The sequence below is a fragment of the Gemmatimonadota bacterium genome, from assembly GCA_030747075.1.
Lineage (GTDB): Bacteria > ARS69 > ARS69 > ARS69 > ARS69 > ARS69.
Map to the genome: position 1 here is coordinate 1 of JASLLL010000025.1, position 42344 is coordinate 42344.

Here is a 42344-nt window from a genome sequence, read left to right on the forward strand (position 1 = left end):
GGCTTCGTCTTCCGGTCGTGTTTCGTCATCCTCGGGCGGGTCTTCCGCTTCCCGCACCGAATCCTTCGGTTGCGGATCTTCCGGCGGCGGCGTGGCGGAAGCCCGCAAAGCCAGTTTCACGAGATCCATCGCGCTCTCGCCGGGTGCCGCCTCTTCCGGAACCGGCGGAAGATCCGCAGTCACACTCTCCGGCGGCACATCCGATGCGCCCGCCGGTGCCCGGTTGCCTCGCTTGCCGCTTCCCTTGGCTCCCTTGCCCTTCTTGCCCTGCTTCGCCTTGCCTCCCCCCTTGCCCTTCCTTCTCTGCCCGCCTGCCTTGATGCTCTCGTCTGCCTCTGCCGATTCCGGACCTGCCGCGTCTTCCGCCGCCACCGGCCGCTCGCGATCGTCTGCGAAACTCCGCGCCACGCGCCCGCCCCCGCGCACCAGCACGCGCCGCTCTCCTTCGCCGAGCATCTCCAGATCAATGCGTTCGCCGGTAATCGTCGCGCTCCCGTCGAGAATCGACGGATTGCCGCGCATCTTCACGCGATCCCCGCTCCGGAAGAAGGTGACCGTGTCCGCGTGTGCTTCCATCGTCTCCCGGTGGATGATGACATTCCCGGTGGCCACCGCGGCCTCTTCCCGCGGGTCGTAAGTCATGCGGTCCGCAGAGACGCGCACCACCACTCCATCATCGTCTTCGAAGCGGGCGGACGGTTGCCCCGTCGCCCGGGCCAGATCGTACGCGCGGTCGTATTCCAGGTGCTCCCCTGTGACCACAACTCCGCTCTCGTCATCCGTGAACTCCGCGTTCCCCGCCGCATACAGAACTTCCGTGCGCTGGTCCCAGGTGATGGCATCGCCGCGAAGCGTGCCGGATGTGTCCTCGGCGGAGGCGTCGCCGATCAGTTCGAACCGATTCTCGTTGCGGTACCAGAACCCCTCCTCCGCGACGGCGGTCCCCTCTCTCCCGAACACCACCAATCGATCCGGGAAGCGCGCCAACCGACGGTCCCGGTCGTAATACACATAAGGAGCCCGCACGGAGACCGAGTCGTCCCGCATACGCACATGGCCGGAGAGCAGCGCACGCCGCCCGCCCTCCAGATAACGCGCTTCGTCCGAGGTTGCGTGGAGGTTCCCGTGGCGAATGACCACGCTGTCGACAAACGAGTGCACACGCGCCCCGTCGGCTGACACCACGGAATGCGATGCACGCGAAGTAATCGTCCAGGGATCTTCGGAGTCCGGAGGAACGGCAGCCAGTGCCAGAAGCGCGCCGAACAGAAGGGCGCTCAGCGCAAGGCGGGACGATGCCGGATGGGGCCTCCGAAGACCCACGGGTCAGTTCTCCGCGCCGGCGGGGGAGTGAAGTGCTTCGCCCGAAGCGGAATCGAAGACATGCAGAGCCTCTCCGCGGAGAACAAAACCGCGCCGCTCCCCGGCACTCACTGCGCGATCCGGCGCAACCCGAGCAACGAGTTCCATCGAACCCGCACGGGCGTGAACCAGGATTTCGCTGCCGAGCGGCTCTACCACTTCCACATTCGCCTCCACCGATGCGTGCGCGGCACGCTCGGCTAGTTCCAGATCCTCGGGACGAATGCCGACCGTCAGGTTCTCCGGCAGATCCTCCAGCCCCGGAACCCCGGAAAGATCCACCGAAAACCCGGCACCCGAAAGCCGAGGCCCGCCGTCTGACCGCGAAACCCGGCCTTCCAGGAAGTTCATCGCCGGGCTCCCAATGAAGCCCGCCACAAACCGATTCGTCGGGCGGCGGTAGAGACTGAGCGGGTCCGCAATCTGCTGAATCACGCCATCCTTCATCAGCGTGATCCTCGTCCCCATAGTCATGGCCTCCACCTGATCGTGCGTGACATACATCATGGTCGCGCCGAGTTGCTGGTGAAGGCGGGAGATCTCCGTTCGCATCTGAACACGAAGTTTCGCGTCGAGGTTGGACAGGGGTTCGTCGAAGAGGAACACCTTGGGCTTGCGAACGATCGCCCGCCCGACGGCAACACGCTGCCGCTGCCCGCCGGAGAGCGCCTTCGGGCGGCGCTTCAGGAGTTCCGTAAGGCCGAGAATCTCAGCGGCTTCACGGACGCGGGAGTCGATCTCCGAGCGATCGTACTTTCGCATCTTCAACCCGAACGCCATGTTGTCGTACACAGTCATGTGCGGGTACAGCGCGTAGTTCTGAAAAACCATGGCGATGTCCCGGTCTTTCGGTGCCACATCGTTCACGATGCGTCCGTCGATGGACACTTCTCCGCGCGTGATGTCCTCAAGCCCCGCGACCATGCGAAGCGTCGTGGACTTGCCGCACCCTGAAGGCCCGACGATGACCATGAACTCGCCGTCTTCAATCGTGAACGAGGCTTCCTTCACCGCATCCACATCACCCGGGTAGGTCTTCCAGACATTGCGAAACTCGACCTTGGCCATTCTCTATCCTTCCCACGCGCCCGCAGGCGCCGGTTCCTCTGCCGGCCCGGGGGTATCCACCGGATCCCCGAACGCCCGCATGGCGGCTCCGACCGTGAAGAGCGAACCCGCCACGACAACCCATGCTCCCGCCGGAAGACTCTCCCGCGCAAACGCCACGGCGTCCGCCACGCTCTCCCGCCAGTCCACATTCATTCCTGCGGCGGCAAGCGCCGACGCGGTTTCCTCCGCCGGCCTCGCGCGGACCGGGTGCGGAGGGGTGGCGGTCACGGCTCGCCGAAAGACGCCGGAGAGGCGCGTGGCCATCTCTGACAGATCCTTGTCGCCCAGCACGCCGAGCACAAGCACCGAACCTTCAGGAAGCCCAAGTTCCACCAGCGAATGGCTGAGCGCCGCAACCCCCGCCGCATTGTGCGCCACATCGTAGACCCGAACGGGGTTTCCCGCCACTTTCCGCAACCGCCCCGGCCATTGCGTCCGCCCGAATCCGCCGAGGAGCAAGTCCAGCGCCTCCGGTCTGGAATCCACCAGGCGCGCGGCGAGGGCCGCCGTGGCCAGATTCCGCGACTGATGGACGCCGGGGAGCGGGGTGAATACCTCCCGCTCCGGATCGCCCGGCAGGCGAATCCGCGCCGTAAGGCCATCCCAGTTGTTGGAGAGCACGCGAAGCTCCACCTCTTCGTCCACGCGCAGCACAGGCACTCCACGGCGCCGGGCAATCTCCTCGCACGCCTCGCGCGGTGCGGGCTGCATCTCTCCCAGCACGAGCGGCACCCCGGGGCGAAGGATGCCCGCCTTCTCCCGGGCGATCTCCGCCAGGCTCCCGCCAAGCGTCTTCGTGTGGTCCAGGTCGATCCCGGTCACCACCGTCACCGCCGGATGGCAGACACTGGTCGCATCCAGTCGCCCGCCAAGCCCAACCTCCAGCACGGCGATATCCACGCGGGATTGTCGGAAATGCTCGAACGCAAGGGCGGTGGTCACCTCAAAGAAGGACGCGTCTAACTCTCCGCCGGTGGAAGTCATCGCGTCCAGCGCGAGTGCGGCGTCCTCCTCCCGGATGGGATGCCCGTCCACGCGAATGCGCTCGGCGAAGTCGACAAGGTGAGGCGAAGTCAGAAGGCCCACGCGCCGACCGGTTGCCGAGAGCGCGGCCGCCACCATGGCGCACACGGAGCCCTTGCCGTTCGTGCCCGCCACGTGAACGGCGGGAAACTCCCGCTCCGGGTGGTCCAAGCGGTCCAGAAGGCGGGTCACATTCGCAAGGCCCAGTTCCACGCTCTGGCCGCGCAACGCGGTCAGTCGCTCGAAAGCGCCACCGCTCACGACGCGCCGGACACCGTGACCGCCGGAGCCACCGGGGATTCGGGCTCCATCTTCGCGTCGCCGAAGAACGCCAGCAGCGTGGCCAGTTCGTCCCGCAGATCCCGCCGGTGTACGACCCGATCCACAAACCCGTGCTCCATCAGGAACTCCGACCGCTGGAATCCTTCGGGAAGTTCCTGGTTGATGGTCTCGCGAATCACACGCGGCCCGGCGAACCCGATGAGCGCTTTCGGTTCCGCGAGAATCACATCGCCCAGCGACGCAAAGCTGGCCGTCACGCCGCCCGTGGTGGGGTGCGTGAGAATGGAAATGTGCAGCAGTTTCTCTTCCGCAAGACGCGCCAGCGCAGAGGAGGTCTTCGCCATCTGCATGAGCGAGAGAATGCCTTCCTGCATCCGGGCGCCACCCGAACTGGAGAGCGTGACCACAGCCCGGCGCTCCTCAATGGCACGGATCACGGCTCGGTAGATGCGCTCCCCGACCACCGACCCCATGCTGCCCCCCATGAACGAAAAGTCCAGAAACGCGACCGACACGGGGATGCCCTTCACCAGCCCTCGTCCGGAGAGGATGGCTTCCTCCATCCCCGACTTCTTCTTCGCGGCCTGAACGCGGTCCGGGTAGGCTTTGGAGTCCCGGAAGCGGAGCGGATCCGTGGGAACCAACCCCGCGTCTTCCTCAACGAAACTCCCGGCATCCAGCAGGAGCGAAAGATACTGGCGGCTCCCGATCCGGAAGTGATTGTCACACTTCCCGCAGGTCCAGAGGCCCTTTTCCATCTCCGGACGATAGAGAACCTCTCCGCACGCATTGCACTTCAGCCAGACGCCGCCGGGCATGTCCTTCTTGCCGGAGGTCTTGATTCCCTTCTTCGCTCTTCGGAACCAGGGCATCAGCGCCCCCCCGGGGTGTCGGCGGAGAACTGCTCCAGGCAGGCGGCCAGGAGTTGCGAGAATCGCTCCTTGCGGGACTGCATGACTTCGATGACTTCCTCGTGATTCACCTCGCGTCCGGGCACGACACCCGGCGCCATATTCGTCACACAGGCGAAGGCCACCGCATCCATTCCGAGCGCGGTCGCTGAAATCAGCTCCGGCGCGGTCGACATGCTCACGACATCCGCGCCAAAGGTGCGCGCCATCCGAACCTCGGCCGGAGTCTCGTAGGACGGACCCTTCGATGAGAAAAGCACGCCCGTGCGAAGCGGTATCCCCACGCTCTCGGCGGCGCTCGACACCCGTTCCAGAAGACGCGGTGAGACGCGCGCCGGGCTGCCGAACGCGCCGGGCGATCCGCGAAGGGGGCTGTCCAGCATGAAGTTCACAAAGTCGTGAATCCGCACCAGATCACCCACGCGATAACCCGGATTCACGCCGCCTGCCGCGCAGGTCACCACGAGATCCCGAACGCCCAGCCCGTGCAGGACACCCACGGTCTCCCCGATTCGTCGGAGACTGTGTCCTTCGTAGTGGTGGAGCCGGCCCTGCATCGCAAGGAAATCCCGACCGTTCGACCGTCCGCGCACGAGCCTCCCCGCGTGACCCGCCACCGTGCTTCGGCCGAAACCGGGGATCTCCTCGTACGGGCACTCCTCCAGTGTCTCCACCGTATCCACGAAGTGACCCCACCCGCTCCCCAGAATGAACCCGACGCGCGCGCCGCCAAAGCCGCGATCCGCGAGAAACTCGACGGACTCGCGACTTCCGGGGAAGGGTGGAGTGGTCGTGGGGTTGAGCAATGGAATCCGCCTCCTTCCGGCAGGTTCCGGGGACCATACCGCCCCCTCGGTCCTCATGGTACCTCTGTCGACCCGGATTCGGTTTCTTTCCGCTGTTCCCTGCGGATCTCAGCGTCCGTCTTTCGCAGGTAAACTGGCTCTACGGACGCAGAATCCGCCATTTCTCCGGATTTCGCCTTCCGTATGGCTGCCCGAAGGACCGCGGCGGCACGCGTTCTCGCCAGTTCCGGAGGGGCGACCCAGCCGGATTCCGCACCGAAGAGAGGCCGGAGAAGCGGCGTGCCGTCCCCGCAGAGGATCCCGCCGGGCGTCGCGGCCGACGAGGTGGCCCCCAAGAGCGCAAGAAGTGCCACGGGCGAGACGGCCTCCGGCCCCCACGCAAGAACAGGCGCGTCTCCCGCATCCGCCGCGCGATAGAGCGCCGCATAGACTTCGCCCCGTCGCGCATCCACCGAGGGGAGAATCAGCGTTCCCGGCAAAGCCCCCTCGGACGCGGACTCCGCGATCCCCTCCAGCGTTCCCACCGGGACGACCGGAATGCCGCGCGCCAGCGCCAGCCCCTGAGCCGCGGCAATCCCGATACGGATGCCGGTGAACGATCCCGGGCCGGTCGACACCGCCACAGCGTCCAGGTCGGCAGGCGACACGCCGGATTCCGCGAGAAGCGCAAAGAGCCCCGCCACCGCACCCTCGCCCCGGAGGTCCACCTCCCGATCGCGGACCTTGCCTCCGGCTTTCAGCGCGACGCTTCCGGCAGGCGTGGTCGTCTCCAGCGCGGCAATGTTCATAGCTCGCCTCCCTCCAGCGCCCGGATGTGCACTCCCGCCGGAAGCAGGATCCGGATCCGTCGCGATTCCCCGTCCGACTCCAAGCGTATCCGCACCGTATCGGGCGGCAGCGCGGGAAGCACGCGGTCCCCCCACTCCAGCAACACCAGCGTCTCTCCGTCGAGCAGTTCCGAGAACCCCAGCGCGTCCAGTTCCCCGGGCCCGTCAAGGCGAAAGCAGTCCATGTGCACGACCCGGCGGCCATCCGCCGCTTCATGGATGTTCTGGAGCGTGTAGGTGGGGCTCGTGACTTCCGTCTCCACACCGGCCCCCGCGCAGATCCCCCGGGCAAGCACCGTCTTTCCTGAACCGAGCGCCCCCTCCAGCGAGAGTACCGCCCCATTCGGAAGCGTCCGGCCCAACGCCGCGCCGACGGCATGCGTCTCCTCCGCCGACCCGGTTCGGATGGCCAGCGCGCGCGGAGCGGACTGGGTCATCGCGGGTTCATCACTGCGACGGGGAGAACCATCTCTTCCAGTGAGATCCCGCCATGCTGGAAGCTCCCGCGGAACTGGCGCTCGTACTCGTGGAACTTCGTCGGGTAGACGAAGTAGTAGTTCTCCCGCGCGATGATGTAGTGCGTCCCGAGACCCATCGACGGCAGTTGGTAGGCTTCCGGGTCCTTGATGTGGAGCGCGTGCTTGGTATCGCACCCGAGGTTGCTCCCGATCTTGAACCGCAGATTCGTCGTGGTGTCCCGGTTTCCCTGCACCATCGAAGCGTGCCTTCCGATAATGGAGCCATGATCCGTGGTCACGACCACGGTGGCATCCTGCCGGGACACGGCCTTCAGAATCTCAAAGAGCGCCGAGTGCTTGAACCAGGCCATTGCAAGCGATCGGAACGCGGCTTCGTCCGGTGCCACCTCCCGGAGCAGGTCGGAGTCCGACCTGCCATGCGAGAGAATGTCGATGAAGTTGAACACCATGGACACGAGCGGCAGCGAATACAACCCGGAGAGACCTTTTCGAAGGTTGTTGGCGTCCGCGCGCGTCACCACCTTCACATACTTCGACGGCACGCCCGGGGCCGCGCCCAGCCTCTTCAGTTGTGCGTCGAGCAACGCGTGTTCATGTCTGTTCAGGCTCGTCTCGTCATCACCGGGCATGGCCCAGAGTTCCGGGTGCTTCCTGGCAATCTGAAGCGGATGCAGCCCGGAGAAGATGGCGTTCCGCGAAAACGGAGTGGCGGTCGGCAGAATGGAGAAGTAGTGATGCCGCCGGATGTCGAAGAACGGTTCCAGAAGCTGCTCCATGGCAACCCACTGATCCAGCCGAAGACAGTCGAGAACGATGAAGTACACCTTGCGCTTCTTCCGGAGGAGCGGCGCCACGAACTTCCGAACGATATCCACCGAGAGCGTCGGCCGGTCCGACGGATCCGCAGAGATCCACCCGGCATAGTGGGACGCCACAAACCGCGAGAACTCAACATTGGCTTCATGCTTGGCGTCTTCATGCGTCTGCAGAAGTCCGGCGTCCCGGAATGAGTCCAGCCGAAGATCCCAGTCCGCGAGCTTCCTGTGCGTTTCCAGCCAGACATCCGGAGACTTTTCGCCTTCTCGGAGATTCCGGAGCAGGGTGAACTCCTCCACATAGTCCCGCATCACGCCGGATTCGCGAATGCGCGCGCCATCCAGAAGGCGGCGGCAGGCGGTGAACACCTGAAGCGGATTGACGGGCTTGACGAGGTAGTTGTCGATCTCGCGCCGGATGGCCGCATCCGCAAGGTCTTCGTCCTCCGACTTGGTCACCATGATGACGGGAACGCTCGGGTCCACGGCCTTGATTCCCTGAAGCGTCTCCAGGCCGTCGATGCCGGGCATCATCTCGTCCAGTATCACGAGATCGAAACGGCGACCCTCCTTCGCGACCAGATAGACCGCATCCTCGCCGTTGGAGACCCCCTCGACGGCAAACCCCCGATCCTCCAGCATCTTCACATGAGGACGCAGCAGGTCGATTTCGTCGTCGGCCCAGAGAATGGTCTTGCGCGGTTCCAGAGTAACCTCATTCAGTCCGTGGGAGGGGGTCAGGCGGAATGCCCGCCCGCGGGCAGTTCCACCGAGAACACGGTACTGACGCCCCCCTTGCTGTGCAACAGGCGGAGTTTCCCGCCATGGTATTCCTCGACAATCCGTCGCGCCAGGGCCAGGCCGAGTCCCCACCCCTTTCGCCTTGTGGTAAACCCCGCATCGAACACGCGTCGCTGGATCGACTCGGGAACGCCCGGACCATTGTCCTCCACCAGAATCCGAACGCCCGCGGCGGTCCTTTCGGTCCGAACCGTCACGCGACCATCTCCCTCGCCCCGCGCCAGTGAGTCGAGCGAGTTCTTCACGAGGTTCTCCACGGTCCAGGAGAGCAGTTCCGGATCGGTCGCGACATTCCCGACCTCTCCAAGATCCTTCACAATCTCCATGCGGCGGCTTCGGGTGGGCACACGACGCCCGAGATAGTCCACCACCTGCGACACGATGGGGTCGACCTCGTGGGGCTCCAGCTTCGGAGACGACCCGATTCGCTCGAAGCGTTCCGCAATCTTCGTCAGGCGGGAAATGTCGCGGCGCATCTCCATCAGCGTGGAATCGTCAACGGGGCGCTCCTTCTCCGCCTCCAGAAGATCCACCCAGCCCATGAGCGACGAGATGGGCGTCCCGAGTTGGTGGGCCGTCTCTCTGGCCATGCCGACCCAGATGCTGCGCTTCTCGCTCCAGCGAATGGACCGCAACCCGAGGTAGGCGAAGATCAAGAGAAACGCCCCAATCCCGATCTGGATGATCGGCATCAGACGAAGCTGCGCTACCAGCGGGGAGTTCCCGTAATGGATGTGCCCGGAAACCTGGCCGGTCTCGGAATGCACCATCGGGATGGGGGTATGCTCCGTGTCCATTTTCCACGCCAGGCCGAGGAGGGTGGATACCGGCCCGCTGGGCGGATTGGACGGGTCTGTCGTTGCGAACACTCCAAAGGGCACGGCATCCGAAGGCACCTCCGTGCCTTTCCACGCCCACGGCACGCCTCGACGATCCGTGACAACAATGGGGAAGTCCACCTGCTCCATCAGTTCGACGAAGATACCGCGCACATCCCGATCTTCGGAGGCCGTGAGCGTCGCGGATGCGGCAAATCGGGCGAACACATCCGTGAAGAGAATCGTCTGCTGTTCAAGACGGCCCGCAATGCGGCTGGTAAAGAAGAGCGACCCAAGCGCAAGGGCCAACATTCCGAGGAAAGGAAGATTCCTCGTCAGCACCGCTGAAGCCGGAAGAAACCGTGGTCGTGTCATGGACTCCCGCTCCGGAGAATCACCGGTAACTGGCGAGGTAGTCCCGGGCGCCTTCCCCGACGAAGAGTTTCGCAAGCCGGATGCCCAGTCCCTCTGCTTCGGTAAGCTCCCCTTCGAGTTCGTCGCGCATGACCGCCCCGGACACGGTGTCGGCCAGAAGCCCTCTCAACACAAGGCCGTCCTCTCCCTGTTCGCCATGAACCGCCACCGGGTCCGACATACGCACATCCAGTTCACGCAGGAAGGCCCGTTCCGCCAGAACGATGTTCCGTGTGGTCTCGTCATCCAGAAGGGCGGCCACCTCCCGGGTCTTCGCGTCTCCTTCGCGCACAAGAACGGCAAAGCTCCCCTGCCCCGCCGCGGGGAGAATGATCTCGGGTGTGAATACTTCCGCAACCATCCCTTCCCAGCGCAGCGTCTCGACATCCTCGGCGGCCACGACGAAGGCCGAGACCTCTCCGGCCTCCAGTTGCTGCATCAGTCGATCCACCGTTCCCTCCACCTGCCGGATCTCCAGATTCCCGAGAAACCTGCCCAACTGCACCGCCACGCGGGCGGACTCCACGCCCACCACTGTGGCATCCTGCAGATCCTCCAGAAGGTCCCCGTCCCGGGAGACAAGAACATCGAACGGGTCCACCCGAGTCGTACACGCCGCAAGCTCCACACCATCCACCGGGCGGATGGGAAGTTCCCGCGCGCCTCGAATGTGCATGTCGATCATCCCGGCCGCGAGGGCGTCCTGAATGGGGTGGTCCTCCCCGTTCGCACCGGGGAAGTCGCTGAACTCAAACTGCACGCCGGCTTCTTCCGCAAGACGACCCAGGACAATCGCGGTCTGGGCACGGCAGAACTCCGTCCCCCGGCATCCGACACGAATCACTCGTTTCTCGCTCAATCCAGTCTCCGATTGATGGTCACAGGCGGCGCCCGATCAGGCGGATGGACCTCTGATTCGCAGGCTATCAGAGCGTTTCGCAAGCGGTCAAGGCGTGGCCGGAGGGGCTTCCCCGGAGGCGCTCTCCGGAACGGGAGCCCGACGACACAAGAACAAGCCGAACCCGATGTAGGAGAACAGGACCGCCGCGGAGAGCGTCACCGTGGCCGGATCGAAGGCCAACGCGTCGAGAAGCACAGCCACGGCACAGGACAGGAGACACACGCCGTATATGGTCAGCGCAGTGGCGCGCGGCCCGGCGAGAATGCGGCACAGACGGTGGCTGGAGTGATCCCGGCCGCCCTGCGTCAGGCTTTGCCCCCGCGCGTATCGGGTCACGCTGACCAGCGTAATGTCGAACACGGGATACGACAAAACCAGAACGGGTACAAGCAAGGCCGCCGGAGTTTCCGCGCCCCAGGCAATAATCCATCCGGAACACCCCAGCGCATACCCGAGAAAGAGGCTCCCCCCGTCCCCGAGGAAAATCGACGCGGGACTGAAGTTGTAGCGCACAAACCCGATAGACGCCCCACAGAGGGCCGCCGCACCGATCGCAATCCACGGCCTTCCCATCGACATGCCGAGAAAGACAAACGCAAGTGCCGCGACCGCGGTGATCCCGGGGGAGACACCATCCATGTTGTCGAGGAAGTTCATCGCGTTCGTGAGGCCGACAATCCAGATGAGGGACAGCACAATCCAGATCGGCGTGGCAAAGAAGGCGTCGCCCGGGCCTCCGCTGGCAAGGAAGATCACTGCGGCGACCACCTGTCCCAGAAGCTTCGGAAACCAGGACAGATTCACCCGATCATCCACCACACCCATCGTGGATACGAGAAGCGCCCCCACGACGAATCCCAGAAAGCGGCTCCCCGGCGGATCGCCCAGGAGCGCCCATCCGGCGAGTCCTCCCGCAAGGAACCCGGCGACGACCGCGACGCCTCCCAGGAGTGGGGTCGCACGCTCGTGAACACCACGGCCGGAGGGATATGCCAGAAAATCGGTCGCGATCGCCACGCGGCGAGCAACGGGCGTCGCGAGAAGAGCCCCGACCAGCCCTCCGACCAGTGCGCCGAAAACCGGAATCACGCGCACCCCCAAAGAGAGCGGGTCAGAAACCGAGCGAATACCGGACGGTGCCTCCCGGGGGTGTCAGAGGACCGCGACGGACTCTGCGCCCCGGAACGATTCAATGACTCCCAGCAGTATGTCGTCCAGCGATCTCGTCGGGCGGTACCCGATGTACTCGCCGATCTTCACCAGTGAGGGGACGCGCCGACGCATATCCTCGAATCCGGCGGAGAACGCCTGGTCGTAGGGAATCAGTTCGATGGGTGAGTCGCTGTCCGTGAGTTTCTTCACTCGTTCGGCAAGCTGCAAGATGGTCACTTCTTCGTCGTTCCCCAGATTGAAAATCTGGCCCCATGCGCGGTCGCAGTCGATCAGAGAGACCACACCCTCCACAACATCGAAGACCGAACCGAAACAGCGGGACTGCTGTCCGTCACCGTGAACAGAGATGGGATCCCCGGCAAGGGCCGCACGAACAAAGCGCGGCACAACCATTCCATAACGCCCGCGCTGCCGGGGACCGCAGGTGTTGAAGCAACGCACGATCTGGACGGGAAGGTCTCGCTCGCGGTGGTAAGCCAGTGCGAGAATCTCATCGACCGCCTTGGCTGTAGAGTAACTCCAGCGCTGAACCGTGGTCGACCCGAGGACCCGGTCGGAGTCCTCCTTGAAGGGAACGACGGCGGCCTTTCCGTAGATCTCCGAGGTCGAGAAGAGGATCACCCGGGTCTCGTGGCGGTCCGCCGATTCCAGGACATTCTCGGTGCCCCGGATGTTGACCCGCATGGACTGCAACGGATGCTCGATGACATACTTCACGCCTACCGCCGCCGCCAGATGGACGACCAGGTCGGAGTCGCGAATCAGTTCATCGAGAACATCTGCGCTCAGCACCGTGTCCACGACTGTACGGACGGCGCCGGTCTCTTCATGCTGAGACAGGTTCTCCAGGCGGCCGGTGGAGAGATCGTCCAGAACGACCACCTGATCCCCACGGGCCACCAGAAGATCGACCAGGTGCGAGCCGATGAAGCCGGCTCCCCCGGTGACGAGTACGCGCATTCGGTCCCCACCCTTCATAAAAAAGTTCAGAATAGAAACAACTACCACTCAGCCCTGTCTGACGCAAGCAGGACCACTCTCCCCCAACCGTCCAAGCCCGACAACCCCACGGAGGCGGGCCCTGTCAGTACCCCTCGTTCCGGAACCACTGGACGGTCTCCGCAAGCCCGTCCGACAGCTCAACCTGCGGCTCCCATCCGAGTTTCGCCTTCGCGGTGGAAATGTCCGGCTGCCGGATTTTGGGGTCGTCCTCGGGAAGGGGTCTGTTGGTGACCGAAACCCGGGACCCCGTCGCCTCCTTCACGGCCTCCGCAAAGCCGCGAATGGTCAGTTCATGGGGATTCCCCAGATTCACGGGGTCGTTGAGGTCCGAGAGAAGCAGGCGATAGATGCCCTCGATCAGGTCGGTCACAAAGCAGAACGATCTCGTCTGCTCCCCGTCCCCGAAGATCGTGAGTGACTCTCCGGCCAGCGCCTGGGTGATGAATGTCGGGACGACCCGGCCGTCCTTCGCACGCATCCGCGGACCATAGGTGTTGAAGATCCGAACGATCTTCGTGTCCAGCCCGTGAGACCGATGGTAGGCCATGGTCATGGCCTCACCGAACCTCTTGGCTTCGTCGTAAACGCCCCGCGGCCCAATGGGGTTCACGTTCCCCCAGTAGTCTTCCTGCTGCGGGTGCACAAGCGGATCCCCGTACACCTCGGAGGAGGACGCGATCAGAACGCGGGCGCCCTTCTCCCGGGCAAGCCCCAGCACCTTGTGTGTCCCGAGCGCTCCCACCTTGAGCGTCTGGATGGGAAGCTCCAGATAGTCGATGGGCGACGCGGGAGACGCAAAGTGCAGAAGCGCATCCAGGTGCCCCGAGAGAAAGATGTACTCCGTGACATCGTGGTGAATGAACTGGAACCGGTCATTCCCGGCCAGATGCTCGATGTTGCGGATGTTGCCGGTGATGAGGTTATCCATACCGACCACTTCGTGGTCTTCGGCAAGGAGTCGATCGCACAGGTGCGACCCCAAAAACCCGGCCGCGCCGGTCACGAGAATGCGCATCCATCCCTCCCATGAGAACCGCACATCCCCGGTGGATGCGGCAGCCAGATAATCCGGCATGGTAGCCCGGCGCCCGGGCGGACGCTACCCCGCATTTCCACAGGAAAGAATGTGTCGCGATTCGTGAAGCGGGGACGCGAGAAAACACGGGCTTCCCCGGGCAAGCTGCGGTATGCAGGTTCAGGAGGTGGTCCCTTCCGGCCGATTACTCACCCTGGGGACTTGCGCCCCGGAAACGGGTTCACGGACTGGCCTACAAGGAGAAGTGCCGTATGTCGCCCAAGACAGCCGCCGAAGAACACGCCCGGGAACTCGCGGAGTCATCCCGGCAATCCGAGTGGAGTCACCCCAGCTTCGGGGCGGAACTCTTCATGGGGAACTTCCGGCCGGATCTCGTCCTCGACTTCCCTCATCAGGATGCGGAAGACCGGGAGATCGGCGACCGGTTTCTGGAGAAGCTCGGAGAGTTCCTGAAAGACCAGGTGGACGCGGATGAGATCGACCGGAATCTGAAGGTTCCCGACGAAGTCATCCAGGGGCTCGTGGACCTTGGCGCGTTTTCCATGAAGATCCCCAAGGAGTACGGCGGTCTCGGAATGTCGCAGATCAACTACAACCGCGCGGTTGCTCTGGTTGCCAGCCACTGCGCCTCCACCGCAGTCTGGCTGTCCGCGCATCAGTCCATCGGAGTGCCGCAGCCGATCCTCCACTTCGGGACTGAAGAACAGAAGAACCACTTCCTCCCCCGGCTGGCAAAGGGGGCGATCTCCGGTTTCGCGCTGACGGAAGCAGGGGTCGGGAGCGACCCGGCGAACATGAACACAACCGCGGTCCTGAGCGAGGACGGCACCGAGTGGATCCTGAACGGCGAGAAACTCTGGTGCACGAATGGTCTCATCGCGGAACTGTTGATCGTGATGGCAAAGACTCCTTCGAAGATGGTGAAGGGGCGGGAGAGAAAACAGATCTCGGCGTTCATTGTCGAGGGAAAGGCTCCCGGATTCGAAGTGACGCATCGCTGTGAGTTCCTCGGGATCCGGGCCATTGAGAACGGAATCATCCGGTTCAACAACCTGCGGATTCCGGTCGGAAATCTCCTGGGCGGAGAGGGACGCGGGCTGAAGATCGCACTCGCGACGCTGAACACCGGACGCCTCACGCTGCCCGCCGCCGGGGCGGGCGCCTCGCGACAGTGTCTGCGCATCACCCGCAAGTGGTCGGGCACCCGCATCCAGTGGGGCCTCCCCATCGGCAAGCATGAGGCGGTGGGGTCGCAACTGGCGTGGATCGCATCGCATACATACGCCATCGATGCGGTCTCCGGGTTCGCATCCGGGCTGGCGGTGCGCGGGGGCGCGGACATCCGGGTGGAAGCGGCGTGCGCGAAGCTCTTCTGCTCCGAAATCGGCGTCGCCATCGCGGAGAAGACCATGAAGATCCGCGCGGGCCGCGGTTACGAAACCGAGAAGTCGCTCCGCGAGCGTGGCGAGATGTCCTTCCCGGTGGAGAGGATCTACCGCGATATGCGGATCAACACCATCGTGGAAGGCACATCAGAGATCATGCGGCTCTTCATCGCACGCGAGGCACTCGATCCGCACCTGTCGAAAGCGGGCGCACTCATCGACCCGCGCAGCCCGATGTCCGAGAAGCTCCGTTCGCTCGCGGGAGCCGCCGCCTGGTATCCGGGGTGGTACCTCTCCCGCTGGCTGCCTTCGCTCGGCGGAGTGCCGCGCCACATCCCCCACGAACTCTGCGGTCACATCCGGTTTGTGCGCCGTTCCGCGAAGCGACTGGCACGCGCCCTGTTCCACGCCATGGCCACGCACGCCGGCGGCCTGGAGCGGCGGCAGGTTCTGCTGGGGCTGTTCGTGGACATCGGCACGGAACTCTTTGCGATGAGCGCCACTGTGTCCCGCGCGGCCTCCAGGCAGCCGGGCGACCCCGACGACGGCTCCAATGTGGAGCTGGCGGATCACTTCTGCCGGTGCGCAACAGCCCGAGTGCAGGAGTCCTTCCGCGCGGCGGCGTCGGATCGGATCGGGAGCGCGGGCCGGAGAATCTCGAAGGGCGTGATGAACGGACGCTACGGGTGGCTGGAAGAGGGAATCGTCCCGGCGTGCCCCGACGACAACGACTAGGGGCGATCCCGGCCGCCACCCGGCGAAGTGGCGGCAGCGTGTTGTGCGCGGCAAGAAGGGTGCGCCTTGCGGCTCTGCTGCACCCTATTGCGGCAGTTCGATGACGGGCTTCTCCGCACGCGGCCGGTAGAGGAGCGCGGTCCGGCCGAGCACCTGCACAAGTTCCGCTTCGGCGGCTGCTGCAAGTTCGGCGGACACGATCTTCCGGTTCCCCTCCACGGATTCCAGAAGCCGGATCTTCACGAGTTCGTGCGCTTCCAGCGCGTCCTGGATCTGCGCAAGAACCCCCGGCGTGGCGCTCGCCTTCCCGACCAGTACCGCCGGCTTGAGCGACACCCCGAGCCCGCGAAGATACCGCCGGTCTTTTCCGCGAAGCTCCATCAGTCGTTCAACGCGGCGTAGTGCTTCCGGTAGTACTCCCGGAACTCGCCGGACTTGATCTTGCGCCACCACCACTCGTTCTCCTGAAACCAGCGGATCGTCTCCACCATTCCCGTTTCAAAGGAGTGGCCAGGTTCCCATGAATAAGCCTCACGGAGTTTCCGGGTGCTGAGCCAGTAGCGACGATCATGCCCCTGCCGGTCATCCACATGGCGAATGAGTGTCTCCGGTTTCCCCAGCGTCTTCAGAATGAGCGAAGTGATCTCCAGCACGGTGAGTCCGTTCTCGGCGGCAATGTTGAAGACTTGGCCATCCGCGCCTTCCGCATCCATCAGAAGGTCCAGAGCTGCGGCATGGTCTTGAACATGAATCCAATCACGGATGTTCTTCCCTGAACCATAAACGGGAAGAGGTTCGTCATCGATGGCGTTTGTCACGAAGAGCGGTATCAACTTCTCCGGGTACTGGTTGGGTCCGTAGTTGTTGCTGCACCGGGTAATCACGACCGGAAGTCCATAGGTGGCCCAGTACGAGAACGCCAACCGGTCACCGCCCGCCTTCGACGCGGCGTAGGGATTCCTCGGCATGAGCGCGGAGTCTTCCGTGGCGGCGGAGTCCATGCGCTCCCCGTAGACTTCGTCGGTGGAAACCTGGATGAAGCGCCGCACGCCGTGTTCCTTCGCCGCCTCCAGAAGAACATATGCTCCGTAGACATCCGTCTGCACGAAGTTCCCCGGGTCCCCGATGGAGCGGTCCACATGGGTCTCCGCGGCAAAGTTGAGCACGAAGTCACAGCCCTTCATGGCTTTCCGGACCGCCTCTGCATCGCAGATGTTCCCGCGGACAAACGAGAAGCGCGGGTCTTCCTCAACATCCTTCAGGTTGTCGAGATTCCCCGCATAGGTCAGCACATCCAGAACCACCACTTCCGCATCCGGGCGGGACTCCATGACATGGTGCACGAAGTTCGATCCGATGAAGCCTGCGCCGCCCGTCACGAGAATCCGCATCAGGATGCCCCCCCCGCGACCGGTTCCGCATCCGAACCGCCGCCCAGTCGGAGCACATCCTGGAACTCCCACGAAGACGACGCCTCGTAGCTTCGACCGACACCTGCGTGGTTCATTCCCGCCTGGCGCATTTCCCGGGGGTCGTAGATGTTGCGGCAGTCCACGAAGTTCGGGGAGCGCATGACCTCTTTGAGTTTCGGGAAGTCGAGAATGCGATACTCGTTCCATTCGGTCAGGAGAACGAGACAGTCACAGCCATCCGCCACTTCGTAGGCCCCGCTGCACCAGGTGATGCCGTCGATGCCGTCGAGGTCCTTCACGACCGGGTCGTGCGCGCGGACCGTTGCGCCGCGTGCGAAGAGTTCCGGAATGATGGTCCGCGAAGGGGCTTCGCGCGTGTCGTCCGTGTTCGGCTTGAAGGCAACCCCGAGAATCCCCACCGTCTTCCCGGTGAGATCTCCGGCGCAGATGGACACGACCTTGTCCACCATGCGGTGCATCTGCAGGCGATTCACTTCCAGCCCCGCCCTCAGAAGCCGGAACTCGTACCCGGAGGACTCGGCAATCTGCGCCAGCGCGATCGTGTCCTTCGGGAAGCACGAACCGCCGTACCCCGGACCCGCATGCAGGAACTTGGAGGAAATGCGCCCGTCGAGGCCCATCGCCTTCGCGACCACGGTGACATCCGCGCCGACCGCGTCGCAGAGGTTCGCGATTTCGTTGATGTAGGAAATCTTCGTCGCAAGGAATGCGTTGGAGGCGTACTTGATCATCTCCGCGTTGGCGACGGTCGTCCGGACGATGGGCGTGCCGAGGCGATAGAGCGGCCGGTAAATGCCTTCCATCACATCCATCGCCTGTTCCGATGTCGCGCCGATGACAACACGATCCGGTCGCATGAAATCGTGAATGGCTGACCCTTCGCGAAGAAACTCCGGGTTGGATACAACATCGAACTCCGCATCGGGCCGCTTCTCCCGAATGATCGACTCCACGATCTTTCCGGTGCCGGTGGGTACGGTGGATTTCGTGACCACCACGGTGTAGCCGTCCATGTGCTCCGCGATTCCCGCGGCTACTTCCCGCACATAACGAAGGTCTGCGCGTCCGTCCTCGCCGGGCGGTGTTCCCACGGCAATGAACACCACCTTCGCGCCGGGAACGGACTCCGCAAGGCCTCCGGTGAAGGAGAGGTGCCCGCGTTCCCGATTCATGGCAACCAGTTCGGCGAGGCCGGGTTCGTAAAAGGGAACATCCCCGTTTCTCAGCGTCTTGAGCTTGGCGCGGTCGTTGTCCACACAGATCACTCGGTTTCCAAAGTCCGCGAGACAGGCGCCGGTCACAAGCCCCACATAGCCGGTGCCGACGACGGTGATATTGTCCATGGGGCCGCCCTCCGGGCGAAAAGACCGTGTATCCGATGGATGACGAGATAGTCTACCCTGCCGCCCGTGTCGGCGCCATGCCGAAGGTTGTATTGCGGCGGCCGGACCCACGACCTATCCTCGTCCGCCGGGAGGGTTCACGATGGAGATCACGATCACCCGGGAGGTCGGCCACGCACAGGTTGCCGCCGTCCGCCTGCTCGTCTGGTTGAGGAAGCGCCCGCCCACGCTGGAGGAGGTGGCCGAAGCGCTCGAATCGAAGGTGGAGATCACCGGTCACCGCCTGCGCGCCCTGGAGGCCCGGGGCATCCTTCGCATGGTCGAGACCCCGTTCGAGACGCATGTACACCTGGCGGACCATCTCGCGCTGGAGGAACTCCCGGAGGAGGACACCGGCCCCGGGCTCGCCGACGAAGTGGAGGCGTTTCAGAAGCGGCAGGAGGAGAAGTCGGAGGAGTTCATGCGTATCTTCGAGGAAGACGAAGAGGGCGCGGAGCGAAAGGAGCGCCACTCTGAACTCGAAGAAGGCCTGCGCACCTTCAAGAAGAAGAAGGCTCCCAAGGCACCCTGGGAGAAAGACTGACTTCGTTCCCCGTGGCGATTGACCGAACTCACTCCCGCGTGCATCTTGGCCGCGGGAGGAGCTGCCGATGACGAAGCAACACCCTCGGATCGGAGTACTGACGGGCGGCGGCGATGTCCCCGGACTGAACGCGGTCATCAAGTCGGTCGTCTATCGTGGAAGCGAGATGGGGCGGGAAGTCGTCGGATTCCGGCGCGGCTGGATGGGCCTGACCCACATGGACCCGTCGAAACCCGAGGACCCGGAGTTCTACCGTCCGTTGACCCGGGAGAACACGCGCCGGATCGACCGAAGCGGCGGAACGATTCTCCACACTTCCCGAACGAATCCCAAGAATGTGTCGGAGAAAATCGTACCGGAGCACATGACCGCCGAGAGCCTCGCGCGGCTGGGTTCCTACGACGGCGTTTACGACTTCACGCCCGTGGTCATGGAGAATCTGGACCGTCTGGGCGTGGGGTGCCTCGTGGCGATCGGCGGGGACGATACGCTCAGTTTCGCCGCGCATCTGCACCATGCGGGAATGCCCGTGATCGCCATTCCGAAGACCATGGACAACGATGTGCGCGGGACGGAGTACTGCATCGGATTCTCCACCGCCATCACGAGGGCCAAGGAGCTCATCACGCGGCAGCGAACCACGCTGGGTTCCCACGAACGAATCGGGATCTTCCGCATCTTCGGGAGAGACGCGGGCTTTACCGCTCTCTACACGGGGTATGTGACCTCCACGCGCTGTCTCATCCCGGAGCACCGCTTCGATCTGGAAGAGGTGGTGGATCTTCTCGCCAGCGACAAGGCGGGCAACCCCAGCAACTACGCCCTGATTGTCATGAGCGAGGGCGCCTCGTGGAGCGGACACAAGGTGGGAGAATACGGGGTGGCCGACGCCTACGGACACCGGAGGAAGGTGGATATCGGTCTCCTGTTCGGAGAAGAGATCACCCGCCGCACGGGAGTCCGCACGCTCCACAGCGACCTCACCTACGATCTCCGAAGCGGAGCGCCGGATGCCATCGACCAGATTGTGGCCACGACCTTCGCCAATATCGCCATGGATCTGGTGGCCGATGGCGTATCCGGGCGGATGATTGCCGTTCAAGGCGGCCGCTACGCACACACGGATATCCCGGACCCCGCACTGGGTCCACGAGTGGTGGATGTGGACACGCTGTACAATGCGGAGCGCTGCCGCCCCCAGTACAATGAGAAACTCGGCGATCCCCTCTGGTTGAGCCACGCCTAAGCCCACAATCTTTCGTTGCACTTCTGGTCTTCCCGGCAGCACAATCCCCGCATCCGGGTCGGACGGCTGCGTGATCCGTCCGGCGGGTGGTGTGGTGTGAGGGTGCGGACCGGAGGATTCCCATGGACTGTCCACGCAGGCAGGGCACTTCCCTGGCCCGGCTGCCGGGCGCGGTCGATTCGGTTCTTGCCGCGACCCTGACCGCACTTCTCCTGATCGCGGGTTGTACGCTGGAATCGGGGCGGGATGTCTCCGGGCCGCGCGTACTTCTTCCGCCCACTCCGCCGGAAGAGGCTCCCTTCCCCGAGGTCCTGATCGGGCAGGCGGGCCGGTCGGTGATCCACGGGGCTACGGGTCTCTTCTCGCAACCGGCCACACTTGCCGTGGGCATTCCCGCAAGCGCCCCCTCCGACATTCTCTCCGCGACCCTCTACTGGTGCGGACTCGCGGTATCCCCCACCGGGGACGCCACGCTGTCGATCAACGGCGTGGAACACACCGGCGAACTCTACGCCGCCGTTCCGCAGGGAACCTCGCCACCGAGAACCGCGCTCTTCTACCGAATGGACGCGTCCGCACTCGTCGCGCCGGGGATGAACTCCCTCACGCTCGACGGTTTCGATCTCGGCCCGCGGGGAAACCCGGATGGGGCCGCGCTCATAGTGACCATCCGCGACCTCGCTTCTCCCTACAACGGGCTTCTCGTGTACGAACCCGGCGAGTTCGTCTACTGGGCGGACCCCCACCACGATACCGGCGCGGTCCACGCCTTTCGGTTCCCGCCCGCCATGGCGGATCGATCGGCATCTCTCTTGCTCCTTGCGGGAGATTGCGAACCCACCCGCGCGGATGCCGTCCTCTGGGCGACCGGTCCGGCCACCAGTCCGCCTGAAGAGAATCTCCCCGGGGGATTCTCCCGCGTGAACTCGCTGACCGGTGCGGCCGGGAGCCAGTTCGATATCTTCCGGGTGGATGGCGTCGCGATACCGGCGGGTCACTCGCACTTCGCGTTTCAGGTGGTCAGCCCGCCCGAAGGAGACGGGGACAGCATCCTGCTTGCGGCAGCGGTCTTTTCCATCTCGGCGACGAACATCCCGCCTGTGCCTGATGCCGGAGGCCCGTACTCGGGGCTGGCGGGTTCCGCTGTCTCCTTCGACGGGGGCGGATCGTTCGATCCCGACGGTGAGATTCTTCGTTACTACTGGGACTTCGGAGACGGCGCGCATGGAGACGGAGAGTCGACGACGCACACTTATGCCGCCGCGGGGACCTACACGACTACGCTCCAGGTTTGGGACAACCGACGCGCGCAGGCCTCCCGGGCAGCGCAGGTCTTCATCACCAGTCCGTGATCCGATGCTGTCGGATCAACCCAGGTTCCATGCCCACGCCAGGAAGACCGCGCCTGCCAGCGTGGCCGCCAGCGTGAAGGGAAGCCCGATCTTCAGAAACTCCCAGGTGGACACCGGCGAACCCTCCTTGCGGAGAAGACCGACCGCCACGACATTGGCCGACGCTCCAAACGGCGTGATATTCCCGCCGAGACTGGCACCGAGGAGCATCCCGAACACGAGGGGGGTGGCCGAGGAGATGCTCGCCGAGGCGGCCACCTCCTGCACGACCGGGATCATGGCGGTGATGTAGGGAATGTTGTCCACAAGCGCGGAGAACACGACCGACACCGAGACGAGCGACGCATAGATTCCCATCGGGTCGCTTCCGACGACGCGCAGGAAGAGTCCGGCGAAGTCCCGCACCAGTCCCGTCTCCACGAGCGCCTCCACCAGTATGAAGACGCCGATCAGGAAGACGGTGGTGTTCCAGTCAAAACCTCCCAGAACGCGACGGGCGGTGCCCCGGGACCGGACCTCCTCGCGAAGAAGCACCAGAAGCGCCGTACCCACGCAGAGTGTCCCGCCGAGCCACCGGAAGCCCGGGTCGAACTTCGGCGAGAGCGCCAGCAGCACAATGAGCACACCCATTGCCCACGAGGGGGTCCTCGTGCTCACCTGCGGCGGATCGATGTACTCGACAGGGTTCCGAAATCTGCGAAAGAGCAGCCACAGCACAGCCGTCCCCGCCACCGCCCCCGCCTGCACAGCCCAGAAGATGGACAGATGCCCGTCCATCCAGAAGAAGTCGTTGAAGTCCATCTTCAAGAATGCGGCCAGGATCATGCTGGGCGGGTCCCCGATCAGTGTGCCCGCCCCCTGGAGGTTGGACGACACCGCAATCCCCACGAGAAACGGAACGGGAGACGCGCCCACGCGCCGGGCAATCTGAATCGCCACCGGCGCCACGATGAGGACGGTCGCGACATTCTCCACGAAGATCGAGACAAACCCGGCGAACACGCACACAAGCAGGATGGCCCGGCCGACATTCTTCGACCGGTCGATGAGAATGTCCGCAATCCGGAGCGGCATTCCGGACTCCGTAAACATCTCGGCCAGAAGCAGAACCCCGGCGAAGATCCCGATCACATTCCAGGAAACGGCCCGCGCGGCGACTGCGGGAGCGAGAACGCCGCTCGCGAGAATCACGAGAACCCCGGCGGAGAGGATCTCGGTACGCCGCCTCTTGAAGAGGATGAGCCCCGCGTACACAAGAACGAAGACGACAAGGGTGAGTGTGCGGTGGGTGTCCATGGTTCCTTCGCGCGGGGTAGACGGCCGTTGCGGATCAGAGCCGACAAGCTATCACGGACATCCGAACTCGACCACCCCGGCCGGTTGAACACCCCGGGTGCCGTCAGGTACTCTCTACGCCATGAAACGGAACGCGTTGGCCCGGCCTTTTCTTCTAGCAACTTCCGTGCTTCTTCTGGCCGCGGCCGGGAGCATGCCTCGCGCTGCGCCGGTTCATACGACATGGCTCTGGCATATGCATCAGCCGATCTACTGGCCGGAGCGAAGTGTGTGGAACGGGTCCGCCCACGAGTTCGCGCACGAGACCATCACGCTCGGGCACAGCCAGAACGATGTCTTCTCCATCTTTGACAAGGACGACCGCGTTCACGCCTATCAGGATTACCCGCGAACCGCCATCTCCTCCGTACTGGACCTTCCGGACGCGGGCGCACAGGTCTCCTTCGCGGGGTCACTGATCGGGAACATCCGCAGCCTCGCGGCAGCCGGGTGGAACGGCGGACGCTACGCGTGGAACTGGAGCCAACCCTATCGAGATGCCCACGGCTGGACCACCAGCGGCGGGCGGTCGCGGTTGGATCTCGTTCTGGTGGCATACCATCACTCGATCAACCCGTTGGTTGATGAGGCCGTGTTCCGACGGATGATCCAGGCGCAGAAGGCCGTCTCCCCGGGTGCGTGGGGAGACCCCGCAGTCTCCGCGGGGTTCTTCCCGGCGGAGATGTGCTTCAGCGAACGCATGATCCCGGTGCTGGCGTCCGAGGGGATCGCGTGGTCGATCGTGCCGGACATCCACATCGCGCGCGCCTGCGCGGACTATCCGTATGACGCCGGGCAGGACCAGTGCGACCCTCCGAACCTCGCCGATCAGTGGAACCCGGCGCAGGGGTTCTACAACCCGCAGACCATCAGTCGCGGGGTGACCGTGAAGGTGCCGCCCTCCTACGGCCTGCGGCCCCACCGGGCGGAGTTCGTGGATCCGGAAACGGGCATCGTCTCGTCCATCGTGGTGGTGCCCGCGTCCAACGCGATGGGATGGAACGAAGGCTACGGACTCTACGGCACGGGCGAAGTCGATGCGGTCGCTCCCTACAATGACCCCGCGCACCCGACGCTGGTGCTCTTTGCGCACGACGGCGACAACGCCTGGGCGGGCGGGTACTCCTACTACAACGAGAATGTGACGCAGTTCGCACACGCGGCCGCCGCTTCCGGCTACGAACCGACGACCGTGGCCGAGTATCTCGCGGATCATCCGGTGGCCGCGGACGATGTGGTGCATGTCGAAGACGGCGGCTGGGTGAACGCGGACGGGGACTTCGGGTCGCCGCAGTTCATCAACTGGAACTGGCCGCTGGTGGATGCCGCCGGGTTCTTCGACATCCCGAACGGGTGGGCCGAGGATGAGCGCAACTGGGCGGTCCTGACCGCCGCGGTGAATCGCGTGCTGACCGCAGAGGAGGTGACGGGGCCGCCGGACATCGACCGCGTCGTGGATCCGACTCTCCCGGGGACAACGGATATCGACAAGGCGTGGCACTTCCTGCTGGCCGGACACGAGAGCGGCTACATGTACTACGGAACGGCGCTCGACATGGAGGTCAAGCCGACTCTGGCGGCCAACCGCGCCATGGAACACGCGGCGGCGGCCATGGCCGGAGGCGCCGATCTCACCGGCCCGACCGTCTGGATCCCGCAGCGCCTCCCGTGGAACCCGGGCGGCAAGGGCGGCGGGGCTCTGTGGGGCTATCCCTCCGGCGAAGGCGCGGACATGACCTCCGGGTTCCATGTCTGGACTTTCGTGGATGACCTTTCCGGGGTCGCCGAGGTGTCGCTCCTTCTGCGGGAAGACCTCGACGGCGCCAACTCTCCCGCGTCCACCGACAACGAAACCCATGCGGGTGGCCCCGAGGTTGGCGCGTGGCAGGCCTTTGCCATGACGCAGCGCGACTTCCCGGCCGGAAATGTTCACAACGACCCGGGGATCGACTTCTTCGTCATGCCGAACGCGATTGCGGACGAGTACTGGTTCCATGTCTCCGGATTCTCGGACGCGTTGCTCGACTATCGCGTGGAGGCGGTGGACAGCCTGGGGAACCGATCGCGAAGCCCCATTCAGCATGTCTATGTCGGAACGGGCGGGACGGGTGGACACGGGTACACTCTGGATGGACAACCCGACCCGGGCATGACGCCGGCGGCCAGTTGCGCGGGGGTCGATCTCTACGCGGAATACGACGGTCGATACCTCTATCTGGCGGCGCCCGGCGTCTCGCAGACGACGGGGGTGGACCACTTCCTGATGGTCGCCCGGGAGGAAACCGCCGGCACCCGGTCCGCCCCGTGGGCGAAGGCGGGAACCGCGGCACGGTGGGATCTCTACCTCGGGAATGAGAACGACAACGACTGGAGCGGGTGGTTCGACGCCAACGAAAACCTGACTTCCTCCGGCGTGTCGCACGCCGCCGGGTCGTACCTGGAGGGCGTGGTGGACACGGAAACGGCATGGGGCAGCGCGCCGACCTCCCTGCGCGTCTGTTTCGCGGCCTACGCCAGCGCGGACGGCGGGTCGCTCGACTCCCAGACACCCTGCGGCAATGGGGACGGTGACCTGCCCGCACCCGAATGGATCGTCGTTCAGCCGGGAGTGACCGCCGCGCTTCCAGGTGACCCGGCATCCGCCCCGGCGGGTGCGCTCACGCTTCGCGTGCTTTCCGGCACGCCCTCCCGCGGGTCGATCCGCGTCCAGGTGTCCTTTGCGGAATCCCCGGGCACGAATCGTCCCGACCTTTCGGCCGATCTGGTGGATGTCTCCGGGCGAATCGTGGAACCGTTGCATCGGGGACCGACCGCTCCTGACATCGTGCTGGAAGCCGGGAGCGGGCACCTTCCTTCCGGAGTGTACTTCGTGCGAGCGTTCGCTGGGGGCATGGCCGCGACGGCGAAAATCGTGCTGGTCCGCTAGGCCCCGGCGGAGCGTTCCCGACTTGTGACCGCCCCGGCACAAGGGTACGATGCGGGGCGATTCTCCTGTCCAAGAGCCCTTTCTCTGGAGTCACCCATGTCCAACCCCTCCGTGATTGCCATCCTCGGCGCCGGGAATATCGGCTGCGCGATCGCTCGCGGTCTGGTCGCCAGCGGGAGCTTCCCGGCCGCGGACATCCGTCTGACGAGGCGCAATGCGGATCGCCTTGCGGATTTCGCGGCGGCGGGATTCCCGACACTTTCTGACAATCTGGAAGCCATCCGAGGCGCGAATGTCGTGATCGCGGCGGTCGAGCCGCAACAGTTGGACTCGCTCCTGGAGGAGATCGCTCCGGCGCTGGATCCCGCCCGACAGGTACTCGTCTCGGTCGTGTCCGATGCATCCATCGCCCGGATCCGGGAAGCCACCCGGGGGGGCGTCCCCGTGGTCCGTGCCATGCCGAACACGGCGGTCGGCATCGGGGAGTCGATGACCTGTCTGTCCGCGAATGAGGATTCGGAGGATGCGCTGAAGATGGCACAATCGCTCTTCGACGCGGTGGGCACGACGCTTGTGATCGCGGAGAGCCGGATGGGCTCGGCGACTGCGCTGTGCGCGTGTGGAATCGCCTTCTTCCTGCGTGCGGTGCGTGCGGCTTCCCAGGGCGGGATCGAGATCGGATTCCATGCCGACGAAGCCCTGGCCATGGCCGCGCAGACGGCCCGGGGCGCTGCATCGCTTCTTCGGGATCGGGCGGGGCACCCGGAGAGTGAGATCGACCGCGTCACCACGCCACGCGGTTGCACGATCTCGGGGCTGAACGAGATGGAGCATCGCGGATTCAGTTCCGCCATGATTCGGGGAATCGTCACCTCTGCCGAGAAGGCCGGATCGCTGTACCCGGAGAGGGACTGATGACAAACACTCGCACCGCGTTTCTTCTCGTGCTTCTGCTGGGGGCGGCATCGGCCATCAGCCTTCACTCCGATGGCGCCATGAACGGGGCCGACGCCCTCGGCGTGGCGGCAGCCCGTGGACGATGCGTCACCACCTCCCCGCCCGCCGCACTCACCGCATGGACCACCGGATCGCTGGCCGCAGTCGGCCGCCTTGCGGCGCCGGACGCAGGGATCTTCCCGCTGGTGCATCTGGCGTCCGGGCTTCTTCTCGCGCTCGCCGCGGCACTGGCGGCTCGGCTTGCGGCGCGGTTCGTGCCCCACCCCACCGCAGCTCTGGCCGTCGGGATTGCCGTGGGCGGCGCGCTCCTCTTTGGTGGAGACACCGGACGCCTCGGGCTGCAGGCGGGCCCCACTTCACTTCTTCTGCTGCTGCTCACGGGTTCGGCGTCCGCGTTTCTGGCCGAGCGACCCCGCCCTGTACTCGGCGCCTTGCTCTTGGGGGCGGCCCTCGCGGAGTATCCGTGGGTCCTCGTGCTGCTGCCCGCATTCGGAGCCATGGCGATGGGCGGCACCCTCCGGCGACCGGTGGAGGAGGGCACTCGCCACCTCGCGGGCGCGGCGGGCGGGTTGATGGCGGGGTTCGCCTCTGTGTTCCTCCCGCTCGCGTTTGCGGCCGGTGAGCCGCTCGTGCTTTTCGGGAATGCGCACAGCCCCGCCGACGCGCTCGCCATCTGGTGGGGACGACCGGCGGCGGACTTCCGCTTTGCGGGGCCGGGGTCGTGGCCCGGCGGCCTCGTGGAGATTCTCCGTGCTCTGTGGCGCGGGTTGGGTCCGCTGGGGATTGCGCTGGCAGTCCTCGGCAAGTGGAGCCTCTTTCGCGGCGAGACGCACCGCCTTCGCCCATTTCTTCTCGCGGGCGGAATGTGCGCACTCGCCCTTCTCTTCGGCGATCCAGGGCACCCCGGCGTTCTTCGCGCCCTGACTGCATGGTCCGGCCTGTTCCTTCTCGCCCCGGCGGCGGCCACGCTGGTTCGTCGCTTCTCTGCGAACCCGGATTCCCGTCTCGCACACCATCTCCCCCCTGCCGTGGCCATCGCGATGTGCGGAACACTCCTGGCCACCCAGTTTCATCACCTGGATGGCCGCGTGGAGCCGGGGGTCGAGTGGGCGGAGGACTCGTTTCTCCATGTTCCGGAAGACGCACTCCTGTTGACGACCAACCCGATCCACCTCGCACTGGCGGCAGACGGCCTCCGACCCGACCTCGATGTCATCCACGCGGATCGCCCCTCCACGCTCCGCGCAAACCGCAGCGGGCGTCCTGTCCATGCCCCCCCGATCCGAACCGGACGCGTGTTGAAGCCGTCATTCCTTCACGAGTTGATCGGGTTGAACGGGGGAGTCCGGCCCATTGCGATGGATCCGTCGCTCTATTTCCGCCCGAGTACCTGGACGGAAGTTCTCGGGAATCGCTGGGCGGCACTCCCCTGGGGTGTCGGCTTCACGATCCATCCCGCGGCCGACCCGATTGACCCGGAATACCCGCAGAAGGCGTCCGCTCTTTGGGCAGCCCGATCGGCGGCTCCCGACAGACCCCGCCCCTCCTCGCTGCGAAGCGGCCTCAGCATCCGCGAGTATCACGCCAGGAGTGCGCTCCAGCACGGATCGATTTATCAGCAGCGAAACCTCCCGAGGTCCGCAGAGCAGTCCTACATGATGGCCATCAGCCTCGAGGCCTACCACCCGACTCTCTGCGCCTTCAAGCTCGCCGGCCTCTTTCACGAGGAGAGAATGCTGGAGTCTGCCCTGACCGTGCTCGAAGGCCGAATCCACGACGAGGAGCCGGAAGCGTGGAGGGCGCACAAGCTCCGCGCCAGCCTGCTCTTGAAACTCGACCGGCGCGAGGAAGGGGTGGCCGCCATGCGGCACGCCATGTCGACGCTGCCGCCGGACAACACGACGGAGAGGGCGGTGATGGAGAGGGTGGTGAAGGTGGCGCGGTCCGGCGGCGCCCTTCCGGGCCGCGGGGCAGAACCACTGGCCCGTTGACGGGGCATTGCGACAAAGGCGATCTGGCCAGTGGGTGATCAGGCATGGCCGTGCTGACGGGTGGTGACGGACAGGCCCGGTGGCCTCCCGTCACCACCACGGCACCGCTTACTGGTAGCGGCTCTTCAGCCCATAGACACCTGGTTCGTGGCGCTTCAGACGCTTGTCCCGGAGGATGGTGATGGCCACGGTCGACAGGAAGTTACTGCTCTTCGTCCGGTAGCGGCCTTCCTCCTCCAGAGTCTGGGCAATATCCTTGTAGTGCATGGGCTTCTTCTTTTCGCGAAGAAGATCCACGATGGCGTCCTTGACGGTAGTGTCGTTCAGGCGACGGGCATTCGGCCGTCTGGCTCCCGCCGGGATGGTCTTCCGCCGACGCTGACCCGCCGGTCGATGGAAATAAAGTCCCTCCTGGACTTCATCCACTTCCGCCTGAAGAACCGACAGTCGCCTCTTCAGTTCGTCTCGACGATCGCGGGCCTTCTGCTGCCTCGCTGAAACATCCTGTGCCATATTTCCCGACCTTTCTGGGGGGCTCAAAAGATGCATCCTGCAGATCCGGCACGACTCTATTCGGGAGTCGACTCATCTCGCAGGAAGGGATGGCGCCTGACAATGGAGCGCACAAGCCCGTTTTCACTAGCACACGGGTTGCACAATAAACCGGTTTTGTGAAAAGGGAAAGTGGAAAAGGCCAGAGGGTGACCAGAAGACACCCTGAGGTTTCCTCTTCCGGGGGGCCGGGAAACCGGGGGCGGGGTGCGGTGCCGGGGAGGACGAAAGACTCGAAATACCGGCAGTCCACAGCCCGAAACCCCCGAGTTTCCCCATCTCGAAGACTGGAGAGCCACTCCGGGCGATTCTCCCCCGGCAAGAGGCGTGGGCGGAAGCACCTTCCGGAGAGGAAGCCTCGGGCGCCCCCATTGCACCCTTGGCCTTTTGGAGGGAACCATCCTCCTGTGCTCGCCGCCCCGCCCTCACCGGGAGGTGCAAGGCCACCCCCGCCATTCGCAGGAAACGGGCCACCGGTGCGGGAAACGCCAGGCTGGGAGATTCCTGCAAATCAGAGTAGATTCGCGCCGATCCTCGCGAGGGACGCGCGTCGCGGGGGGCATGGCCGTGCAGTGTGTGCGGAACCGAAGCACACGGCTGATCTCCACCTGAACAACCGCGGGGGTTGCTTTGACACCGGACGAGCCACGCGACCCCATCCCGGGGCCGGAGTTCTTCGAGAGGGTGATGTTCGGCGCACGCGGGCTTGCGTTTGTGGTCCTCGCGTTTCTGGTGCCGGTCGTCATCCGGGAGATGGTCGGTGTCCTTCTGCCGGGAGGCGGATTCGCGGGGCTCCTTCGCGGGGACCCGGGGCCGCCCATCGTGCCGGTGGCGGTGGTCGCCGGAAGCGTGGGGCTGTCGGCGGCGGTCGTCCTTGCCTACAACCGGCTGGAGAAGCGGGGCGAAGGCCGCGCCGCCCGGCAAGCGGGTCACCGTCCGTTTCTGCGCCTGAGTGCTCGTTGGTGTCGCGAATGGGTGATGGGGTTCGCGGGCGGTGGAGGCACGGCACTGGTCGTCGTGGGGGCCTGCGCCGCCGCCGGAGGATTCCGCATCACGGGGTTCTCTGCGCCCGGCACAGGCGTTGGGGGCTTCCTCGCGGTACTGGCCGCGCTGGCCTTGGAAGCAGCCCGCGAGGAGATGGCATTCCGCGGCCCCGGCCAGCGGGATCTTGCTCGCGCCGTGAACTTCCCCTTCGCGGCAGTCTGGCTTTCGGGATCGTTCGCGCTGATCCACCTCGCCGACCCCGGGTCGCCCGGCCGCATGGGGACCTTCGGCGTCTTCCTCGCGGCGATGGCATTGGCGGGGCTTGTCCACTCTCGGGGAGATCTCGCAATGGCCTGCGGTGCCCACGCCGGATGGAACGCATTCGTCGCGCAGGTCTGTTCCGTGCCGGTCAGCGGAACGCCGGTCGCCGCGCGATTGCTTGCCGTCGAGGCCGGCCCCTCCCGGCTGTGGAACGGGGGAGACTTCGGGCCGGAGGGAAGCCTGCCGGGAATCCTCGTGTTCGGGGTGTTCGGCTGGTGGATCTGGAAGCAGGCGGGGCGAAGGGCGCGCCTCCCCGCTCCCCGCAATCAGGACGACACGCACGCGCCTCGTCCATGACCAGGGTCTGCGGGCCCCGAAAGCCCGACGGCGGAATACCCACGATCGCCCCGGAACTCAGGCGGAAGACGCCCCCGTCACGGGGCGGCTCCCGGGCTTTTCAACGGGGATGTTCGCAGCGCAGGCGGGACATTCAGACGGATCCCAGGCTTTCACATCGAGCGACAGGAGCGCATGGAACGGAACGCCGAGCGCGGCGCGACCGGCGCTCCGGTCCACCAGCGCACCCACGGCCACGACCTCCGCACCCGAAGCGTGCAGCACGGCCATGGTCTCTCGCGTGGACTTCCCGGTGGTGACCACATCTTCCACAATCGCGATCCGCTCCCCGGGCGACACCCCGAACCCGCGGCGCAGCGCCATCTTTCCATCCGCGCGTTCGGTGAAAATCCCGCGGGCGCCCATGACGCGCGCCACTTCCCATCCCAGGACCACACCACCCAACGCGGGACCGACAATCGTCTCCGGTTCGGATTCGCGAAGCCGGGACGCCAGCGATCTCGCGAGTTCATCCGCACGCTCGGGATACTGAAGCACCAGCGCGGACTGGAAGTAGGTGTCGGAGTGCAGGCCGCTGGACAGATGGAAGTGCCCCGTGCGAAGTGCGCCCGTCTCCTCGAACGCACGGAGGATGTCCGATTCCATCACGACGCCACCTCCTCGAAGAACGAGCGGATCGACCGGAGTGCCTCGCGCGGGTTCTCCGAACGCGTGACCCCCCGCCCCACGACCAGTACATCCGCGCCCGACGCCACCGCCTCGGCAGGCGTGACCGTGCGCGCCTGGTCGGCGGACCCGCTCCCGGGCATCGTGATCCCGGGGGTCACGACCCATGCGTCAGGCCCCCCCGCGCTTCGCAGGATGGACGCTTCGCGCGCCGACCCCACCAGCCCGTGGGCCCCGGCTTCGATCGCCAGTCGCGCAAGGCGGCCGACCGCACCCGCCACGGTCTCTTCGTCCGGAGAGGCGGAGGCTCGCCACGCCGCAAGATCCAGACTGGTGAGCACCGTGACCGCAAGCACGGATGTTCCGCGCCCTGCGGCATCCGCCGCCGTCGCGGCTTCCTCCACCATGGCGGCACCTCCGGATGCGTGAACCGTGAGATAGCGAACGCCTTCGGCCGCGGCGTGGGCGGCGGCACGGGCAACAACGCTGGGGATATCGTGCAGTTTCAGGTCGAGAAACACACCCACGCCGGAATCCTGAAGAGCGCGCACCAGCGGCATCCCTTCCCGCACAAAGAGCGCCGGACCCAGCTTGACGAGTCCCGCGTCGTCTCCCAGTGCGTCGCGCATGGCCAGCGCTTCGGCTCCCGTGGCAACATCCAGCGCCACCGCGATGCGTTCCGCCGGCGCAAGGTGCGCGCCGGGCCCGGTCGTCCGGTCACTCATGTTCGTCCTCCGCTTCCCAGCAAGTCGCCACCTTCCAGCGCACCCGTCACTTCCCGGATGGATGCATGCCCGTGTCGCGTGCAGTATTCCGAAAGGCCCGCGATGATCCGTCCCATGGCGCCCGGATCGGTGAAGAGGGCCGTCCCCACCTGCACCGCCGATGCCCCCGCGAGCAGGAACTCCAGCGCGTCTTCCGCGGAAGCAATCCCGCCGATCCCGATCACGGGAATCCCGACCGCGCGATGCACGCGATGGACCATCGCCACCGCAACCGGCCGGATCGCGGGGCCGGACAGCCCGCCCGTTCCCATCGCCAGTTTCGGGCGCTTCCGCTCTACATCGATCGCCATGCCGATCAGCGTGTTGATCAGCGACACGGCATCCGCCCCGCCCGCTTCCGCCCCTTCGGCCACCGCCGCCGGATCCGCATTCGGGGTGAGTTTCGCCACGAGAAACGCGCTCGTCTCCGCACGACACCGGCGGAGGATTCCTTCCACCGCGCCGGGGTCCGCGCCGAAGGTGCGCCCACCTTCTTTCACATTCGGGCAGGAGAGGTTGATCTCGATCGCGGGGACAGTACCCACGGCTTCCGCCTTCGCGCAAAGTTCCGCGTATTCCTCCGGCGTTCCCCCGGCCACCGAGAGCACAGCCGCGCACGGTTCCGCGGATGCGGCCACCCACTCGTGGCGAAGGAAGCGGTCGATTCCGGGATTCTCGAGACCGATCGAGTTCAGCATTCCCGAAGGCGTTTCAGCCACGCGCGGGTGCGGGTTGCCGCGACGGGGGTGAAGCGTCACGCTCTTCGTCACGAACCCGCCAAGAAGCGCATTGTCGATCAGTCCGTGGTAGTCGCCACCCGAACCGAAGGCGCCGCTTGCTGCCAACACGGGGTTCCGCAAGCGCAGCGATCCGAGCCGGATCTCCAGTGGCGAAAGCGCCTTCGGCCCGCCCGTCGCGGGCGTTGGTGCCGTATTCGTGTCACTCATGCGCCCACCTTCTCCCATACGATCTCCGCCGCGTCGAACACCGGCCCCTCCCGGCAAACGCGCCAGGGCAGCGCCTCCGGGTCCGGCCCACTGACCACCGCGCACGCACGGCACGCGCCCACACCGCACGCCATGTGCGCCTCCATCGATACCTGAAGGTCAATCCCCTGCGGCACGCAGACAGCGGCACACGCGCGAAGCATGGGTGCGGGGCCGGCCGCATACACGACGACCCCTCCCGCGGAGGCACCGTCGGACCGCGCAGTTGCCAGCCGGTCGCGCAGAAGGTCGACCACGCTCCCCGCGAACCCCTCGGAACCGTCGTCGGTGGCGTGCAACCAGTCGAGACCCGCGACGGCGTCGCCAAGATCGGCGGCGAAGAGTTCCCCCACAGACCGGGCTCCGAAGAGCGCCTCCATGGGCGCGGCGCATCCCGAGGCGCGCAGCCCTTCCGCCAGAGCGAGAAGCGGCGCAATCCCCAGGCCGCCTCCGACAAGAAGCACGGATTCCGCATCGGTCGGGAGGGCGAACGGGCGACCCAGCGGACCGAGCGTGTCGAGTGCATCGCCGGGGCGTCGATCGCGCAGCCAGCGGGTTCCCTCACCGACCACGCGGTAGATGAGCGTGAGTTCGCGATCGCGGATCCGCGCAATACTGAACGGGCGGCGCAGCACACGCGCTCCGCTGCCCGTGGCCAGATGAACAAACTGGCCGGGAAGACAGTCCCGCGCGATGCCCGGGCTTTCGAACGACAGCGCGTACACATTCGCCGCCAGTTCGCTGGTGCGGGTCACGAGTCCTTGCTCAGTCTGCGGTGGACGGATCAACCGGCTGCCTCCTTCCGCCCAGACGCGCATCCGGATCAAACGACTGCGAACGGGCCTTTCCGGGTTCGGGTGGCGGGAGAGTGGCGTCTTCGCGGGGCAGCGTGGCCTTGAGCGAGTCCTTCGCTGCGCCTGTCCCGCCCGCCTTTGCCTTCGGGCCGAAGACATATCGAAGCACGGTGATCGGCGCTCCCCCTTCATCCGGAGGAAGAAACCGCGTCCCGGTGGCCGCCTCCACCGAGGCCGCGTCGCAATCCTCTCCGCCGGAACGCACCACCTTCGTCTCCGCCGGGCTCCCGTCCTCATCGATCCACACGCGCACCCATACCACGGCTTCCGGGTCCCCCTCGGGGAACTGCGCCTCCCGTGGCTCCGCGCGCTCGACGACGATGTCCACCGGTGTCGACTCTTCTCCCTCCGGCCTGACGAAGGAAACGCGGGGAACATCCAGCACGCGAGCCCGCCAGATCGGGAATCCGAAACGACCCCGAGCCGCGTCCGCGACATCCGTGCCCGAGTAGTGGTTTGCCAGCAAGTACAACAGGACTTCCGCCGTGTCGGGTTGGTCCAGGCGGTACTCATGAATCCACGCGGTGGAGTAGAGAGCCTTGCCGCCCCACAGCGTGCCCGGCGCATCTTCCGCCAGCGCCGCGTATTCTGTCAGCGCGCGGTCTACATCTCCGATGCTCTCCAAGTACTCTTCCGCCAGAAGGAACCGGTTCCGCAACCGCTCCGGGTCCTCTTCCGCAAGCCCCCCGATGGTGTTCTGCAGATCCATCACGCGCTGAATCCTCGTCCGCCGCTCCGATGCTTCGCGCCAGGCGGGGTGGCCCGTCCCCTGCTCCTTCACCTTCTCGTACGCCTCCAGCGCGGCCTCCAGGTCCCCGGATTCGTCCACCATCTCCGCCAGCGCCAGTTGCGCGGCGGCTGCGGCTTCGCGCCGAGCCATCTCCTCCAGAATGCCCTCGTAGATGGAGATCGCCTCGTCCTCCTCGCCCAGCGCGCGACACACTTCGGCTTTGCGAAGCAGTGCCTTCCCGCGCCTCTTTTCGTCGAAGGAGCCGTGCGCAATCTCGTCGAAGGCGGAGCGCGCGCGCTTCAGTTCTCCCATCGCGATGAGTGCGTCTCCCCTGCGCATTCCAGCCCGGAAGCGATCGCGCACAATCTGCGCGTCATCCCATACGCGCTTGAAGAAGCCGGCCGCATCGGTCGCACTGCTGTCTTCCATCGCCATCTCGCCGAGCGCAAGCCCCGCCTCCGCAAACCAGTCCGACTCCGCGTGGTGTTCCACGACTTCAAGGTATGCTCCGTGTGCGGCTTCGCGATCTCCCTGCTCGAACTGGACTCGGCCGAGAAAGTACGCGGCATCCCCGCGCAACCGGTCGCCATCCGACACTTCGACCAGCATCTTCTCCAGCGACGCCACAGCCTCCGCGTATTCGCGTGCCTCCAGGTGCGTCCGCCCGAGCATGAGCAGCGCTTCCGGCACCAGTTCCGAGTCTGGAAAAAAAACGAGGATCTCGCGGCACTTGCGGACCGCTGCCGAGTAGTCCGACTTCTCGAAGCTGACACGCGCCATCAGGAGAAGGGCGTCGTCCACCCACTTGCTCTCAGGGTAGAACTTCACGACTCGCGCGGCGCGTTCAAAGGACTCTTCGTAGAGGTTGATCTCCTGCCGCCCGATCTCCTCGCGTTCCTCATCCGCGTTGCGCTTGATCTCCTGTGCTTCGTCGAACTTCTTCCGCGCATTGTAGAGCGTGTTGTAGTACGCACACCCCGATCCCGCCACGACAGCGAGCATCGCAGCCAGAGTGATGAATCGGCGCACAGCCGTGCGGTGCGAAAGTAGCGTTCTCAGACCGAGGTCTCCTCCTGCACCGTGATGCGCGAAAGGGCGTCCGGGTGCGCGTGGGTCGTCTCCCCTCCGAGAAGGGTGAGAACCGCGCGCCCCACAAGTGCGCGGTCGATGAAAGGCGTGTTTCGCGCCTTCGACCGGAGGTCCGCCTGCGACACCGTCCACTTCTCCTGGGGATCGATCAACACAATGTCGGCTACCGCCCCGACGGAGAGCGTCCCTGCGTCGATCCCCAAGATCTGCGACGGAATGATCGACATCTTGGCAATCACCTCCGGAAGCGTCATGTGGCCACCGGCGACGAGTTCGGTCACCGCCAGACCCAGCGCAGTCTCCAGCCCGATGATGCCGAACGGCGCGCGGTCGAACTCAACCAACTTCTCACGGTCCGCGTGCGGGGCGTGATCCGTCGCGATGGCATCGAGCGTCCCGTCCGCCAGTCCTTCGATGATGGCCGAGCGATCTTCCGGCGTTCGGAGAGGCGGACTCATCTTCGTGGACGCATCATACCCTTCGACCGCCTCATCGGTCAGCGTGAAGTGGTGCGGTGCCGCTTCCGCCGTGACGCGAACGCCACGCCGCTTCGCCTGGCGGAGAATCTCCACCGACCCGGCCGTCGAGACATGGCAGACATGCAACCGGCCGCCGGTCATCTCCGCAAGCCGGATGTCGCGCTCGGTCCCGATTTCCTCCGCGGCGGCGGGCATCCCGGGAATCCCGAGGAGCGTGCTCATCCGGCCTTCATTCATATGGCCGCCCGCGGAAAGATCCCGGTCTTCCGAATGCGAGAGGATTGCGCGGGAAGTCAGACGCGAATACTCCAGCGCGCGGCGCATGACGCGCGAACTGCCGACCGGATCGCCGTCGTCGGAGAAGCCGACCGCGCCCGCACGCTCCAGAAGGACCATTTCCGTCAGGTCTTTGCCCGCACGGCCTCGCGTGATTGCCGCAATCGGGTGGACACGGCACAACCCCACCTCTGCCGCACGCGAGAGCACGGCCGCAATGGAAGGTTCGTCGTCCAGCGCGGGATTCGTGTTCGGCATGCACGCCACCGAAGTGAAACCGCCCGCCGCCGCGGCCGCGGAACCGCTCGCGATGTCCTCCTTGTACTCGTATCCCGGCTCCCGCAGATGCACATGCATGTCCACAAGGCCGGGCGCGACCGTAAGGCCCACCGCATCGATCTCCCGGACTCCGTCGGCCGCGATCCCCGGTTCCACTGCCGCAATCCTGCCGTCCTCCAGGAGAACATCCGCCACCTCATCCCTTCCTGAGGAAGGGTCCACTACACGCCCGCCCCGAATGAGCGTTTTCAATTCGCACCTCCCGCACCGGACAAGAGATAGAGAACGGCCATTCTCACGGCGACGCCATTCGACACCTGCCGGAGAATCGTGTCCGCGTGAAGTTCGGCAACCTCGTGCGAGATCTCCGTGCCGCGATTCATGGGGCCCGGGTGAAGCACCGTGATGCCGTCGGGAATGTCCGCGAGCTTGGCTTCGCTGATTCCGAAGTGGTCGGCGTATTCCCGGATACCGGGAATGAGCGGTTCCGCCTGTCGCTCAAACTGAATGCGCAGGACATTGACGGCATCCGCGTCCCGCAACGCGGCGCGAACATCGGTCGTGGCCGTGACGCCGAGAGATTCCACTTCGGGAGGAAGCATCGTCGGCGGGCCGCAGACCGTCACGCGTGCGCCGAGTTTCGTCAGCAGGAAGATATTCGAGCGCGCCACGCGGCTGTGCGAAATGTCGCCAAGGATCACCACGCGCAGGCCCTCGATCTTCCCGAGGGTCTCGCGCAGGGTGAATGCGTCGAGAAGCGCCTGGGTCGGGTGTTCGTGGAGCCCGTCACCCGCATTGACGACCCGAGCACGCACCTGTCGGTCGAGAAAGTGACACGCGCCCGAACTTCCGTGCCGCATGACGATGATGTCGACATTCATGGCCTCGATGTTCTGCGCGGTGTCGCGGAGCGTTTCGCCCTTCGCCACCGAAGATCCCGACGCGGAGAAGTTCAGCACATCCGCCGACAGCCGCTTTTCCGCCAGTTCAAAACTGGAGCGGGTCCGCGTGGAGTTCTCGAAGAAGAGATTCGCGATGGTCGTGCCGCGCAACGCGGGGACCTTCTTCACGGAACGATCCAGTACTTCCCGAAACGACTCCGCCGAGTCGAGAATCTCGACGATCTCTTCCGGCGCGAGTTCGCGAATGCCCAGAAGGGACTTGCGCTCAGCGATCACCGGGGACCCTCCTCCAGTTCGCATACAACCACGGAGTCGGTGCCGTCCGTTTCCGTGAACTGCACCTTGATGACTTCCTTCCGGGAAGTCGGGACATTCTTCCCGACGAAGTCTGCACGGATTGGAAGTTCCCGATGTCCGCGGTCGATCAGCACCGCAAGCTGGATGCTCCTCGGGCGGCCGAAGTCGATGATCTCGTCCATGGCGGCGCGGATGGTGCGCCCGGTGTAGAGCACATCGTCCACAAGGACAACATGCCGGTCCACGATCGAGACGGGGAGTTCCGTCGCGCGAACGATCGGTTGCTTGGCGACGGTGTGGAGGTCGTCGCGGTAGAGCGTGATGTCCAACACTCCCATCGGAATGTCCACGCCCTCGATCTGCCGCATCCGCTCGGCGACGCGCACGGCCATCGTCTCTCCGCGTGTCCGGATTCCCGCGATCACGATTCCCTCCGGACCCGCGTTCCGTTCGATGATCTCGTGGGAGATACGGGTGATCGCCCGGCGGATGTCGCTCTCGTCCATGATGCGTGCCTTCTCCACCAATGGGACGCACGGGGGCGTTGCGGCATCCGGTTCGGGTACGGGGGGGGTGGTCGGGGTCGTTTCACTCATGGGCGAAGCCTCCTGAAAGCCGCAGCGGACTCGGATGCACAGGGCGGATTGGGCACAGAAAAGCACCGCGGTCGCCACGGACCGGGCGCGAAGTGTCGAGGGGGATCCCGGCGCGTGAACGCGGGGTCATGTCGGCCCGCTCTCGCGAGGACGGGCGGATGCTCTTTCGCGGCGTCATTTCAACCCTTCCCGGCCTCTCTGGACCGGATTAAAGGCGGAATCCTGCCGAAGTCGGGAGCGACAATAGGGGACGCGGGGGGGGTGAGTCAAGGGGGTGCGGCGCCGGGGTGGAGCAAGCGGATCCGGTCGCGGTGCCGGGATCACGACGCGGAACCCGTCGAACCGGAAGGCGCCGGGCGCCCTCAGCAGGCGCCGATCACCCGTTACGCGATGTCCAGCCTCCTCATCCGATCGCGGAGTCCCTTTCGGGAGATGCCCAGTGAGCAAGCGGCCTTCGCCTTCACCCCATCGCACCGGGCGATGGCGTTGACGATCTCTCGACGCTCCACTTCCTGCATCCGCTCCTGAAGCGATGCCGCCGGGCCACTCGGCCCGTCCCCGGGAACCGGCGCGTCTCCGCGAAGTTCCCGTGGCAGGTGCTTCGCGCAGATCTCGCCCTCCGACCTCGCGTAGAACGCGGCGCTCTCCAGCGTGTTCCGCAATTCCCGCACATTTCCCGGCCAGCGATGGGCGCGCAGGAGAGTCCGTGCCTCGGAAGAGAGGCGGATCGGGTCGACGCTCCATTCCCGGGCCACCGAGCCGAGGAAGTGATCCACAAGAAGATCCACATCTCCCGGGCGTTCGCGCAACGGCGGCAACCGCAAGCGGAACCCGCTCAGCCGGTAGTAGAGGTCCGGCAGGAAGCGGCCCTCCTCGGCCAGAACGCGAGTGTCGTTGTTCGCCGCGCAGAGAATGCGGGCCTTGATGGGGACGGGCTCAATCGACCCCACGGGGCGAACCTCGCGCTCCTCAATCACGCGCAGGAGTTTCGACTGAAACTCCAGGCCCGCCTTGGCGATCTCGTCGAGCAGCACGGTGCCGGTCTCCGTGGCAGGCAGGATCCCCGGATGGTCGGCATTCGCCCCGGTGAAAGACCCCCTCTTGTGGCCGAAGAGCTCGCTCTCCAGAAGGTGCTCGGGGATGGCTGCGCAGTTGACCGCGATGAACGGCAACCCGGCTCGCCACCCGCCCAGATGCAGAATACGGGCAAGGAGTTCCTTGCCCGTTCCCGTTTCTCCCTCGATGAGGACGGTGTAGTCCTCGTCTGCCAGCGCCTGCGCCAGAGCGGCCGCCTCCCGGACTGACGGATCTCCGGTCACCAGCGCGGGCGCGTCTCCGGTTCTCTTTCGCCGCCTTGGAGGGGGGTCCCCTCCGGGCGGTCCGGGCAGTCCGAACTCCTTCAGGAGGCGCTCGGTATCCTCCAGATCTCTCAGTGCGCCGACTTCCGCAAAGATGCGGCGTGCCTCGAAAAGGTGGCCCACGATCCGGACGCGCGCCTCCTCGCCATCGTCGGCGGGCAGGACCTCCGTCGCGGCCAGGTGGGTCCGGCCCAGTTCGTAGGGGGTGCCGATCCGCCGGAACACCTCGACCGCCTTGTCCAACTCCACGGACGCCTCGGCAGTTCGTCCCGACTTCGCGAGAATCCGCGCGAGGGTGCGCCGTGCGTTGCCACACTCCCGCCGGTCAAAGTGCTTCCCGGCAAGGTCCAGAGCGCGACGCGCAGAGGCTTCCGCATCCGCAAGATCGCCTCGCGTCATCTGCACCAGAGCAATCCTCCAGGCCAGTTCGTAGACAAGATCCCCGTCGAGCTGGAAACTGTCCGCAAGCTCCATGCCTGTCCGGTAGTGCTCGGCGGCCTTCTCCATGTCCCCCGCAAGCCGCGCCAGATCCCCCAGTTCCTCGTACGCAAGCACGATCCCCCGGGGGTGCGAGCAGTTCTCCGCAAGTTCCAGCGCCTCGGCCGCATGATTGAGAGCGGTGTCCCAGTCTCCCTTGCGAGTGTGTACGCGAGAGAAGGCAATGTGGACGGAAGAGATGTCCGTGGACGACTCAAGCCGCCGGTAGATGCCAAGTGCCTCTTTGAGGAGGTCGCCCGCCCGATCCCCGCGGCCCCGGTAAAGCTCCACCAAGCCAAACTGCCACGCCGCATGGGCCCCCAGTTTCTCCTCTCCGAGTGCGCGATAGACCTTGAGCGATTCTTCCAGATGCTCTGCCGCCGTATCCAGATTCCCCGCCTGCCTGTGAAGGAGTCCCAGGGCTGAAATCCCCAACGCCTCTTCAGACGGTGTGCCGCCACGCCTCGCAAACGCCACGGACTCCTGGTACAGCGATCGCGCTGCAGCGTGGTTCCCCAAGCGCCGCTCCGCATAACCCATCCACCGAAGAACTCGGCTCATCTCCGCGTGTTCAGTGGTGGGAGCCAGTTCCGAACGGGCCTGTTCACACTGACGAAGACACTCCTTGTAGTCTCCCAGGAAGAACTGTGTCCATCCGGACAGCGCGTGAATCCTGGCGGTCGCGGAAATGGACACTCCGTCCAGCTCCTCCAGAGCATCCTCCAGAACGGCATTGGCTCTCCTGTTATCACCTTGTTGGTGCAGGCACCATGCGAGGTTCCACAAGAGTTCGGCGCGCCGCTCCCGGTCGTTTTCGTCGGCGGTCAGAAGAGCCGCGGAGAACTCTTCCTGAGCCTCGGCATACATATGCGCCGCCAGAAGTGCGTCTCCACGACAAGGGGTTCCCGTTTGTTTCATCTGCCGCTCTACCAGGCGATCCATGACCACCTCCCGAGAAGCAGAATGCCGCGAAGAACGATGCCCCGACCCCAAGTCTCCCTGGACTCCCTGGACTCCTTTACCATCGGCGGGAGGGTTGCCCGACGATCGGCGGCGGCGGATTCGGGGATGGAAACCTCTCCCTGACTCCAGTGCGCGATAGCCGGACTGTCTGGATCCCCGTCGATCACGATCTCTTCCGTGACTCTCATGATGCTCACATTGGCGAACGCGGGCGCCGCCACCATCGCCCAAAGGAGCAGGGCGCCAACCCCCGTCAGGGCTACTCGTCTCATGTCACGCAACCTCGCCGTTAAGTTTGAGGTGGTGGATTCCGGGAAGATACGCGCTGTTGGAACAGTTCTTTCCGTAGATCCACTCACGCAATGTCCAGCCTCCTCATCCGATCGCGGAGTCCCTTTCGAGAGATGCCGAGCGAACGCGCAGCCTCC

36 protein-coding genes are annotated in these 42344 nt (G+C 65.2%); 8 read left to right on the forward strand and 28 right to left on the reverse strand.

The features are described 5' to 3' along the window. The 13 genes from QF819_08345 to QF819_08405 all read right to left on the reverse strand — a co-directional run. On the reverse strand, positions 1-1323 hold a 1323-nt coding region (locus QF819_08345), incomplete at its 3' end, for an LptA/OstA family protein (protein ID MDP6803168.1). A gap of 3 nt (positions 1324-1326) precedes the next feature. Further along, a complete protein-coding gene (ugpC, locus tag QF819_08350) occupies positions 1327-2430 on the reverse strand; it encodes a sn-glycerol-3-phosphate ABC transporter ATP-binding protein UgpC (GenBank protein ID MDP6803169.1) in 1104 nt (367 codons plus the stop codon). 3 nt (positions 2431-2433) lie between these two features. Then, complete coding sequence (locus QF819_08355; GenBank protein ID MDP6803170.1) at positions 2434-3756, reverse strand: folylpolyglutamate synthase/dihydrofolate synthase family protein; 1323 nt, start codon at positions 3754-3756, stop codon at positions 2434-2436. Further along, positions 3753-4649: an acetyl-CoA carboxylase, carboxyltransferase subunit beta gene (gene accD, locus QF819_08360; GenBank protein MDP6803171.1), complete on the reverse strand. Its 897-nt coding sequence runs from the start codon at positions 4647-4649 to the stop codon at positions 3753-3755. Before accD ends, QF819_08355 begins: the two co-directional genes overlap by 4 nt. Continuing rightward, entirely contained in the window at positions 4649-5551 is a 903-nt protein-coding gene (locus QF819_08365) for a purine-nucleoside phosphorylase (GenBank protein ID MDP6803172.1), read from the reverse strand. Before QF819_08365 ends, accD begins: the two co-directional genes overlap by 1 nt. Next, positions 5548-6282 (reverse strand): tRNA (adenosine(37)-N6)-threonylcarbamoyltransferase complex dimerization subunit type 1 TsaB, encoded by a 735-nt coding sequence (tsaB, locus tag QF819_08370; GenBank protein ID MDP6803173.1) that lies wholly within the window; start codon positions 6280-6282, stop codon positions 5548-5550. Before tsaB ends, QF819_08365 begins: the two co-directional genes overlap by 4 nt. Then, on the reverse strand, positions 6279-6758 hold the full coding sequence (gene tsaE, locus QF819_08375; protein MDP6803174.1) for a tRNA (adenosine(37)-N6)-threonylcarbamoyltransferase complex ATPase subunit type 1 TsaE: 480 nt from the start codon (positions 6756-6758) through the stop codon (positions 6279-6281). The genes tsaB and tsaE overlap by 4 nt, the downstream gene beginning before the upstream one ends. Next, positions 6755-8446, reverse strand: coding sequence for a bifunctional response regulator/alkaline phosphatase family protein (locus QF819_08380; protein MDP6803175.1), 1692 nt, complete (start codon positions 8444-8446; stop codon positions 6755-6757). The genes tsaE and QF819_08380 overlap by 4 nt, the downstream gene beginning before the upstream one ends. Then, on the reverse strand, positions 8353-9609 hold the full coding sequence (locus QF819_08385; GenBank protein ID MDP6803176.1) for a HAMP domain-containing sensor histidine kinase: 1257 nt from the start codon (positions 9607-9609) through the stop codon (positions 8353-8355). Before QF819_08385 ends, QF819_08380 begins: the two co-directional genes overlap by 94 nt. A gap of 19 nt (positions 9610-9628) precedes the next feature. Further along, on the reverse strand, positions 9629-10507 hold the full coding sequence (locus tag QF819_08390; GenBank protein ID MDP6803177.1) for a hydroxymethylbilane synthase: 879 nt from the start codon (positions 10505-10507) through the stop codon (positions 9629-9631). 87 nt (positions 10508-10594) lie between these two features. Then, positions 10595-11638, reverse strand: coding sequence for an MraY family glycosyltransferase (locus tag QF819_08395; GenBank protein ID MDP6803178.1), 1044 nt, complete (start codon positions 11636-11638; stop codon positions 10595-10597). Between the two features lie 63 nt (positions 11639-11701). Continuing rightward, positions 11702-12682 carry a GDP-mannose 4,6-dehydratase gene (locus QF819_08400; protein ID MDP6803179.1) on the reverse strand — a complete coding sequence of 327 codons (981 nt, stop codon included), beginning with the start codon at positions 12680-12682 and terminating at the stop codon, positions 11702-11704. A gap of 124 nt (positions 12683-12806) precedes the next feature. Beyond that, complete coding sequence (locus QF819_08405) at positions 12807-13739, reverse strand: SDR family oxidoreductase (GenBank protein ID MDP6803180.1); 933 nt, start codon at positions 13737-13739, stop codon at positions 12807-12809. A gap of 272 nt (positions 13740-14011) precedes the next feature. On the opposite strand from QF819_08405, the gene QF819_08410 reads away from it, so the two are divergent. Beyond that, entirely contained in the window at positions 14012-15880 is a 1869-nt protein-coding gene (locus QF819_08410; protein ID MDP6803181.1) for an acyl-CoA dehydrogenase family protein, read from the forward strand. Positions 15881-15964: 84 nt separating this feature from the next. Here QF819_08410 and QF819_08415 read toward each other — a convergent pair whose 3' ends face one another. From QF819_08415 to QF819_08425, 3 genes are read right to left on the reverse strand one after another with little or no spacing between them, the layout of a single operon-like run. Continuing rightward, complete coding sequence (locus tag QF819_08415) at positions 15965-16261, reverse strand: YhbY family RNA-binding protein (protein MDP6803182.1); 297 nt, start codon at positions 16259-16261, stop codon at positions 15965-15967. Then, on the reverse strand, positions 16261-17271 hold the full coding sequence (gene rfbB, locus QF819_08420) for a dTDP-glucose 4,6-dehydratase (protein MDP6803183.1): 1011 nt from the start codon (positions 17269-17271) through the stop codon (positions 16261-16263). The genes QF819_08415 and rfbB overlap by 1 nt, the downstream gene beginning before the upstream one ends. After that, the gene (locus QF819_08425; protein MDP6803184.1) at positions 17271-18656 is read right to left on the reverse strand and encodes a UDP-glucose/GDP-mannose dehydrogenase family protein; all 1386 of its coding nucleotides are present in this window, start codon (positions 18654-18656) and stop codon (positions 17271-17273) included. Before QF819_08425 ends, rfbB begins: the two co-directional genes overlap by 1 nt. A 142-nt stretch (positions 18657-18798) precedes the next feature. On the opposite strand from QF819_08425, the gene QF819_08430 reads away from it, so the two are divergent. The 3 genes from QF819_08430 (at position 18799) to QF819_08440 (ending at position 21837) form a co-directional block, all read left to right on the forward strand. After that, on the forward strand, positions 18799-19239 hold the full coding sequence (locus QF819_08430; GenBank protein ID MDP6803185.1) for a hypothetical protein: 441 nt from the start codon (positions 18799-18801) through the stop codon (positions 19237-19239). Positions 19240-19306: 67 nt separating this feature from the next. Further along, positions 19307-20485, forward strand: a complete 1179-nt coding sequence (locus QF819_08435; GenBank protein MDP6803186.1) for a 6-phosphofructokinase — start codon at positions 19307-19309, stop codon at positions 20483-20485. Between the two features lie 122 nt (positions 20486-20607). Next, positions 20608-21837, forward strand: a complete 1230-nt coding sequence (locus QF819_08440; protein MDP6803187.1) for a PKD domain-containing protein — start codon at positions 20608-20610, stop codon at positions 21835-21837. A gap of 15 nt (positions 21838-21852) precedes the next feature. Here QF819_08440 and QF819_08445 read toward each other — a convergent pair whose 3' ends face one another. Next, on the reverse strand, positions 21853-23133 hold the full coding sequence (locus QF819_08445) for an SLC13 family permease (GenBank protein ID MDP6803188.1): 1281 nt from the start codon (positions 23131-23133) through the stop codon (positions 21853-21855). A gap of 121 nt (positions 23134-23254) precedes the next feature. On the opposite strand from QF819_08445, the gene QF819_08450 reads away from it, so the two are divergent. The 3 genes from QF819_08450 (at position 23255) to QF819_08460 (ending at position 29046) form a co-directional block, all read left to right on the forward strand. Beyond that, the gene (locus QF819_08450) at positions 23255-26098 is read left to right on the forward strand and encodes a hypothetical protein (GenBank protein MDP6803189.1); all 2844 of its coding nucleotides are present in this window, start codon (positions 23255-23257) and stop codon (positions 26096-26098) included. A gap of 96 nt (positions 26099-26194) precedes the next feature. Further along, positions 26195-27013, forward strand: coding sequence for a pyrroline-5-carboxylate reductase (proC, locus tag QF819_08455; GenBank protein MDP6803190.1), 819 nt, complete (start codon positions 26195-26197; stop codon positions 27011-27013). Continuing rightward, a complete protein-coding gene (locus QF819_08460) occupies positions 27013-29046 on the forward strand; it encodes a hypothetical protein (GenBank protein MDP6803191.1) in 2034 nt (677 codons plus the stop codon). The genes proC and QF819_08460 overlap by 1 nt, the downstream gene beginning before the upstream one ends. A gap of 108 nt (positions 29047-29154) precedes the next feature. Here the strand turns inward: QF819_08460 and QF819_08465 are convergent, their stop codons facing one another. After that, on the reverse strand, positions 29155-29559 hold the full coding sequence (locus QF819_08465; protein MDP6803192.1) for an HTH domain-containing protein: 405 nt from the start codon (positions 29557-29559) through the stop codon (positions 29155-29157). Positions 29560-30228: 669 nt separating this feature from the next. Here QF819_08465 and QF819_08470 point away from each other — a divergent pair. Next, the gene (locus QF819_08470) at positions 30229-31200 is read left to right on the forward strand and encodes a CPBP family intramembrane metalloprotease (protein MDP6803193.1); all 972 of its coding nucleotides are present in this window, start codon (positions 30229-30231) and stop codon (positions 31198-31200) included. 57 nt (positions 31201-31257) lie between these two features. Here QF819_08470 and pyrE read toward each other — a convergent pair whose 3' ends face one another. The 10 genes from pyrE to QF819_08520 form a co-directional block, all read right to left on the reverse strand. After that, a complete protein-coding gene (gene pyrE, locus QF819_08475) occupies positions 31258-31845 on the reverse strand; it encodes an orotate phosphoribosyltransferase (GenBank protein MDP6803194.1) in 588 nt (195 codons plus the stop codon). Further along, a complete protein-coding gene (gene pyrF, locus QF819_08480; GenBank protein ID MDP6803195.1) occupies positions 31845-32591 on the reverse strand; it encodes an orotidine-5'-phosphate decarboxylase in 747 nt (248 codons plus the stop codon). The genes pyrE and pyrF overlap by 1 nt, the downstream gene beginning before the upstream one ends. Further along, on the reverse strand, positions 32588-33577 hold the full coding sequence (locus QF819_08485; GenBank protein ID MDP6803196.1) for a dihydroorotate dehydrogenase: 990 nt from the start codon (positions 33575-33577) through the stop codon (positions 32588-32590). Before QF819_08485 ends, pyrF begins: the two co-directional genes overlap by 4 nt. Beyond that, positions 33574-34371 (reverse strand): dihydroorotate dehydrogenase electron transfer subunit, encoded by a 798-nt coding sequence (locus tag QF819_08490; protein MDP6803197.1) that lies wholly within the window; start codon positions 34369-34371, stop codon positions 33574-33576. The genes QF819_08485 and QF819_08490 overlap by 4 nt, the downstream gene beginning before the upstream one ends. Before the next feature lie 10 nt (positions 34372-34381). Further along, on the reverse strand, positions 34382-36229 hold the full coding sequence (locus QF819_08495; GenBank protein ID MDP6803198.1) for a tetratricopeptide repeat protein: 1848 nt from the start codon (positions 36227-36229) through the stop codon (positions 34382-34384). A 26-nt stretch (positions 36230-36255) separates the two neighbouring features. Further along, positions 36256-37575 (reverse strand): dihydroorotase, encoded by a 1320-nt coding sequence (locus tag QF819_08500; GenBank protein MDP6803199.1) that lies wholly within the window; start codon positions 37573-37575, stop codon positions 36256-36258. Then, on the reverse strand, positions 37572-38501 hold the full coding sequence (locus tag QF819_08505) for an aspartate carbamoyltransferase catalytic subunit (GenBank protein MDP6803200.1): 930 nt from the start codon (positions 38499-38501) through the stop codon (positions 37572-37574). The genes QF819_08500 and QF819_08505 overlap by 4 nt, the downstream gene beginning before the upstream one ends. Next, positions 38498-39118, reverse strand: coding sequence for a bifunctional pyr operon transcriptional regulator/uracil phosphoribosyltransferase PyrR (gene pyrR, locus QF819_08510; GenBank protein MDP6803201.1), 621 nt, complete (start codon positions 39116-39118; stop codon positions 38498-38500). Before pyrR ends, QF819_08505 begins: the two co-directional genes overlap by 4 nt. Positions 39119-39501: 383 nt before the next feature. Further along, positions 39502-41895: a sigma 54-interacting transcriptional regulator gene (locus tag QF819_08515; protein ID MDP6803202.1), complete on the reverse strand. Its 2394-nt coding sequence runs from the start codon at positions 41893-41895 to the stop codon at positions 39502-39504. Further along, positions 41880-42188, reverse strand: coding sequence for a hypothetical protein (locus tag QF819_08520; GenBank protein MDP6803203.1), 309 nt, complete (start codon positions 42186-42188; stop codon positions 41880-41882). The genes QF819_08515 and QF819_08520 overlap by 16 nt, the downstream gene beginning before the upstream one ends. Positions 42189-42344: the final 156 nt, after the last annotated feature.

Bases quoted from the DNA above. Each gene is read 5' to 3' on its own strand.
- QF819_08385 (MDP6803176.1), bottom strand. From the start codon at position 9,609: ATGACACGACCACGGTTTCTTCCGGCTTCAGCGGTGCTGACGAGGAAT.
- pyrR (MDP6803201.1), bottom strand. From the start codon at position 39,118: ATGAGTGAAACGACCCCGACCACCCCCCCCGTACCCGAACCGGATGCC.
- QF819_08520 (MDP6803203.1), bottom strand. From the start codon at position 42,188: ATGAGACGAGTAGCCCTGACGGGGGTTGGCGCCCTGCTCCTTTGGGCG.
- QF819_08405 (MDP6803180.1), bottom strand. From the start codon at position 13,739: ATGCGCATTCTCGTGACCGGCGCGGCCGGGTTTTTGGGGTCGCACCTG.
- accD (MDP6803171.1), bottom strand. From the start codon at position 4,649: ATGCCCTGGTTCCGAAGAGCGAAGAAGGGAATCAAGACCTCCGGCAAG.
- QF819_08445 (MDP6803188.1), bottom strand. From the start codon at position 23,133: ATGGACACCCACCGCACACTCACCCTTGTCGTCTTCGTTCTTGTGTAC.
- proC (MDP6803190.1), top strand. From the start codon at position 26,195: ATGTCCAACCCCTCCGTGATTGCCATCCTCGGCGCCGGGAATATCGGC.
- QF819_08460 (MDP6803191.1), top strand. From the start codon at position 27,013: ATGACAAACACTCGCACCGCGTTTCTTCTCGTGCTTCTGCTGGGGGCG.
- QF819_08465 (MDP6803192.1), bottom strand. From the start codon at position 29,559: ATGGCACAGGATGTTTCAGCGAGGCAGCAGAAGGCCCGCGATCGTCGA.
- QF819_08415 (MDP6803182.1), bottom strand. From the start codon at position 16,261: ATGGAGCTTCGCGGAAAAGACCGGCGGTATCTTCGCGGGCTCGGGGTG.
- pyrE (MDP6803194.1), bottom strand. From the start codon at position 31,845: ATGGAATCGGACATCCTCCGTGCGTTCGAGGAGACGGGCGCACTTCGC.
- tsaE (MDP6803174.1), bottom strand. From the start codon at position 6,758: ATGACCCAGTCCGCTCCGCGCGCGCTGGCCATCCGAACCGGGTCGGCG.
- QF819_08450 (MDP6803189.1), top strand. From the start codon at position 23,255: ATGAAACGGAACGCGTTGGCCCGGCCTTTTCTTCTAGCAACTTCCGTG.
- QF819_08485 (MDP6803196.1), bottom strand. From the start codon at position 33,577: ATGAGTGACACGAATACGGCACCAACGCCCGCGACGGGCGGGCCGAAG.
- QF819_08410 (MDP6803181.1), top strand. From the start codon at position 14,012: ATGTCGCCCAAGACAGCCGCCGAAGAACACGCCCGGGAACTCGCGGAG.
- QF819_08425 (MDP6803184.1), bottom strand. From the start codon at position 18,656: ATGGACAATATCACCGTCGTCGGCACCGGCTATGTGGGGCTTGTGACC.
- QF819_08435 (MDP6803186.1), top strand. From the start codon at position 19,307: ATGACGAAGCAACACCCTCGGATCGGAGTACTGACGGGCGGCGGCGAT.
- QF819_08400 (MDP6803179.1), bottom strand. From the start codon at position 12,682: ATGCGCGTACTCGTCACCGGGGGAGCCGGCTTCATCGGCTCGCACCTG.
- ugpC (MDP6803169.1), bottom strand. From the start codon at position 2,430: ATGGCCAAGGTCGAGTTTCGCAATGTCTGGAAGACCTACCCGGGTGAT.
- QF819_08440 (MDP6803187.1), top strand. From the start codon at position 20,608: ATGGACTGTCCACGCAGGCAGGGCACTTCCCTGGCCCGGCTGCCGGGC.
- QF819_08365 (MDP6803172.1), bottom strand. From the start codon at position 5,551: ATGAGGACCGAGGGGGCGGTATGGTCCCCGGAACCTGCCGGAAGGAGG.
- rfbB (MDP6803183.1), bottom strand. From the start codon at position 17,271: ATGCGGATTCTCGTGACGGGCGGCGCAGGCTTCATCGGATCGAACTTC.
- QF819_08430 (MDP6803185.1), top strand. From the start codon at position 18,799: ATGGAGATCACGATCACCCGGGAGGTCGGCCACGCACAGGTTGCCGCC.
- pyrF (MDP6803195.1), bottom strand. From the start codon at position 32,591: ATGAGTGACCGGACGACCGGGCCCGGCGCGCACCTTGCGCCGGCGGAA.
- tsaB (MDP6803173.1), bottom strand. From the start codon at position 6,282: ATGAACATTGCCGCGCTGGAGACGACCACGCCTGCCGGAAGCGTCGCG.
- QF819_08515 (MDP6803202.1), bottom strand. From the start codon at position 41,895: ATGGATCGCCTGGTAGAGCGGCAGATGAAACAAACGGGAACCCCTTGT.